Origin of the sequence: Methylobacterium sp. Leaf93, from assembly GCF_001422345.1 — a bacterium.
GTDB lineage: Bacteria > Pseudomonadota > Alphaproteobacteria > Rhizobiales > Beijerinckiaceae > Methylobacterium > Methylobacterium bullatum.
Genome location: NZ_LMMS01000023.1, coordinates 278765 through 336435, shown reverse-complemented (window position 1 = coordinate 336435; position 57671 = coordinate 278765). Strand labels below are relative to the sequence as shown.

General features: G+C 66.9%; 50 protein-coding genes and 1 tRNA gene (1 of these 51 cut by a window edge). 33 read left to right on the top strand and 18 right to left on the bottom strand.

Going from position 1 to position 57671, the window contains the following annotated elements:
- The 3 genes from ASF26_RS13310 to meaB form a co-directional block, all read right to left on the bottom strand.
- Nucleotides 1–332 carry the 5' portion of a CsbD family protein gene (locus ASF26_RS13310; RefSeq protein WP_056254641.1) on the bottom strand. 13 nt of this gene lie to the left of the window's left edge, so the window shows 332 of its 345 coding nt (coding positions 1–332); it begins with the start codon at nt 330–332; its stop codon lies beyond the left edge, outside the window.
- Between the two features lie 127 nt (nt 333–459).
- Entirely contained in the window at nt 460–1092 is a 633-nt protein-coding gene (locus tag ASF26_RS13305) for a peptidase C15 (RefSeq protein ID WP_056254640.1), read from the bottom strand.
- Nucleotides 1089–2093, bottom strand: a complete 1005-nt coding sequence (gene meaB, locus ASF26_RS13300; RefSeq protein ID WP_056254637.1) for a methylmalonyl Co-A mutase-associated GTPase MeaB — start codon at nt 2091–2093, stop codon at nt 1089–1091. The genes ASF26_RS13305 and meaB overlap by 4 nt, the downstream gene beginning before the upstream one ends.
- A gap of 234 nt (nt 2094–2327) precedes the next feature.
- Between meaB and ASF26_RS13295 the strand changes: the two genes are divergently transcribed.
- The 3 genes from ASF26_RS13295 to ASF26_RS13285 all read left to right on the top strand — a co-directional run bounded on the left by ASF26_RS13295 (nt 2328) and on the right by ASF26_RS13285 (nt 4455).
- Nucleotides 2328–3365, top strand: coding sequence for an alpha/beta hydrolase (locus ASF26_RS13295; protein ID WP_026176202.1), 1038 nt, complete (start codon nt 2328–2330; stop codon nt 3363–3365).
- Nucleotides 3366–3512: 147 nt separating this feature from the next.
- The gene (locus tag ASF26_RS13290; RefSeq protein WP_018045358.1) at nt 3513–3875 is read left to right on the top strand and encodes a hypothetical protein; all 363 of its coding nucleotides are present in this window, start codon (nt 3513–3515) and stop codon (nt 3873–3875) included.
- Nucleotides 3876–4080: 205 nt separating this feature from the next.
- The gene (locus ASF26_RS13285; protein ID WP_056254634.1) at nt 4081–4455 is read left to right on the top strand and encodes a VOC family protein; all 375 of its coding nucleotides are present in this window, start codon (nt 4081–4083) and stop codon (nt 4453–4455) included.
- A gap of 5 nt (nt 4456–4460) precedes the next feature.
- Here the strand turns inward: ASF26_RS13285 and ASF26_RS13280 are convergent, their stop codons facing one another.
- A complete protein-coding gene (locus ASF26_RS13280) occupies nt 4461–5978 on the bottom strand; it encodes a L,D-transpeptidase family protein (RefSeq protein ID WP_056254631.1) in 1518 nt (505 codons plus the stop codon).
- A 144-nt stretch (nt 5979–6122) separates the two neighbouring features.
- Between ASF26_RS13280 and ASF26_RS13275 the strand changes: the two genes are divergently transcribed.
- From ASF26_RS13275 to ASF26_RS13265, 3 genes are all read left to right on the top strand, one after another.
- Nucleotides 6123–6953 carry an SDR family NAD(P)-dependent oxidoreductase gene (locus ASF26_RS13275; protein ID WP_056254628.1) on the top strand — a complete coding sequence of 277 codons (831 nt, stop codon included), beginning with the start codon at nt 6123–6125 and terminating at the stop codon, nt 6951–6953.
- Between the two features lie 169 nt (nt 6954–7122).
- Nucleotides 7123–8601, top strand: coding sequence for a glucose-6-phosphate dehydrogenase (gene zwf, locus ASF26_RS13270; RefSeq protein WP_056254624.1), 1479 nt, complete (start codon nt 7123–7125; stop codon nt 8599–8601).
- 144 nt (nt 8602–8745) lie between these two features.
- Complete coding sequence (locus ASF26_RS13265) at nt 8746–9420, top strand: GntR family transcriptional regulator (RefSeq protein WP_056254622.1); 675 nt, start codon at nt 8746–8748, stop codon at nt 9418–9420.
- 72 nt (nt 9421–9492) lie between these two features.
- On the opposite strand, the gene ASF26_RS13260 is transcribed toward ASF26_RS13265, so the two are convergent.
- Both ASF26_RS13260 and ASF26_RS13255 read right to left on the bottom strand, forming a co-directional pair.
- Entirely contained in the window at nt 9493–11169 is a 1677-nt protein-coding gene (locus ASF26_RS13260; RefSeq protein WP_056254618.1) for a methyl-accepting chemotaxis protein, read from the bottom strand.
- A gap of 127 nt (nt 11170–11296) precedes the next feature.
- Entirely contained in the window at nt 11297–11953 is a 657-nt protein-coding gene (locus ASF26_RS13255; protein ID WP_056139904.1) for a GntR family transcriptional regulator, read from the bottom strand.
- A 163-nt stretch (nt 11954–12116) separates the two neighbouring features.
- On the opposite strand from ASF26_RS13255, the gene dctP reads away from it, so the two are divergent.
- The 5 genes from dctP to ASF26_RS13230 all read left to right on the top strand — a co-directional run bounded on the left by dctP (nt 12117) and on the right by ASF26_RS13230 (nt 15852).
- Nucleotides 12117–13136, top strand: coding sequence for a TRAP transporter substrate-binding protein DctP (gene dctP / locus ASF26_RS13250; RefSeq protein WP_056254615.1), 1020 nt, complete (start codon nt 12117–12119; stop codon nt 13134–13136).
- Nucleotides 13133–13777, top strand: coding sequence for a TRAP transporter small permease (locus tag ASF26_RS13245; RefSeq protein WP_056254613.1), 645 nt, complete (start codon nt 13133–13135; stop codon nt 13775–13777). Before dctP ends, ASF26_RS13245 begins: the two co-directional genes overlap by 4 nt.
- The gene (locus ASF26_RS13240) at nt 13774–15126 is read left to right on the top strand and encodes a TRAP transporter large permease (protein WP_056254608.1); all 1353 of its coding nucleotides are present in this window, start codon (nt 13774–13776) and stop codon (nt 15124–15126) included. The genes ASF26_RS13245 and ASF26_RS13240 overlap by 4 nt, the downstream gene beginning before the upstream one ends.
- 131 nt (nt 15127–15257) lie before the next feature.
- A complete protein-coding gene (locus ASF26_RS13235) occupies nt 15258–15563 on the top strand; it encodes a BrnT family toxin (protein ID WP_056254604.1) in 306 nt (101 codons plus the stop codon).
- Nucleotides 15535–15852 (top strand): BrnA antitoxin family protein, encoded by a 318-nt coding sequence (locus tag ASF26_RS13230; RefSeq protein ID WP_056254601.1) that lies wholly within the window; start codon nt 15535–15537, stop codon nt 15850–15852. Before ASF26_RS13235 ends, ASF26_RS13230 begins: the two co-directional genes overlap by 29 nt.
- Before the next feature lie 57 nt (nt 15853–15909).
- Here the strand turns inward: ASF26_RS13230 and ASF26_RS13225 are convergent, their stop codons facing one another.
- Nucleotides 15910–16506, bottom strand: coding sequence for a TIGR00730 family Rossman fold protein (locus ASF26_RS13225; RefSeq protein WP_056254598.1), 597 nt, complete (start codon nt 16504–16506; stop codon nt 15910–15912).
- Between the two features lie 215 nt (nt 16507–16721).
- On the opposite strand from ASF26_RS13225, the gene ASF26_RS13220 reads away from it, so the two are divergent.
- From ASF26_RS13220 to ASF26_RS13170, 11 genes are all read left to right on the top strand, one after another.
- The gene (locus ASF26_RS13220) at nt 16722–18320 is read left to right on the top strand and encodes a LysM peptidoglycan-binding domain-containing protein (RefSeq protein WP_056254595.1); all 1599 of its coding nucleotides are present in this window, start codon (nt 16722–16724) and stop codon (nt 18318–18320) included.
- 122 nt (nt 18321–18442) lie between these two features.
- Entirely contained in the window at nt 18443–20410 is a 1968-nt protein-coding gene (locus ASF26_RS13215) for an ABC transporter ATP-binding protein/permease (RefSeq protein WP_056254590.1), read from the top strand.
- 224 nt (nt 20411–20634) lie between these two features.
- Nucleotides 20635–20889: an acyl carrier protein gene (locus ASF26_RS13210; protein WP_056254587.1), complete on the top strand. Its 255-nt coding sequence runs from the start codon at nt 20635–20637 to the stop codon at nt 20887–20889.
- The gene (locus ASF26_RS13205) at nt 20886–22049 is read left to right on the top strand and encodes an acyl-CoA dehydrogenase family protein (protein ID WP_056254584.1); all 1164 of its coding nucleotides are present in this window, start codon (nt 20886–20888) and stop codon (nt 22047–22049) included. The genes ASF26_RS13210 and ASF26_RS13205 overlap by 4 nt, the downstream gene beginning before the upstream one ends.
- Nucleotides 22049–22984: an amino acid--[acyl-carrier-protein] ligase gene (locus ASF26_RS13200; RefSeq protein WP_082477621.1), complete on the top strand. Its 936-nt coding sequence runs from the start codon at nt 22049–22051 to the stop codon at nt 22982–22984. The genes ASF26_RS13205 and ASF26_RS13200 overlap by 1 nt, the downstream gene beginning before the upstream one ends.
- Before the next feature lie 4 nt (nt 22985–22988).
- Entirely contained in the window at nt 22989–23954 is a 966-nt protein-coding gene (locus tag ASF26_RS13195) for a DUF1839 family protein (protein ID WP_056254576.1), read from the top strand.
- A gap of 11 nt (nt 23955–23965) precedes the next feature.
- On the top strand, nt 23966–26440 hold the full coding sequence (locus ASF26_RS13190; protein ID WP_056254573.1) for a glycoside hydrolase family 2 protein: 2475 nt from the start codon (nt 23966–23968) through the stop codon (nt 26438–26440).
- The gene (locus ASF26_RS13185; RefSeq protein WP_056254568.1) at nt 26430–28160 is read left to right on the top strand and encodes an alpha/beta hydrolase family protein; all 1731 of its coding nucleotides are present in this window, start codon (nt 26430–26432) and stop codon (nt 28158–28160) included. The genes ASF26_RS13190 and ASF26_RS13185 overlap by 11 nt, the downstream gene beginning before the upstream one ends.
- Nucleotides 28161–28221: 61 nt before the next feature.
- Nucleotides 28222–29142 carry an ADP-ribosylglycohydrolase family protein gene (locus ASF26_RS13180; protein WP_056254565.1) on the top strand — a complete coding sequence of 307 codons (921 nt, stop codon included), beginning with the start codon at nt 28222–28224 and terminating at the stop codon, nt 29140–29142.
- A 102-nt stretch (nt 29143–29244) separates the two neighbouring features.
- The gene (locus ASF26_RS13175; RefSeq protein WP_056254562.1) at nt 29245–30420 is read left to right on the top strand and encodes an MFS transporter; all 1176 of its coding nucleotides are present in this window, start codon (nt 29245–29247) and stop codon (nt 30418–30420) included.
- 548 nt (nt 30421–30968) lie between these two features.
- Entirely contained in the window at nt 30969–33989 is a 3021-nt protein-coding gene (locus ASF26_RS13170; RefSeq protein WP_156462987.1) for a calcium-binding protein, read from the top strand.
- A 102-nt stretch (nt 33990–34091) separates the two neighbouring features.
- Here ASF26_RS13170 and ASF26_RS13165 read toward each other — a convergent pair whose 3' ends face one another.
- The 4 genes from ASF26_RS13165 to ASF26_RS13150 all read right to left on the bottom strand — a co-directional run bounded on the left by ASF26_RS13165 (nt 34092) and on the right by ASF26_RS13150 (nt 37384).
- Nucleotides 34092–34412, bottom strand: a complete 321-nt coding sequence (locus ASF26_RS13165; protein ID WP_056254556.1) for a hypothetical protein — start codon at nt 34410–34412, stop codon at nt 34092–34094.
- Between the two features lie 67 nt (nt 34413–34479).
- A complete protein-coding gene (locus ASF26_RS13160) occupies nt 34480–35253 on the bottom strand; it encodes an ABC transporter ATP-binding protein (RefSeq protein WP_056254554.1) in 774 nt (257 codons plus the stop codon).
- Entirely contained in the window at nt 35250–36290 is a 1041-nt protein-coding gene (locus ASF26_RS13155; protein ID WP_056254552.1) for an iron ABC transporter permease, read from the bottom strand. Before ASF26_RS13155 ends, ASF26_RS13160 begins: the two co-directional genes overlap by 4 nt.
- On the bottom strand, nt 36287–37384 hold the full coding sequence (locus ASF26_RS13150; RefSeq protein WP_056254551.1) for an iron ABC transporter substrate-binding protein: 1098 nt from the start codon (nt 37382–37384) through the stop codon (nt 36287–36289). Before ASF26_RS13150 ends, ASF26_RS13155 begins: the two co-directional genes overlap by 4 nt.
- 262 nt (nt 37385–37646) lie before the next feature.
- Here ASF26_RS13150 and ASF26_RS13145 point away from each other — a divergent pair, with 262 nt between their 5' ends.
- Nucleotides 37647–38963 carry a UDP-glucose/GDP-mannose dehydrogenase family protein gene (locus ASF26_RS13145; RefSeq protein ID WP_056254549.1) on the top strand — a complete coding sequence of 439 codons (1317 nt, stop codon included), beginning with the start codon at nt 37647–37649 and terminating at the stop codon, nt 38961–38963.
- 13 nt (nt 38964–38976) lie between these two features.
- Here ASF26_RS13145 and ASF26_RS13140 read toward each other — a convergent pair whose 3' ends face one another.
- Both ASF26_RS13140 and ASF26_RS13135 read right to left on the bottom strand, forming a co-directional pair.
- On the bottom strand, nt 38977–39963 hold the full coding sequence (locus ASF26_RS13140; protein WP_244475923.1) for a M10 family metallopeptidase C-terminal domain-containing protein: 987 nt from the start codon (nt 39961–39963) through the stop codon (nt 38977–38979).
- A gap of 200 nt (nt 39964–40163) precedes the next feature.
- Nucleotides 40164–42140, bottom strand: a complete 1977-nt coding sequence (locus ASF26_RS13135; protein ID WP_056254542.1) for a CoA-transferase — start codon at nt 42138–42140, stop codon at nt 40164–40166.
- A 613-nt stretch (nt 42141–42753) separates the two neighbouring features.
- Here ASF26_RS13135 and ASF26_RS13130 point away from each other — a divergent pair.
- Nucleotides 42754–43674, top strand: a complete 921-nt coding sequence (locus ASF26_RS13130; protein WP_056254539.1) for a bestrophin family protein — start codon at nt 42754–42756, stop codon at nt 43672–43674.
- A 22-nt stretch (nt 43675–43696) separates the two neighbouring features.
- Here ASF26_RS13130 and ASF26_RS13125 read toward each other — a convergent pair whose 3' ends face one another.
- On the bottom strand, nt 43697–44842 hold the full coding sequence (locus ASF26_RS13125) for a type II asparaginase (protein ID WP_156462986.1): 1146 nt from the start codon (nt 44840–44842) through the stop codon (nt 43697–43699).
- A 376-nt stretch (nt 44843–45218) separates the two neighbouring features.
- Here ASF26_RS13125 and ASF26_RS13120 point away from each other — a divergent pair, with 376 nt between their 5' ends.
- The 4 genes from ASF26_RS13120 to ASF26_RS13105 all read left to right on the top strand — a co-directional run bounded on the left by ASF26_RS13120 (nt 45219) and on the right by ASF26_RS13105 (nt 47666).
- Nucleotides 45219–45686 (top strand): MarR family transcriptional regulator, encoded by a 468-nt coding sequence (locus ASF26_RS13120; protein ID WP_056254536.1) that lies wholly within the window; start codon nt 45219–45221, stop codon nt 45684–45686.
- Between the two features lie 400 nt (nt 45687–46086).
- Complete coding sequence (locus ASF26_RS13115; protein ID WP_056254533.1) at nt 46087–46575, top strand: NUDIX hydrolase; 489 nt, start codon at nt 46087–46089, stop codon at nt 46573–46575.
- A gap of 59 nt (nt 46576–46634) precedes the next feature.
- A tRNA-Thr gene (locus ASF26_RS13110) sits at nt 46635–46709 on the top strand.
- A 264-nt stretch (nt 46710–46973) separates the two neighbouring features.
- The gene (locus tag ASF26_RS13105; RefSeq protein ID WP_244475922.1) at nt 46974–47666 is read left to right on the top strand and encodes a hypothetical protein; all 693 of its coding nucleotides are present in this window, start codon (nt 46974–46976) and stop codon (nt 47664–47666) included.
- A 73-nt stretch (nt 47667–47739) separates the two neighbouring features.
- Here ASF26_RS13105 and argB read toward each other — a convergent pair whose 3' ends face one another.
- Nucleotides 47740–48651, bottom strand: a complete 912-nt coding sequence (gene argB, locus ASF26_RS13100) for an acetylglutamate kinase (protein ID WP_018045323.1) — start codon at nt 48649–48651, stop codon at nt 47740–47742.
- A 228-nt stretch (nt 48652–48879) separates the two neighbouring features.
- Here argB and ASF26_RS13095 point away from each other — a divergent pair, with 228 nt between their 5' ends.
- Together ASF26_RS13095 and ASF26_RS13090 are read left to right on the top strand one after the other, a co-directional pair.
- Nucleotides 48880–49143, top strand: coding sequence for a hypothetical protein (locus ASF26_RS13095; RefSeq protein WP_056254527.1), 264 nt, complete (start codon nt 48880–48882; stop codon nt 49141–49143).
- A 196-nt stretch (nt 49144–49339) separates the two neighbouring features.
- Entirely contained in the window at nt 49340–49615 is a 276-nt protein-coding gene (locus tag ASF26_RS13090; RefSeq protein WP_056254523.1) for a hypothetical protein, read from the top strand.
- A gap of 114 nt (nt 49616–49729) precedes the next feature.
- On the opposite strand, the gene ASF26_RS13085 is transcribed toward ASF26_RS13090, so the two are convergent.
- Nucleotides 49730–50521 (bottom strand): MOSC N-terminal beta barrel domain-containing protein, encoded by a 792-nt coding sequence (locus ASF26_RS13085; RefSeq protein ID WP_056254520.1) that lies wholly within the window; start codon nt 50519–50521, stop codon nt 49730–49732.
- 202 nt (nt 50522–50723) lie between these two features.
- Here ASF26_RS13085 and clpB point away from each other — a divergent pair, with 202 nt between their 5' ends.
- Entirely contained in the window at nt 50724–53354 is a 2631-nt protein-coding gene (clpB, locus tag ASF26_RS13080) for an ATP-dependent chaperone ClpB (protein WP_056254517.1), read from the top strand.
- 123 nt (nt 53355–53477) lie between these two features.
- On the opposite strand, the gene ASF26_RS13075 is transcribed toward clpB, so the two are convergent.
- Nucleotides 53478–53768, bottom strand: a complete 291-nt coding sequence (locus tag ASF26_RS13075; protein WP_244475921.1) for a hypothetical protein — start codon at nt 53766–53768, stop codon at nt 53478–53480.
- A gap of 254 nt (nt 53769–54022) precedes the next feature.
- On the opposite strand from ASF26_RS13075, the gene ASF26_RS13070 reads away from it, so the two are divergent.
- On the top strand, nt 54023–55504 hold the full coding sequence (locus tag ASF26_RS13070) for a TIGR00366 family protein (RefSeq protein ID WP_056254511.1): 1482 nt from the start codon (nt 54023–54025) through the stop codon (nt 55502–55504).
- 170 nt (nt 55505–55674) lie between these two features.
- A complete protein-coding gene (locus tag ASF26_RS13065) occupies nt 55675–56985 on the top strand; it encodes a calcium-binding protein (RefSeq protein WP_156462985.1) in 1311 nt (436 codons plus the stop codon).
- Between the two features lie 92 nt (nt 56986–57077).
- Here ASF26_RS13065 and ASF26_RS13060 read toward each other — a convergent pair whose 3' ends face one another.
- The gene (locus ASF26_RS13060) at nt 57078–57665 is read right to left on the bottom strand and encodes a hypothetical protein (protein ID WP_056254505.1); all 588 of its coding nucleotides are present in this window, start codon (nt 57663–57665) and stop codon (nt 57078–57080) included.
- Between the last annotated feature and the right edge of the window lie 6 nt (nt 57666–57671).

Below are 57671 nucleotides of genomic sequence, written 5' to 3'. Positions count from 1 at the left end.
TGCAGCAGCAGGGCGAGGCCGTAGCCGACGGCTCCGGCGATCACCAGGGCGATGAGCGGGTTCTCCTCAACGCGGCTCTCCACGGCGCGGGCGCCGTCGCGGACATAGGAGCCGCCGCGATCGTAGGCCTCGCCGGCGTAATCCGAAACGTTTCCGGCGACATCGCGCAGGGTGTCCTTGGCCTGGCCGTAGACCTCCTGGGCGCGGCCTTCCGCCTCGCGGTAGCGGCCTTCCGCCGACGTGCGCGACGATCCTACGGCATCACCGATGGCGCTCTGTGCGCGGCCGCCGAGGTCCTTGGCCGCTCCGACGACCCGATCCGTATCAACCATTGGTCTGCTCCTTCAGAATCGACAACGCGTGATCGGCGCTTCCAAGGCGGCGCCCGCATCCGATGGTCACAGAACGTGCGAAGTGGCCAAGCGCACCATCGCACGACAACTTTCTTGAGCGAGCGGTTTACGGTGCGTGTCGCTCCCGGGCTTCGATGAGCAGCAGATGCCCCACCTCGGCCACCGCCCTGGGAAGGACCGCCAGGGGATCGCGCCGTTTTCGCGCGGGCGACGCGGATCGCCGCCATGCCGCCCGGACGGGTGGGATGTGGAGGAACAGAACCGGGCAGGGCTCGGCCAGAGCCTGGAAGTAGCTGGCATTGCAAAGGTAGCGGCCGGCATTCCGGGACGGGATCGCCGAGATCCCCTTCCGTTTCAGGCAGACCAAGGCGCGGGCTGCAATGGTGGCTTCGCGCTGCGCCGGTCCCTGACGGTCGAGCCGCAGGGTGGTCGGAATCCGCCCCGATGCATCGGGAAACAGCCGGCTCGCCCGGTTGAGGGCACGAGCCTCGACGCGAACCCGCTTGGCGCGGCCGGCGACGCCGATCATCAGCACAGCGGCCGGCCTCTCGGCAAGGGCCGGCTCCAGCATCTCGGGGATCGCCGCATAGGCGGTGCGCAGGATCAGCGTGCGCACCGGGAACCCCGCGATGCCATGCCGGCCGAACCTTCCGACCTGCCGGGCGAGTTGCTCGCTCGGGTTGCGCGGCATGCCGGGGAAGGGGCCGAAGCCGGTGACGAGGAGGTGTCCCCGTGTCACAGCCCGATCAGCGTCGCGATGGCCTCCGCGCCGGCGGCGGGGGAGGATTCGCCCCGTGCCACGCCGGCTTCCGCCTCCGCGGTCTGCTTGCGCACCTCGGGTGAGCCGACGAGGCGCTGGTGCAGGCGCTCGTGGACGAGGGCCCACATCCACTTCACGTCCTGCGCCCGGCGTTTCTTGGCGATCTCGCCGGTGGCCGTGAGCTTGTTGCGGTGGTCGACCACTTTCTCCCACAGCGCGTCGAGGCGCTTGTTGTTCAGCCCGGAGATCGTGACGACGGGGGGCGTCCAGCTCGAACTCGGAGCGCTGAGGATGTGGAGCGCCGCCCGGTATTCCCCTGCGGCGGCGTTGGCCCGGCGTTCGCCCTCGCCGTCGTCGGCCTTGTTCACCGCGATCATGTCGGCGAGTTCGAGGATGCCCTTCTTGATGCCTTGCAGCTCGTCCCCGGCGCCGGGCAGCATCAGCACCAGGAAGAAGTCGGTGAGGTCGGCCACGGCCGTCTCCGACTGGCCGACGCCCACCGTCTCCACCAGGATGACGTCGAACCCCGCGGCCTCGCAGAGGAGCATGGTCTCGCGGGTCTTGGCGGCCACACCCCCGAGCGTTCCCGAGGAGGGGGAGGGGCGGATGAAGGCGTTGGGATCGAGCGCCAGCTGCGCCATCCGGGTCTTGTCGCCCAGGATCGAGCCTCCGGTGCGGCTGGAGGAGGGGTCCACCGCCAGCACCGCGACCTTGTGCCCGGCGGCGGTGAGATTGGCGCCGAGATTGTCGATGGTGGTGGATTTGCCGACCCCCGGCACGCCGGTGATGCCGACGCGGATCGCGGTGCCCGTCTGCGGCAGCACCGCATCGATGAGGTCGCGCGCCGCCGCCCGGTGATCGGCCCGTTTCGATTCGGCCAGGGTGATCGCCCGCGCCAGAGCCGCACGGTCACCTGCGAGCAGCCGCTCGCGCAGGGAATCGAGGTCGAGGGAAGGAGGAAGAGCCATGAGCCCCTTCATGCCGGGCCGGCCCGGTTTCGTCGAGGGGGCGCGTGTCGTTGCACCGGGGTCCCTGGCGCGGGAGTACTTGTACCCGCCGGGCCACGGACCGGGCTCTGCCCGCAATTCACATGACCTCCCGCCACGCCCGCGCCCTGCCATGGTCACGATCGTCGCCGACAGGGTAGGACGAGAGAGCCGGGACCGAGCGCCGGGCCATCACGGGGCCGTCGACACGCCATGATCCGAAACCGCATGCCGGGAGCGCCATCGCAGACCCGCCGCTCGCTGATCCGCGGCGCCGCCCTCCTGGGCGTCGCGGGCCTCACGCCGGGCCTCGCCGGCTGCGTCACCGACGGGCTCGTCACCGGGGGCACCGGTCCGGAGCGGCAATCGAACCTCGACGTCAGCCCGATCCTGCTGGTGGCGACCACCCGCAAGCCCGTGGGCAGCCCGCCCAAGAGCCCGTATTTCAGCTCTGAGCGCGGTCGCGGTCTGAGCTTTGCCGAAGTCCGTCTCTCGGCCCCTGATCGGTCGCTCATCGGCAAGGTCTCCTCCGTGGTGAGCGGGGACTGGGCGGTGACGGCGGTGCCGCAGGTCGAGACCGGACCCGGCGCGGCGGCGGCCTTCACCCAGGCCGCCTTCGGGCGCGACGTGCTGATCTACGTCCACGGTTACCGAGAGAGCTTCGCTTCCGCGGCGGTGAGCGCGGCGCGCCTGTCGGACGGCATCCGTTTCCGTGGCGCCTCGGCCCTGTTCACCTGGCCGTCCGCCGCCGCCACCTTCGATTACGGCTACGACCGCGAGAGCGCCCTGTGGTCGCGCGATGCGTTCGAGGATCTCCTCAAGGCGCTGGCGGGTTCGCCCTCTGGCGGGCGCATCAACATCGTCGCCCATTCCATGGGGACGCTGCTGACCCTGGAGACCATCCGCATGCTGCGCGCCGAGGCCGGCGAGGCGGCGATGGCACGCATCGGCGCCATCGTGCTCGCCGCCCCCGACATCGACATCGACCTGTTCACCGGGGCGGTGGAGCGGATGGGGCCGGACGTGTCGAAGATCACCGTGATCTCGTCCACCAAGGACCGGGCGCTGGAACTCTCCGGTGCCATCGCGGGCGGCGTCGTGCGTGCGGGCGCAGCCGACCGCGAGCGCCTGGAGGCCCTTGGGGTCCGCGTGGCGGATGCCTCGGATTACGGCGGCGGCCTGATCAACCACGACCTGTTCCTGTCGAATCCGGAGGTCCAGGGCGTGGTCAAGCGCGCCATCGGCCGGGCGGCGGGCGGCGCCTGAACGTTGCACCGCAAGAAGACTCAGCTTGAGGACGTGGCTTGAGGTCTTGGCCTCGGCCCCGTTCGCCCCTACACGGGCGGCTGTCGGGCTGACGATTCCTACGCCGACGCGGCCGCCTCCCGGCGCGCCCAGAATGAGGATTGTGCGATGTTCACACTCGATATCGATGGCGTGGCCATCGCGGTCATCAACGGGACCGAGGAAACCGCTCGCGACCTGTTCACCTGCGACGGCTTCAAGGAAGACATCCAGGCGATGAAGAGCGACGGCAAGGTGCTGTGGAACGGCACTTCCGAGCTCAAGATCCGCCCCGCCACCGAGGACGAGATCGAGATCTTCGAGGATGCCCTCGCCGAGGACGATTCGGAGGAGGACGCCCCGTTCGAGCCCGACATGCGCCACGCCAAGAGCGCCGAAGAGCCCGATGAGGACGAAGACGAGGACGGCGAAGACGACGCCGATATCGTGTTCCTCGTGGATATCGACGAGGATGCCGGCCTCGATTCGTAAGGCCTGATCCCGCAGGATCATCTATCGCCGACCGCCCCGCCCGGACACGGGCGGGGCCTTGTATCGCGATCTCCCCTGCCAGCCGTTGACGGCGGCTTCTGCGAGCTATCCCTGAGCCGCTTGGGCATCCGCCGGGATCGGGCAAGGTCTCGACACGGCGTGGGCGCGATGCCTGCCACGAGTCTCGGCACTGAGCGAGGACCGCATGACTTTCCGCTTCGAACACCTCCATCTTCGCAGTCAGGACGCCGTGGCGGCCGCCGGTTTCTACGTGGAGACCTTCGGCGCCCGCGAGATCGCCCGCGAGGGTGCGCCGTCCGTGACGCGCGTCGTCCTCGACCTGTCGGGGCTCACCCTCTTCATCGAGCACGCGCCCGAGGCCGGCCCCGCCGCCAAGCCGCCGAACCGGGGCATCGAGCATATCGGCCTGGCCGTCGACGACATCGAGAGCACGGTCGCCGACCTGAAGCGGCGCGGTGTCGCCTTCGTCATCGACATCACTGATGTCCGCCCCGGGCTTCGCACCGCGTTTCTCGACGGACCGGACGGGGTCCGGATCGAGCTGTTGCAGCGCGGCTGATCTGGTCAGTTCACGGCCGGTCGCGCCGCCTTCTGCGGGATCAGGCCCGGAGGCACCGGGGCGTTGCCCGGAGCCTTTGCCGGAGTGGCGGGCGCCGCCTTCTTCGGTGTGATGGAGCCCGTCATGACCGCGTCCCGCATCGGGACCGCCGGCGAATCGATGCCGTAGATGTCGTCGCGGAAATGCGCGCGGCCGTCCGGGGTGGCGTAGCCGGTGAGATAGACGAAGGTGACTGGGATCTGTTTCGGCAGCTTGATGTCGAGCCGCTCGTTGGTGGCGATGTTGGCCTCGATCTCCATCGGTCCCCAGCTCGAGCCGGGGCCGCTCGGGCCGGGAGTGCCCTCCAGCAGCCAGCCCGCCAGTTCCTTCACCTGGGCCACCCGCACGCAGCCGTGCGAGTGGAAACGCACCTCGCGGGCGAACAGTGATTTCGACGGCGTGTCGTGCATGTACACGGCCTGCTTGTTCGGCATGTCGATGCGGACCTGCCCCAGCGAGTTGTCGAGGCCGGAATCCTGGCGCAGCGTGTAGTTCGCGGCCTTCTCGCCGGCCCAGTCGATGGTCGTCGGATCGACCTCGACACCGCCGGGGCCGAGGATACGGATCCGCTCGCGGGCGAGATAGCCCGGGTCTTTCCGCATCTTGGGGATGATCTCCTTCTTGATGATGGAGACCGGCAGCGTCCAGGTAGGGTTGAGGTTCACGTCGGTGATGCGCGCCTCGATACGCGGCGTCGCCTTGTCGGGCTTGCCGACCACGGCCACGTAGCGGCGCACCACGACGCCGTTCTCCACCGCCTCCACGGCGGCCGACGGGATGTTCACCACCACGTAACGGTCGCCGTAGGGGAAATTGGAGCCGATCTGACGCGCGGCCGAGGCCGAGAGCTGGCGCTGGCGGGTCGCCGCGGGCACGTTGAGAGCGGTGACCGTCTGGCGGCCGACCATGCCGGTCTCTGGCAGGCCGTGGCGTGCCTGGAACGCCTTCACCGCCGAGACGAGGATGGGGTCGAGCACGTCGGAGCTCGGCACGCCGGCCGGCAGGTCGCCGGTGAGGACGAGGTGCTGGCGAAGCGCCGGAATGTTCGGGTCGCGGGCACCCGGCTTGATCGTCAGGTCGGCGGGCAGGGTCCCCCAGCCGCCGCCATCGACGATGGCCTGGTAGCGCTCGGCCATGCGGAACGTGTCGATGAAGGTCGAGGGCGCCAGCGTCGGGACCGGGTCGTCCGAGACCCGCGCCACCACGAGGGGAGGGAGTTCGCGGGATTTCTTCGGCGCCGCCGGTGCCGGTTCCGCGCCTTGCGCCAGTGGGGCCGCATTCGCCGGCGCCGCCTGGTCGAGCTTCGGGGCGGCGTCGGGTCTCGGACCGGCCTCGGCCTTGGGAGCTGGCTTGGCGGCAGCCGGCGGCGCCTCCGAGAGAACCGGAGCCGGTTCGGCGCCAGCACCGGTCAGGCACAGCATCAGCGCCAGCGGCGACAGGCCGGCTTTCAGGATCGACGGGAACACGACGCAACGCGACGACACAGGCAGCCCTCATGAGCAGAGAGAGCCGGATCATGCGGGCGGGATGGTTACCAACTTCCTCCCCCTCCGTGCCGGGCGGCCCTGACAAAACGGGACACCCCGCCCTACCTCCCGGCCAACCCGAACCGCCGAGGAGCCCCTGCCATGATTCATCATCCCGCGATCCGCAGAGGCGGCACGGCCGTCGTGACGGGAGCCGCGAGCGGCATCGGGCTCGCCGCCGCCAGGCGGTTCGCCGCTTCCGGCATGAGGGTCGTCCTCGCCGACCTGCCCGGCGAGGCCCTAGAGACGGCGCGCGCGGAGATCGCGGCGACGGGCGCCGATGTGCTGGCCCGTCCCACCGATGTCGGCCGCCGCGAGGACATGGATTCTCTGCGCGAGGCGGCGGGCGATGCGCCCGCGCTCCTCATGCTCAATGCCGGGATCGAGGCCGGAGGTCGCCTGTTCTCGGACGACGCGACCTGGCGGCGCATCCTCGACACCAACCTCTGGGGCGTCGTCAACGGCATCCAGGCCTTCGTTCCGGGGATGATCGAGGCGGGCGAGCCCGGCGCGGTCATCGTCACCGGCTCGAAACAGGGCATCACGACGCCGCCGGGCAACACGCCCTACAACGTCTCGAAGGCGGGGGTGAAGGTGGTTACGGAAGCCCTCGCGCATGACTTGCGCGGGCAGGAGGGCGCGCGGGTCTCCGCCCATCTGCTGATCCCCGGCTTCGTCTATACCGGCCTCACGAAGGCGCGCGGCGTGGCCGAGAAGCCCGAGGGTGCCTGGACACCAGAGGAGCCGGTGGAGCTGATGATTGAGGCGATGGGCCGAGGCGACTTCTACATCCTCTGCCCCGACAACGAGACCACCCGCGAGCAGGACGAGCGCCGCATCGCCTGGGCGGCGGGGGACGTGATCGAAAACCGGCCCGCGCTCTCACGCTGGCATCCGGACTTTGCCGAGGCGTTCCGGCGTCATATGGGCTGAGACCGCCGTCCCGCCCTCATATCGGCCGATTGCCTCGTTGAAACTCTGACCCGTGCTCGGATCCCGGTCTGGCGGATGCCTTGCATGGTACAGGACGCATGTCGGTCGTCACGAACGTGATTCACGGCAACAGCCCCGTCCCCGGGGATATCAGAACGGGAGCCGCCCTTTGGCCACCATCATCCCAGTCGCCTCCTTCGATTGCGTCGTGTTCGGCGCCACTGGCGATCTGACCACGCGCAAGCTGCTGCCGGCCCTGTATTACCGCTACAAGGACGGCCAGATCCCCGGCACCAGCCGCATCATCGGCGCGTCCCGCTCCGAGATGAGTGTCGAGGCCTTCCGCGAGCGGGCGCGCGACGCGCTCAAGCGCTTCGTCCCGGCCCGCGACCTCGACGAGGACAAGCTCGCCGCCTTCCTCGACCATCTCGACTACGTGGCGGTGGACGGGGCCGGCGACGACGGCTGGGAGGATCTCGCCGCCAAGCTCGCCGAGCGGCCGGACCAGGTCCGGCCCTATTATCTCGCCACCTCGCCGGATCTCTACGGCTCGATTTGCCGCAACCTGTCTGCCCACGGGCTCATCGGCGAGAAGTCGCGGGTGGTGCTGGAGAAGCCCATCGGCAAGGATCTGAAATCCGCCCGCGCCATCAACGACGCGGTCGGCGAGGTCTTCCCCGAGGAGCAGATCTTCCGCATCGACCATTACCTCGGTAAGGAGACGGTGCAGAACCTGCTCGCCCTGCGCTTTGCCAATACCATCTTCGAGCGCCTGTGGACGGCGGACGTGATCGACCACGTCCAGATCACGGTGGGCGAGACGGTGGGGGTCGAGGGCCGGGCCGGCTATTACGACACGTCGGGGGCGCTCCGCGACATGGTGCAGAACCATCTGCTCCAGCTCCTCTGCTTGATGGCGATGGAAAGCCCGCTCACCCTCGACGCCAATTCGGTGCGGGATGAGAAACTGAAGGTGCTGCGTGCGCTGAAGCCGATCACGCCCCACGACGTGCAGGCCGTCACCGTGCGCGGCCAGTATGCGGCGGGCGCCGTGGACGGCAAACCGGTCCAGGGCTACCGCGCCGATCTCGGCGGCGAGATGGAGAGCCGCACGGAGACCTTCGTCGCCCTCAAGCTCGAAGTTCAGTCCTGGCGCTGGGCCGGGGTGCCCTTCTACATCCGCACGGGCAAGCGCCTGCCCCAGAAGCTCTCCGAGATCGTGGTGCAGTTCCGCGCCTCTCCCTTCTCGATATTCCCGGCCGAGTCCTTCGGGCGCGAGCCCAACCGCCTCGTTATCCGGCTCCAGCCGGAGGAGGGGATCAAGCTCGAAGTGATGACCAAGGACCCGGGACCGGGCGGCATGCGCCTACGGCCGACCAACCTCGACATTTCTTTCGAGGAGACGTTCAAGCAGCGCTATCCCGATGCCTACGAGCGCTTGCTGATGGACGTGGTGCGCGGCAACGCCACCCTGTTCATGCGCCGCGACGAGGTGGAGGTGGCCTGGGCCTGGGCCGATTCGCTGCTGAAGGCCTGGGCGGACCGGCCCGAGCCGCCGCGCGCCTATCCGGCCGGAAGCTGGGGTCCAACCGCCGCCATCGCCCTGATCGAGCGGGACGGACGGACGTGGCACGAGGAAATGCACTGATCGGCGGGGGGCGTCGTCTCAGGCGCTAAGTTATTTGTAAGTCCGGAATAAAAACAACTAATCGGGCGCTCCCTCGACAGGCCGATGCCCGACGCCTAAACCTCAAGAGAGTATCCACCCTCCAACGACAAGACCTACGCCCCCATGGAAAAGCTGGACTCGGCGGTCGGGATCAATCGCCGCTACCTCCACGACGAAGTCGTGGACCGGATGCGGGATCTCATCCAGTCGGGGGAACTCGAGCCGCGGGCGCGGGTGAACGAGAGCGAGCTCACCGAGCGGTTCGGCATCTCGCGCACGCCCCTGCGCGAGGCGATCAAGATCCTCGCCACGGAAGGGCTGCTCGAACTGCTGCCCAACCGCGGGGCGCGGGTGGCCAGCCTGTCCCAGGTCGAGATCGAGGAAATGATCGAGGTCATCGCCGGCCTCGAGGCAACCGCGGCCGATCTCGCCTGCCGCACCATAGGCGACGAGGAGGTCGCCGAGATCGAGCGGGATCACCACGCCATGGTGAAGGCCTGGAAGGAGGGCGAGGAAGCCACGTATTTCCGGCTCAATCGCACGATCCACGAAGCGATCATGGCCGCGAGCCGCAATTCGGTGCTGGGCAGCATCTACGCCAGCCTGTCGGGCCGCATCCAGCGTTCGCGCTATGCCGTTCACCAGACCGCCGAGCAATGGAGCCGAGCCGTGTCGGAGCACGAACAGATGATCGAACTTCTCCACGCCCGAAACGGCGAGGCGCTGGCCGTGCTCATGCGCGACCATATCCGTTCCAAGACCCCGGTCATCGCCGAGAATTTCGGCGAGGTGAGCTGAGGGGCCGACCCGACGACGGAATTCCGCCTCAGGCCCCCGATCGGGTGTCGGACGTCGACGGGCGGGGCCGTCTCAGGCCGCGCGGATCGTGGCCAGGAAGCGCCCCACTTCCGCGTTGAGATGCTCCGATTCCCGGGAGAGTTCGGAGGCGGAGGCCAGCACCTGAGAGGCTGCGGCCCCCGTCTCCTCGGCGGCGCCCGCCACGCCCGCGATGTTGGTCGTCACCTCCCCGGTGCCCTCGGCGGCCTGGTTGATGTTGCGCACGATCTCCTGGGTCGCCGCACCCTGCTCCTCCACTGCCGCCGCGATCGACGTGGCGACGGAACTGATCTCGCGGATGCGTGCGGTGATCGTTTCGATCGCCGTGACGGCCTGCCCGGTGGAGCCTTGGATCCGGCCGATCTGGCTGCCGATCTCGTCGGTGGCCCGCGCGGTCTGGTTGGCGAGTTCCTTTACCTCGGCCGCCACGACGGCAAAGCCCCGGCCCGCCTCGCCGGCACGGGCCGCCTCGATGGTGGCGTTGAGGGCGAGGAGGTTGGTCTGGCCCGCAATGGTGGCGATCATCGCGACGACGTCACCGATCTTCGCCGCGGCGTCACTCAGATCCTTCATCTGCGCGCCCGTCCGCGTCGCGTCCTCCACCGCCTGGTGCGCCAAGCTGGTGGAGCCGTCCACCTGACGGCCGATTTCCAAGACGGACGAACCGAGTTCCTCCGCCGCTGCCGCCACCATGGTGACGTTGGTGCCCGCCTGTTCGGCCGCCGCCGCCACGGCGACGGATTGGTGCGCCGTCTCCGTGGCGGTGCCGGACATGCCTTGGGAGGTCGAACGCAATTGCGTCGCCGCCGCCGAGACGCGGGTCAGGATACCGCCCACCGCATTCTCGAAACCGTCGGCCAAGGCCAGGGCGGCGGACCTGCGCTGGGCTTCCGCCCCGGCACGGGCCAGGGTGGCCTCACTCTCCAGGGCACGGGTACGGACCAGATTGTCCCGGAAGGTGTCGAGGGTCGCGGCCATGGCGCCGATCTCGTCGCGCCGTCCGGTGCCGGGGATGGTGACCTCGGTATCGCCGGAGGCCAGACGGCGCATGGCGGCCGTCACCCGCTCGATGGGACTCGACACCCCGAAGAACGCGAAGGCCATGGCGGCCAGCGCCATGACGACGGCCGCGACCAGCATGATCTGCGTGGTGAAGACCGCCTGCGCCTGTTCCTCGCGCGCGGCCGCGCTGGCTGCCGCTCCGGCCCGGCCGTTGAATTCAACGAGCCTGCGTCCGGCCGCGGTCGCGGCGAGGTACTCGGCGTTCATCGGACCACGAAAACGCTCGGTGATCGCCGCGCGCTGGGAGGGATCGATCTTGCTCAGGCCATTCCAGCCGTCGAGCATGATCTGCCACTTCGCACCGAACTCATCGAACAGCGCCTGCTCCTCGGGCGAACCGATGAGGGGACGATAGGCGTTCCTGTTCTTCTCGACGCTCTGGATCATCTCGCCGGCATTCTTGACGCTCAGGGCACGCTCGGCCTCGTCCTCCGCCATGAGGTAGCGGAACTGCCAGAGGCGGGTGCGCATCACCAGCGCATTCAGGGCATGGGCCGCATCGACCGAAGGTAGCGCATTGGAGGCCAGCAACTCGATCCGGCCACCGATGGCGTCGAGCTTCCGCAGAGCAACCACGCCTTGCACCGTGGTAATGACGGCGAGCGCGGTGAACAGGCCAATGAGCGTCGTCTTGATGGAGAGGCGCATGAAACGATCCGGGGAACGAGCGAATTTATGCAAAATCGCCGTGACCATGATGGCTAATTCCTAACGAAAGTTTGGTCTCCGCCCGAAAGCTTGCCGGCGATAGTCCACTCTTGTCGGCCGGCCGGTTTCACGCCGCGTCGCTGATCGAGCGCAGGTTGGCGACGAGATCGGAGAACCTGTCCCCTTGGACGATGACATGGGCGCGCAGCCGGTCCGACGCCGCGATCTCGTCGCCGGCGACGATGGCGGCGACGATGGCCTCGTGTTCGGCCAGGGATTGCCCCAGCCGGTGACGCGCTCTCAGCTGCATCCGCCGGAACGGGGTCAGGCGCCGGTGGAGAAGCCGCGCCTGCTCGCACAGGAAGTCGTTGCGGCAGGCGCGGTAGATCACCGTGTGGAAGACGTAATTCTCCTGGTAGTAGGTCTCGGGGTCCTCGTCGGCCGCCGCCGCCGCGCAGGCGGCGAGCGCCTGTTTCAAGGCGGTCTCGTCGGCCGCGATCAGCCGGCGGGCGGCGAGCCGGCCGCACGAGGCCTCGATCTCGGCCATCGTCTCGAACATCGCGACGAGCAGTTCCGGATCGGGCGCGCTGACGATGGCGCCTCGGCGCGGCTTGATCTCCACGAGGCCGGTCATCGCCAGCTGCAGCAACGCCTCGCGGATCGGCGTGCGCGAGACGCCGAAGCGTTCGGCCAGCTCGGTCTCGTCGAGGCGGGAGCCGATGGCCAGCCGACCATCCACGATCTCCGTCTCGATCGTCTGCCTGAGGCTGAGCGATCGGGTCATGGCGTTCCCGTCCTATAGGTCATGAAATTCGTTGCGATCCATTATTCAATGTCGTTGACAAAATATACAAGACATAGTTCGTTGGTATATCGAATGCGCGTTGCAGTATAAATGTTGCGCCGCAAAACAGCGAGACCACAAAGGTCCGCCCGGGAGAGACGCCATGACGTTGACACGCCGCGCCCTCGTCGCATCCGGCCTCGCCGCCCCCGCTATCCTGTCGATGGGGCTGAAGGCCAAGGCGGCGACGACCCTGAAAATCTCGCACCAGTTCCCCGGCGGTACCATCGACGAGGGCGACTTCCGCGACCGCATGTGCCGCAAGTTCGCCGCTCTCCTGGCCGAGCGCTCGAAGGGCGCGCTAGAGGTGCAGGTCTATCCTGGCTCGTCGCTGATGAAGACGAACGCCCAGTTCGGCGCCATGCGCAAGGGCGCCCTCGATATGAGCCTCTACCCGTCGCCCTATGCGGGCGGCGAGGTTGCGGAGATGAATATTGGCCTGATGCCGGCGCTTGTGAGTTCCTACGAGCAGGCCGTCGCCTGGAAGGCGGCGCCGGTCGGCCGGAAGATCACCGAGATCCTCGATTCGAAGGGCATCCTCCTCGTGTCCTGGGTCTGGCAATCGGGCGGCGTCGCCAGCCGCGAGCGTCCCCTCTATGCGCCGGCCGACGCGAAGGGCCTCAAGGTCCGTGGCGGCTCGCGCGAGATGGACCTGATGATGAAGCAGGCGGGTGCTGCCACCCTGTCGATCCCGTCGAGTGAATCCTACGCCGCCATGCAGACCGGCGCTTGCGATGCGGTCATCACCTCGTCCACCAGCCTGATCTCGTTCCGCCTGGAGGAATTGTCCAAATCACTGACGTCGGGCCGCGAGCGCTCCTACTGGTTCATGCTCGAGCCGATCATGATGTCGAAGATCGCGTTCGATCGCCTGCCCAAGGACCAGCAGGACCTCATCATGGCGATCGGCGCCGAACTCGAACCCTTCGGCCAAGCCGGCGCCAAGGCGGACGACACCAAGGTCGAGGAGATCTTCACCAAGGCCGGGGCCAAGGTTCAGAACCTCGACGAGAAGACGCTGGGCCAGTGGCGCGACATCGCCCGCGAGACCGCCTGGAAGGACTTCGCGGGTAAGTCGGCCAGCTGCGCCGAGCTCCTCAAGCTGGCGGAGCAGGTGTCGTGAGCCACGCCTTCGACGCGGCCTCGGCCGCTTCAGAGACCGCCACGGCCGCACCCGAACCCCGGATTCCCGGTGTGCTCGGGCATCTCGACCGGGGCATGAAGGCGATCAACCGGGTGATCATGCTGCTCGGCGGCATCGCCCTGGTCTGCGCCTGCCTCGTGCTGAGCTACAGCGTGCTCGTGCGCTACGCCCTGCACGAGCCCACCGACTGGCAGGACGAGATGGCGGTGTTCCTCATCGTGGGCGCCACCTTCTTCTCAGCCGCCGCCGTGCAGGCCAGGCGCGGCCACGTGGCGATCGAGGCCCTGAGCGGCCTGCTCTCGCCCCGCGTGAACCGGGCCCGCCTGCTGATGGCCGACATCATCAGCATCGTGTTCGTCACCTTCTTCGCCTGGAAGAGCTGGACGCTGCTGCACGAGGCCTGGGTGGACGGGCAGGTCTCGCAATCCTCCTGGGGGCCGCCCCTGTGGATTCCCTACGCGCTCATGGCGGTGGGGATGACCTTCCTCGGCCTGCAATTCCTGCTTCAGATCGTCGAGGCGCTGACCTACGGCCCGCGTTCCGCCGGCTGGGCCAATCCGAAGGTCGGCCTCGGCGCCGATCTCAACGCACCTTCCCTCAAGACGGGCACCCACCCATGAGCGTCGCGGCCATCGGCTTCCTCTATGCGGGCGCGACGCTCAGCGCGATGCTCGCGGGCATCCCCATCGCCTTCGCCCTGGGTTTCGTGGCGCTGGCTTTCATGTTCTTCTTCATGCCCGGCGCCTCCCTCGATACGGTGGCGCAGAACGTCTACGAGGAGATGGCCTCCATCACCCTGCTGTCGATCCCGCTCTTCATCCTGAAGGGCGCGGCCATCGGCCGGTCCAAGGCGGGGCAGGACCTCTACTCGGCCATGCATGCCTGGATGCACAAGATCCCGGGCGGCCTTGGCATCGCCAATGTCTTCGCCTGCGCGCTGTTCGCCGCCATGGCGGGGTCTTCGCCCGCCACCTGCTCGGCCATCGGCTCGGCGGGCATTCCGGAAATGCGCAAGCGCGGCTACTCGCCGGGCTTCGCCGCAGGCATCATCGCGGCGGGCGGCACGCTGGGCATCCTGCTGCCGCCCTCCATCACCATGATCCTCTACGCGGTGGCCGCCGAGCAGTCGCTGGGGCGCCTGTTCCTCGCCGGCATCGGGCCGGGCCTGCTGCTGGTCGGTCTGTTCGCCGCCTGGTCGGTGTACCGCTTCCGCTCGGAATACGCCGCCGCGAAGGACGCCTACGAGCGTCACGGCACCGCCTCGGCCATCCTGGCCGAAGACACCTACAGCATGCGCCAGCGCTTCTCGACGCTGCCGCGCGTGCTGCCCTTCGTGATCCTGCTCACCGGCGTGATGGTGGCGCTCTATGGCGGCTACGCCACGCCCTCCGAGACGGCCGGCCTCGGCGGCCTCCTGGCGCTCGGCCTCATCGCGGTCATCTACGGCGTCTGGCGCCCCAGGGACGTGAACCCGATCCTCGCGGCGACCCTGCGGGAATCCACCATGCTGATGCTGATCATCGGCATGTCGCTGCTCTACGCCTACGTGATGAGCTACCTGCACATCTCCCAATCGGCGGCGGCCGCCATCGTGGCGATGCAGCTGTCCAAGTGGGTGCTGCTGGTGACGATCCTCGGCCTCGTGATCCTGCTCGGCTTCTTCCTGCCGCCGGTCTCGATCATCCTGATGACGGCGCCGATCATCCTGCCACCGCTGAAGGCCGCCGGGTTCGACCTCGTCTGGTTCGGCGTGGTGATGACCATCACCATGGAGATGGGCCTCATCCACCCCCCGGTGGGCCTCAACATCTTCGTCATCAAGAACATCGCCCCCGACATCCCGCTGAAGGACATCATCTGGGGCACGCTGCCCTTCGTGATCCTGATGGCCGTGGCGATCCTGATCCTCTGCCTCGTCCCCGGCATCGCCATGTGGCTCCCGAACTGGCTCCTGCCCTCGACGCGGTAGGAGTTCAGATCGATCGGCGACGGGCGGTGCGGACTCGGACAGTCCGAACCGCCTTTCGGCGTCTGGCGCTGGCTGGTTCATCTCGACCTGCCGCTTCAATGTAATTACAATAGTGTCGTTTCACCGAGGCGGTGATGCTGCGTTTCATCTGGGACCCGGTCAAAGCCGCGAGCAATCTCAGAAAGCACCGCGTCACCTTCGCAATCGCCACGCGCGTCTTCTCCGATCCATACGCGCTTATGGAGCAGGATCGGATCGAAGGCGGCGAGCGCCGCTGGTTGACGGTCGGTCTCGTCGACGGATTGTTGGTTCTGGCGGTCGCTCACACCGTCACGGACGAGGAGGACGGTTCGGCGACGATCCGGATCATCTCGGCCCGGGTGGCGGATCGACGGGAACGGAGGTTCTATGAGCAAGAACGATCACGTCGAATATGAATTCGATCCTCATCATCCGCCGGCTCTCACCGCTACGGAGAGAGCCGAAATCGAATCGCTGGCCGCCTTGCCGGATGACGATATCGACCGGTCTGATATCTCGCCGCTCACGGAGACCTTTTTCGCGGGTGCCGTCCGCAATCCGTTCTACCGACCGGTCAAAATGCAGCTCACCACGCGGGTTGATGCCGACGTCTTGGCTTGGTTGAAAGCCGACGGCCGCGGCTATCAGACCAAGCTCAATGCGATCCTGCGGAAGGCGATGTTGCGGGAAGCCGCCAAGGATTAGAACCTCGAGCCGAAATGCCGATTCGGATGAAGGCCCACGACCTGCGTGGCTCTGCCGTCAGAACCGCTCGGCCACGAAGGCCTCGGCTTCCGGCGAGGTCTCCGCCGATTCGGTGCGCAGCAGGCCGATGACCTCGGCAGCGTCCTTGGCCACGAGGTAGTTCAGCTCCAGCCCCTCGCGGATGAAGCCCTGGTCGCGCATGTGATCCAGGAGGGTCAGCAGCGGCGTCCAGAAATCGGCGATCGAGAGCAGCAGGATCGGCTTCTTGTGCTGGCCGAGCTGCGCCCAGGTGAGCTGCTCCACGAGTTCTTCCAGGGTACCGATGCCGCCGGGCAAGGCCACGAAGGCGTCGGACCGCTCGAACATCAGCCGCTTGCGGGTGTGCATATCACCGACGACGATGGTCTCCTGGATGGCGTCCAGCATCCGCTCCCGCGATTTCAGGAAGTCGGGGATGATGCCGGTGACATGGCCGCCGGCATCGAGCACCGCCTGAGCCACCGTGCCCATCAGTCCGACATTGCCGCCGCCATAGACGAGGCCGAGCCCGGCTTCCGCCAGGGCGCGGCCAAGCGCCGCCGCGGCCTCGGCGAAGGCCGGATCGCCGCCGAAGCCCGAGCCGCAATAGACGCAGACGTTCTTCACCGGGGCCATGCCGAGCCTCCCTCGATGAAGAGCAGGGAGGCGCCATCCAGGGGCCAAACTGCTGATTTCGTGAATGATCCCGCCTTTCGGGGGGAAGCGCGATTTGGTCTTGAGATCATGTCGGCTAGTATGTCGCCATCAATCGACGTTTTGTCGACAGCCAGAGTCGAAACCCGACGATGTTATCTGCCGCAAAGTCGAGGGATTTGAGGAGCGGGGGTGCCATGACGGCGCAGTGGCGGCGAGGCCTGATTCTCGCGGGCGGTGGCCTGCTGGCCGGATTCGCCCTGGTCGTCGTGCTGTTCGGCACCGGCGAGATGTTCAAGCGCGCGCAGGGCGACAAGCAGCCCGTCGCCGCGGCGACGTCGCCTCGGACGAGGGAGACCAGCACGCCCGAATCGCGGGCGGCGGAATCGCCCGCCGCTCCCGGCTCGCCGGTGACGCCTCCGGCGCGCCGCGATGAGGGGGCTTCGACGACGCCGGGAAAGTCGTCGGCGGGGGGCAGGGGCGCCACCGGGCAGACGGGCAACCCGCCCGCCGCGCAGGATCAGGCGCAGGCTCCGACCTTCGACATCATCCGCGTCGAGCCGACGGGCGAGACCGTGATCGCCGGTCGCGGAACGCCCAACACCACCGTCGAGATGCTGCGCGACAACCACCCGATTGCCCGTGCGCTCATCGACCCGTCCGGTCAGTTTGCCATCGTCCCGCCTGCGCTCCCCGCCGGTAGCAGCGAGATCACCCTGAGTTCGATCGGGGCCGACGGCCAGGGTCGGCAGGCGCGGGAGACCGTCGTAGTGGTGGTCTCCGCCGACCGTACCACCAAGCCCCTCATCGCCCTGACGTCCCCCGACAAACCCACCGTCGTTCTGTCGCAGCCGGATCGTCCGGTGGATGCGGCTTCCGCCAAGGCGGCCGGCGACGGTCCGAAGGGCGCCGGTTCGGACAAGTCCGGCGGCACGGCGAGAGGCCCGGGCGAACCAGCCAAGGCGAATGGCGCGGTTGCCGCCAGACCCGAAGCGGCCGGTCCCGACTCGTCCGGCGCTCAGAAGCCGGATGCCGTGCCGGTGAAGGTCGTCAGCGTCGATGCGGAGGAGGGCGGGCGTCTCTTCGTCACCGGGCAGGCGCCGGCCGGTGCCACGGTCCGCCTCTACATCAACGACGCCCAGATCGCGCCCGGCAGCGTCGGCGCCGACGGGCGGGTCTCGTTCACGATCGGGCGCGGGGTCGCCCCCGGCGATTACCGGATCCGCATCGATCAGGTGGATCCGGTCTCGGGCAAGGTTAAGAACCGGTCCGAAGTCGCCTTCTCCATGCCGCATGCGGCAAAGCCCGTGGTCGGTCCGGTACAGGACGCGCCGCCACCGGCCCTCGCGGCCAAGCCTTCGCCGAGCGCGGCGCTGGCGGCGATGCCGCATGGCAAATCCTCGCCGGTTCTTGCCTCTTCCCTCGGTCGCCCGGTCCAGGGGGCACCCCAGGATGCCTCGCCGAGCGCGCCGGCCTCCGCCATGACGATGGGCCGGTCGCAGCCGAGCCCCACGACGGACGAAGCCGGCGCGGGAGCGGTGTCGGCCCTGGCGATCCAGCCCTCGGCCGCGCCTCAGAGCGTGTTCGTGCCGGAGATCAACACCGCCCGGATCACCCGCGGCGACAGCCTCTGGGAGATCAGCCGGCGCGTCTACGGCAAAGGGACTCGATACACGGTGATCTTCGATGCCAACCAGCCGCAGATCCGCAACCCCGACCTGATCTATCCCGGCCAGATCTTCGTCGTCCCGTCCGAGAGCGCGTCCACGCTGCCGCAGGACAAGCGGCGCAGCTGAGCCGCGACCGCGCATCCTGCATCCCGGCCCTGCGCCGCCGGGCGACTGTCTGGAACGGTTCGAGGGACTATATCGGGGGCTGAATTCGACCGCTCCCGGTTGCCCTGCCCGAGTTTGCCTGAATGAGCACCGATCCCACCTCCGCGGCGGGCGGCGGCACCACGCCGCCCGAGCGCCCCGGCCTGTTCGCCACCTATCGGCGCCTGTGGCCCTATCTCTGGCCCCATACCCGGCCGGACCTGCAGCGCCGCGTCTTCCTAGCCTTCGGCCTCCTCCTCGTTGCCAAGTTCGTGACGATGCTGACGCCCTTCACCTTCAAATGGGCGACCGACGCCCTCGTGGCGGCGGTGGGGGACAAGGACGGCCTCGGCGCGACGCTCCCCACGGGCCTGTTCGCCGCACCGATGCTGATGATCGGGCTCTACGGCCTGTCGCGGGTGATCATGGCCGTGCTCACCCAGGTGCGCGACGGGCTCTTCGCCAAGGTGGCGATGCATGCGGTGCGCCGCCTCGCGCTCCAGACCTTCGAGCACATGCACCGGCTCTCCCTGCGCTTCCACCTGGAGCGCAAGACCGGCGGCCTCACCCGCGTGCTGGAGCGCGGGCGTGGCGGCATCGAGGAACTCTCTCGCCTGATGGTGCTGACGCTGGTCCCCACCATCGTCGAGTTCCTCCTCGTGATCGGCGTCCTCGCCTACGAGTTCGACTGGCTCTATTCGTTCGTCGTCTTCGTGATGGTGGCGGCGTATCTCGCCTTCACCTGGAAGGCGACGCAGTGGCGCATCGAGATCCGCCGCCGGATGAACAATTCCGACACCGACGCCAACACCAAGGCGGTCGACTCGCTCCTGAACTTCGAGACCGTGAAGTATTTCGGCGCGGAGCGGCGCGAAGCGGAACGGTACGATGCCTCCATGGCGAAGTACGAAAAGGCCTCGACCCAGACCTATGTTTCGCTCGCCGTGCTCAATGCCGGCCAGGCCCTGATCTTCACCATCGGCATGACGGTGGTGATGTGGCTCGCCGCGCGGGACATCATGGCCGGCCGCACGACGCTCGGCGGGTTCGTCCTCGTCAACACGATGCTGGTCCAGCTCTCCATGCCGCTCAACTTCATGGGCATGATCTATCGCGAGATCAAACAGGCGCTCATCGACATCGACGACATGTTCCAGATCCTGCATCGCAACCCCGAGATCGCCGACAGGCCGGGCGCGAAACCCCTCGCCGTGTCGGACGGCGTGGTCCGGTTCGAAGATGTCCGCTTCGCCTACGACCCGGCACGGCCGATCCTGCGCGGCGTCAGCTTCGAGGTGCCGGCCGGGCGGACCATCGCCATCGTCGGCCCGTCGGGGGCGGGCAAATCGACCCTGTCGCGGCTTCTGTTCCGGTTCTACGAGCCGCAATCCGGCCGCATCCTCATCGACGGTCAGGACATCGCCGCCGTCGAGCAGGGCAGCTTGCGGGCCGCCATCGGCATGGTCCCGCAGGACACCGTGCTGTTCAACGACACGATCGGCTACAACATCCGCTACGGCCAATGGGATGCGAGCGACGAGGCGGTCCGTGAGGCGGCACGTCTCGCCCAGATCGACCGCTTCGTCTCCTCCCTGCCGGAGGGCTACGACACGCCGGTGGGCGAGCGCGGGCTAAAGCTGTCGGGCGGCGAGAAACAGCGCGTCGCCATTGCGCGCACGATCCTGAAAGGCCCGCCGATCCTGGTTCTCGACGAGGCGACCTCGGCCCTCGATTCCTTTACCGAGCGCGAGATCCAGGACGCGCTCGACAAGGTGAGCCGTGGCCGCACCACCCTCGTCATCGCCCATCGCCTGTCGACGGTGGTGAATGCGGACGAGATCATCGTCCTCGACCGGGGCGTGATCGTCGAGCGCGGCGACCATCAGAGCCTGCTCGATCTCGGCGGTGTCTATGCCTCCCTCTGGAGCCGCCAGCGCGAGGCCGACGAGGCCCGCGAGATCCTCAAGCGGGCGGAGGAGGCGCGGGCCGACGAGGAGGTGTCACTCTCCGATGTTCAGGCCAATCCTCGGTCGATCAGGCCCGCCGTTCCGGAGCCGATGCCCGCCGAATAGGGCATCGGCAAGAGTGCCTTGGCAAACGGGGCATGACCATGCGCGATCATGGGTGGCCGTATCCGCGATGCGATGACTGTTCAGGAGCGGGCGCGGTAAGAAAGTCTATTGACCAGTATTTCATGCCGGCTTGTCCCGCTCATTAACTACCTGAGTCGAATGGTCTTGACCGGCATGGTCGCTGCGATATTTTACGAAAAATATCATGTAAAAGGCGCGGCAACATGGTGCTTCCCGAAGATATCCGCGAAACGCTTAAGAGCGTCGCGGCCCTGACCGAAGTGGTCGACAGTCTCGGAGAAGACGACAACTTGTTTGACAGAGGTCTGGACTCGTTCGGCTCGGTCCAGCTGATGCTCGCGCTCGAAGAACGCTACAACATCGAGTTCCCCGACAACCTCCTCAACCGGCGTTCCTTCTCCACCATCCGCATCATCGTCGAGACGGTGAGCAAGCTGACCGTTTCGGCGGCGGCATGACCGACATCGCCATCCGCGCCAAGCGGGTCGCTTCTGTCGCTGCCCTCCATGCCGACGACGTCGATCGTGAAGCCCGCTTTCCCGCCGAGGCGGTGACGGCTCTCAAGGCGGAGCGCCTGCTCGGGATGCAGATCCCCATGCAGTTCGGCGGCGAGAGCGCGAGCCTGTCGCAGATCGCCGAGGTCTGCTTCACCCTGTCCCAGGCCTGTTCCGCTGCGGCGATGGTCTTCGCCATGCACCAGATCAAGGTCGCGAGTCTCGTCTCGCACGGACTCGACAGCGAGTGGCATTGCATCCTGATGGAAAGGGTGGCGTGCGATCAGCTCCTCTTCGCCTCGGCCACCACCGAGGGCGGCATCGGCGGCGACTTGCGCAACAGCCTCTGCGCGGTCGAGACGGTGTGCGACGTGTTCCATTTCGCCAAGGACGCCACCGTCATCTCCTACGGCGCCCATGCCGACGTGATCCTCGCCACCGGCCGTCGTCATCCAGAGGCAGCCTCGTCGGATCAGGTCCTCGTGGCCCTGATGAAGGGACAGATGTCCCTGGAGCGCACGAGCACCTGGGATACGCTCGGCATGCGCGGCACCTGCAGCGACGGGTTCAAGCTGGAAGCCCGCGACGTGCCGGTGGCGCAGATCCTGCCCAAGCCCTTCGCCGAGATCGCGGCGCAATCCATGCTCGCCTGGTCGCACCTGCTCTGGAGCAGTGTCTGGTTCGGCATCGCCAGCCATGCCCTCGACAGGGCCAGGGCCTATGTCCAGGGCGAAGCCCGGCGTCGGCCGGGCCAGGTACCGCCCGGCGCCCTGCGTCTGGCCGAAGCCGCCAACGAACTCCAGGCCATGAAGGCGACGGTGATCGCCGCCCTCAAGCGCTACGAGGCGGCGCAGGGCGACGCCGACGAACTCGGCTCCATCGGGTTCGCCGTCATGCTCAACAACGTCAAGACGACGATCTCCGACAAGGCGGTCGACATCGTCCAGCGCGCGCTGGGGATCGTCGGGCTCTCCGGCTACAAGAACGGCACTCCGTTCAGCCTCGGCCGGCAACTCCGCGACGTGCTGTCGGCGCCGCTGATGATCAACAACGACCGCATCCTCGCCAACACCGCAAACCTCCTGCTCGTGCAGAAGGGCGGGGGCCAGCTTCTGAGCGCATGATGGACCAGCTTCCCGCCCGCGATCCCGTGTCCGGGCCGCGCTCCCTGCTGGACGGGCTCTTCGACCAGGGTCTCCTCGTTCGCACCGGCGTCGATGGGCTCTATGGGCGCAGCGGCGAGTTCGAGAGCGTGGTCGAGGCAGTGGACCGGATCGCCACCCGGCTCGGCGCCGGCGACGGGGCCGAATCCCTGCGCTTCCCCCCCGGCATGAGCCGGCCGGCCTTCGAGCGCAGCGGCTACCTCAAGGGGTTTCCCAACCTCGCCGGCACCATCCATTGCTTCTGCGGAAACGACGCCGACCATGCCCGGCTGCTGGCCTGCATCCAGGCCGGCACCGACTGGACCGGCGGCCAGGCCGCCAGCGAGATCGTTTTGACGCCCGCCGCCTGCTACCCGCTCTATCCGGTGGCCGCCGCGCGCGGGGCGCTGCCCGAAGGCGGGCTGCTGTTCGACCTGCAATCCTACTGCTTCCGCCACGAGCCCTCGCTGGAGCCGACGCGGATGCAGATGTTCCGCATGCGCGAATACGTGCGCATGGGCAGTCCCGATCAGGTTCTCGCCTTCCGCGAGCTCTGGCTGGAGCGCGGCACCGCGATGATGCGCGAACTCGGCCTGCCGATCGCGGTGGACCCGGCCAACGATCCGTTTTTCGGCCGCGCCGGGCGCATGCTCGCCAACAACCAGCGCGCCCAGGGGCTGAAATTCGAGCTGAACGTGCCGGTCAACAGCGAGGACAAGCCCACCGCCTGCCTCAGCTTCAACTACCACCAGGACCATTTCGGCACGATCTGGGATATCCGGCAGGCCGATGGCGAGGTGGCGCACACCGCCTGCGTCGGGTTCGGGCTGGAGCGGATCACCCTGGCTCTGCTCCGCCATCACGGCCTCGACATCACGGCGTGGCCGGACGCCGTGCGCGACCGGCTCTGGGGCTAGGCCGGTGCCGGCCGCCGCCGCTCGCGAGGAAGCACCGGGGATTCCGGCACCCGCCTCCCACACCCTTCATGCCTCCGACCGGATCTGGCCGGAGACGAACTGCTACGTCGATCTCTGGATCGAGCTGCTGCACGGCCGGGGCCTCGTGCCGGAAGCCATGCTCGGCTTCACCCTGCGGCAGGATTTCGAAGGCGACCAGTTCACCTTCTTCAAGCCTCCGCCCGGCGACATCGAACGGCTCTACGGTTTGTCGATCCAGGAACTCGCGATCTTCGAGAGCCTGGAGGCGCATGCCGGCGTGCAGGTCGCGCGCGGATGCCCGGTCCTGGTGGAAGTGGACGCGATCCACCTGCCCGACACAGTCGGCACTACCTATGGTCGCGAGCACGGCAAGACCACGATAGGGATCCTCGGCCTCGACGCGGGCGAGCGCCGGCTCGACTACCTCCACAATGCCGGCCGCTTCCGTCTGCGAGGCGCAGATTACGACGGCATCTTCACCGCCGGAATCCTCTTCCCCTATGCCGAGTTCGTGAAGCCGGTCGGCCCGCCGCTCACGCCGGACGACCTGCCGCGTGCCGCCCTCGACCTGCTGCGCCATCACCGGCGCTTCGCGCCACGGACCAATCCGATCCTCGCTTTCCGGGATGCCCTGGCGGAGCGGGCGGAGGTGCTGGTACAGAACCCGCTCAGCGTCTTTCACGGCTACGCCTTCAACACGACCCGCCAGCTCGGAGCCAATTTCGAGCTTCTCGGCAGCCATCTCGCCTGGCTCGATAGCCATGGCGTTTCCGACATGGCTTCCGGCTCGGAACTGGCGCACAAGCTCGCGGCGGAAGCCAAGGCCTTCCAGTTCCAGCTGGCGCGCGCCTTCGGCCGGCACAACGCCACGGGTCTCTGCCAACGCCTCGACGGGCTGGCCGGCACCTACGATGCGGTCTTCGCCGCCCTCGACCGCGCGCTGTCCTGAGAGGCATCGCGGTGGCGCGTATCCTCGCCGTCGACGGCGTGCCGGCCCTCAACGTCGAGGGACCTTGGCACTTGGTGGTAACGCCGTCGAACGCCTGCGCGACACCCCGCGACCTGCCGGGCGAGGGATGGATCGCGGCCCGCGTTCCCGGCACGGCGGCGGCCTCCTTACGCGAGGCCGGGCTCTGGTCCGAGGCGGCGCCGACGCCGCTCCACGAGTCCGATGTCTGGTATCGGGCCACTCTCTCCGGCACCGGCCGCGAGCGACTGCGCTTCGAGGGGCTGGCGACACTCAGTGAGATCTGGATCGACGGGGTGCTCGCCGGTACCAGTCGCTCGATGTTCCTGGCCCGGGAGGTCGAGGCGGATCTCTCGGGCGAGACCGAGATCGCCCTCTGCTTCCGCTCGCTTTCGGCCGAGTTGGCGCGCCCGCACAAGCGTGGCCGCTGGCGACCGCTCCTGGCGACGCCGGGCTCGCTGCGCCATGTCCGTACCAGCCTGCTCGGGTTCATGCCGGGCTGGTGCCCGTCCATCGACAGCGTCGGCCCCTATCGGCCGGTGACGCGCAAAGTCCTTCGCGGGGGCGACGTGGATATCGCGTCCGTCGATCTGCGCACGGCCCTCGAAGACGGGACGGGACGCCTCACCGTGCGGATCGAACTCGACGACGTGACCGAGGGACTGGCGTTCCTGATCTGCGACGGCCGCGAGGTCGCCCTTCGTCAGGTCGCCCCCGGAGGGTTCGAGGGCGAACTCCTGTTGCCGGACGTCGCCCCGTGGTGGCCCCACACCCATGGCGAGCCGAGGCTTCACGCAGTGGAAGTTCTGGTCGCGGGCAGGCGCATCGATCTCGGCCGCGTCGGCTTCCGCACCATCGCCCTCACCCGCCCGTTCGAGGAGGGGTTGAGCCTCGCGATCAACGGCGTGCCGGTCTTCTGCCGCGGCGCCTGCTGGACACCGCCCGACCTCGTTGGTCTGCCCAGCGACCGCAACAGCTATCGGCCCCTTCTAGAACTGGCGCGGGAGGCCGGCATGAACATGCTGCGCGTGCCGGGCATCACGCTCTATGAAGCTTCGGCTTTCCACGATCTATGCGACGAACTCGGCATCCTGGTCTGGCAGGATCTGATGCTGGCTAATTTCGATTATCCGACCGACGATCCCGCCTTCCGCGAAATCCTCGTCGAGGAGATCACGCAGTTCCTCGACCGCACGCAGACCTCGCCCTCGCTCTGCGTGCTGTCGGGCGGAAGCGAGGTCTGGCAGCAGGCGGCGATGCTCGGTTTCCCGCGCACGATCTGGGCCGGCAGCTTCGTCACGGAGGCGCTTCCCGATCTGGTGGCCAAGACCAGGCCCGACCTCCTCGTGGTGCCCAACTCCCCTTCGGGCGGCGATCTACCCTTCTCCACCTCCGCCGGGGTGACGCATTATTACGGCGTCGGCGCCTATCGCCGTCCGTTCGAGGATGCCCGCCGGGCCGAGGTCGGATTCGCCTCCGAATGCCTCGCCTTCGCCAACGTGCCGGACGCCGCGACCCTCGCCGAATGCGGCCTCACCGATCCCGCATCACCGCGTTGGATGGCGGGCATCCCCCGCGACCGGGGGGCGGATTGGGATTTCGAGGGCGTGCGCGACCATTACGTGGCGACGCTGTTCGGTGCCGATCCCGACCGGCTCCGCCGGGAGAATCCCGAGCGCTACCTCGCACTCGGGCGCGCGGCGAGCGGCGCGTGCATGGAGGCGGTGTTCGCGGAATGGCGCCGGGCGCGCTCGCCCAATGCAGGCGGGCTCGTCTGGTTTTTCCGCGATCTCGCGCCGGGGGCGGGATGGGGCCTCGTCGACTGCCTCGGGCGTCCGAAACCCGCCTGGTACGCCCTCAAGCGCGCGTTCAGGCCGGTCCAGGTCACCCTGTCCGACGAAGGCTTGAACGGACTCCATGTCCATGTCCACAACGAGACGGCGCAGCGGCTCGATGCGACCCTCCGCCTCGCCTTCACCGATGCGGGCGGCCGGGTGGTCGTCGGGGCCGAGCGGGTGATCGAGGTCGGCCCGCGCGGCTCCGCCTCATGGTCCTCGGCGGAACTGCTGGGTCGCTTCTTCGACTCTACTCACGCTTACCGGTTCGGGCCGCCGGCCCATGTGCTCGGCCATGCGAGCCTCACCGAAACGGGCACCGGCGCGGTGATCGCCGAAGCGTTTCACTACCCGCAGGGGCGGGATTCCGAACCGCGTGATCTCGGTCTCAGCGCCGCGCTCATCGCCGATCGATCCGGCTGGGCGCTCCGGCTCTCCACCGGACTGCATGCCCTCGATGTCCAGATCGAGACCACGCTCGGACGGCCGTGGGACAATGGTTTCTCCCTCGCGCCGGGTGCGAGCCGTCTCGTGCCGCTTCTCGGCACTTCGGAGACGGGGGCCGAGCCGGCGGGACGCATAAGCGCCATCAATGGCATCGAGGTCGTGAGGTTCGGTCGGGATGGCGTTTGAAACGGTCCCTGTCGGGAGCGATGCCGCCGCGTCGCCCCTGCCGCTGAGCCCCGTCGCCCTCGACGGTCTGTTCGGCTGGTTCAGCCCGGGGATCTCGCGCCGGGGTGTCGTCCTGTGCGCCACCCACGGCTACGAGCAGCTCTCGGCGCATCGCCCCTGGCGGGCCCTCGCCGAGGGGATCGCCACCACGGGCTGCGCCACCCTGAGCTTCGACTATCCCGGTGCGGGAGATTCCGCCGACGCGGAGGCCGACAGCATCGAGGGCCGGGTGCGGGCGATCCGCCGGGCGATCCGTCATCTCCGCGACGAGGCGGGGGTAGACGAGATCGTCCTCGTCGGCCTGCGCCTCGGTGGAACCCTCGCAGCCCTGGCGGCGGAGGGGGAGCGCGTCGATCGTCTCGTCCTGCTGGCGGCCTTCGCGACCGGGCGCGCTTATCTGCGCGAAATGAAGATGCAGTCGCGCACCATCGGGCGCCTGCCGGACGGATCGCCACTGCCGCAGGAGGAGGGCTGCCTCACCGTGGGCGGATTCCATCTCGGTCCCGCTCTCGCCGCCGAACTTTCCGTCATCGACCTCACCAAGGCCGAGCGGGCGCCGGCTCCCGACATCCTGCTCGTCGGGGCTGAGGCCGGCGGGCTAGGCCCCCGTTACGCAGCGCTGGGGGCGCGGGTGACGACGCGGCCCTTTCCCGGCCTCGCCGCCCTCGTTGCCAACCCGCTCTATGCCGAGACGCCGGACGAGGCCTTCTCGGCGGTGATCGCTTCCGTCGCCGAAGGGGCGCAGCCCCGTCCCGTCCCGGCCGTCGCGCTCCCGCCGCTCCCGGCCGATCCGATCCGGGGTGACGGCTGGTGGGAAGAGCCCTCGCGGTTCGGCCCGTCGCTGTTCGGCATCCTCTGCCATCCGCGCGACGTGGAAGCGGCGCGGCCGATCGTGCTCTTCGTCAATGCGGGCACCAACGTACATTCCGGCTGGGGGCGGCAGACGACCACGCTCGCGCGACGCCTCGCCGGCCAGGGCTTTTCATCCCTGCGCATGGACCTGCGCGGCATCGGCGACAGTCCGAACCGGCCGGGCGCTACTTCTCCGCTCTACAGCCTCGACGCGCTCGACGATGTCCGCGCCGCCCTCGACCATCTGGAGACCGCTCGATCCGGTCCGATCGTCATCGTGGGCGCCTGCAGCGGAGCCTATCTCGCCTTCCAGGCCGTCTGCGGCGAGGAGAGGCTGAAGGGCGCGGTGCTGGTCAACCCCTATTGCTTCGACTGGAATCCCGCCGACGACGTGGACAGCGTCATCCGCAACGTCTTCCGGAACGCCTCGACCTATGCCGGTCTGCTGAAGCAGGGAGCCGCATGGCGACGCCTCGCGCGCGGCGAGATTCGCGTCGGCGCCATCGCGCGCGCGATCAGTCGGGCCGCCATCGGGCGGGTGGGTAAGCGCCTCGCCCTCCTGCTCCGGCCCCGCCCCGCCGGCGGAACCGTGGCGCAGCGTATCGCCGCCCTGCGCCAACGCGGTGCCCATCTCGAACTCGTCTACAGCGCGGGCGATCGTGGCCTTGCCGCCCTGCAGGAGGCGCTCGGCCGCTCCCCCGCGAGGATGGCCCGCCGCCTCGGCGGCCCGGTGACGATCATCGAGGGGGCGGATCACGACCTCAGCCCGGTCGCGGCCCAGGCGCGGATGACCGAGGTGCTCGAGCGGCTGCTCGCGCGCCTGCGCTGAAGCCGGTATCGCCGCGCCCCTCCGCGACGGGTATGATGGCCGGAGCCAACGGAGCCTCCGCGTGACATTGCCCGATCCGACGCACGCCCCCGCTATCCGCGACCGCGCCCGCGGCGCTCTCCTTGGCCTCTCGATCGGCGACGCCCTCGGCACTACCCTGGAATTCAGCCGCCGGGATACGCTCCCGCATCACACCGAGATGACCGGCGGCGGCCCGTTCGATCTCCAGCCCGGTCAATGGACCGACGATACCAGCATGGCTCTGGCGCTTGCCGAGAGCCTGCTCCAAGCCGGGCCTTTCGACCCCCACGACCTCGCCACCCGTTTCGTCGCGTGGTGGAAACAGGGCGCCTATTCCTGCACCGGCACCTGTTTCGATATCGGCCTGACGACGCGGGACGTCCTGGCCCGGTTCGTCGAGACCGGCCGAGCCGAGTCCGGCTCCACCGATCCGGACACGGCCGGCAACGGCTCTCTGATGCGGCTCGCCCCCGTCGCCCTCGCCACTCTGCACGATCCCCGCGAGGCCGAGCGGATCGCCGAGGCGCAGAGCCGGACCACCCACGGCGCGCCGGAAACCGTCGAGGCCTGCACCTATTTCGTCCAGCTCCTCCGTGGCGCGATTCTCGGCGAGGCGGATATCCTGCGTCCGCGCACCGTCGGCGGCTCCGCCACATCGTCTGTCGGGGTGATCGCCCGTGGCTCATGGCGCGGGAAGACACGGGCCGGGATTCGTTCGTCCGGCTACGTGATCCACACGCTGGAGGCGGCCCTCTGGTCGGTCGGCACCACCGGGACCTTCGAGGACGCGCTGATCCTGGCCGTCAATCTGGGTGAGGACGCCGATACGGTCGGTGCCGTCACCGGACAGCTCGCGGGCGCCCTCTACGGCGCCTCGGCGATCCCCGAACGCTGGCTCCGGCCCCTCGCTTGGCGCGAGCGGATCGTCGATCTCGCCGATGCCCTTGTGGCGAAAGCCTGATCCGGGCGCATCGCGCGTTGCCGTCATGATCCGCGTATGAAACACACCCCTGTGGACGCTCGTGCGAGGGCCGACCGGATCGTCCCCGTTTCGAGGGTGTTAATGACCGCAGCGCCAACGGCCTTCTCGACCACGCGGCTCATCGTGATCCTGGCCGTGGCCGGCTTTGCCAGTACCTTCGCCGGGCGCGCCATCGAGCCCCTCGTCGGCGTCCTCGCCCGCGATCTGCGCAGCGACCCGCATACGGTCGCTTTGCTGTCGACGGCCTTCGCGCTGCCCTACGCCCTGATCCAGCCGATCCTCGGGCCGGTGGGAGATTCGCTGGGCAAGGAACGGGTCATCGCCGTCTGTCTCGGCATCCTCACTTTGGCACTCGCCGGATGCGCGCTCTCGGCGGATCTCACCGTGCTGTTCGGGCTGCGCGTGCTGGCGGGCGCGGCGGCGGGTGGCGTCATCCCGCTGGCGCTGGCCCTCATGGGCGACCGGATCCCGCTCGAGCGCCGGCAGGTGGCCATCGGCCGTTTCCTGGTCGCCGTCATCCTCGGTCAACTGTCCGGCTCGACCTTCGCCGGTCTGATCGAGGCCGATGTCGGCTGGAAAGGCGTCTTCGCCATCACGGCGGCCATCGCCGCGCTCGGCTGCGCGGCGGCGATCCTCGGCTTCGAATGGGCGGCCGGCGCGGCGCCCAAACGCTTCGCGCTGGGCGAGGCGGTGGCGCGCTACCGCACCATCGTCGCCATTCCCCGTGCGCGGGTGCTGTTCGCTGCCGTGTTCATCGAGGCGATCGCGGTCTTCGGCATCTTCCCCCATCTCGCACCGCTCATTGAGGCACGCGGCGAGGGCGGCCCGCGCGAGGCGGGGCTGGCCCTGGCGGGCTTCGCCGCCGGTGGGTTGCTCTACTCGGCCTTCGTCGCCCTCCTCCTGCGTTTCCTCGGGATGCGCCGGATGCTGGTCGGCGGAGGCGCCATCTGCGCCGGCGCCCTCCTCGTCATCGGCAGCGCGGCAAGCTGGCAGGTGGATTGCGCGGCCCTGGTGGCGTTGGGCCTCGGCTTCTACATGCTCCACAACACCTTTCAGGTGCAGGTGACGGAGGTGGCACCGACTGCCCGCGCCTCGGCGGTTTCGCTCCACGCCTTCTCGTTCTTCTGCGGCCAGGCTTTGGGAGTCGCGATCCTCGGCGCGGCGCTTCAAGGCCTCGGACAGTTCACCGCGCTCGCCCTCTGCGCCCTCGTGATCCTGGGTCTCGGCAGTCTCACCGGAAAGCTGCTCTCACGCTAAGGCGCGGCCCAGCTTCGACACAACTCCGCCCACGAATGGCGCAAGAGTGTTTGGTCTGCCCAAGTTGTCGGCTGCTATCGAAGGCAAGGGGGCCGGCCTTCAACCATGGGCCGAGCGTTGAGGGTCGCCTTAACACTCTGATCGCCCTTATCACGTCGTCTTAGGTTGAGTGACTATTCCGCATCAGGGTGCGACGGATTGCGGGTATGGGACCTAAGCTCACTTGCCTCTGTCGCAACAACTCAAGCAATAAGGTGTCAAGGCAGGGTTGTAGCTCATGGGTTGGGATACGACGCCGTCCGTCAGTATAATGTTTGCAGGCCAACGGTAATGAATTAAAATTTCTTTAGGATGATGAATATCCCGGAAGTGGGGCTTTATCATTCCATGTATTAAAAATGCGACTAATTTAAAACGTAATCATTGATGAAAATTCGAATTTTTATCGAGTAGTAATATTTGATAAATAGATGAATTTAGAGATTTATGTCCAATAAAAAGTACGACGCAAGTAAATTTTGCTAATAAAATTTGAATGAGGGGGGCAGGTGGGTACCATTTACGGCACAAATACTAGCGATTTGCTCGCAGGCCAGGACGAGAACGATCGGATCTATGGTGGTTCGCTCGGATCTGATCAGGCTGCTGCCAATGGGGATGATACTTTGCAGGGCGGCCGCGGTGATGACATCCTAACGGGTGGCGGTGGAAACGATGCTCTCTATGACAGTTATTCCTATATGTATACGGTGACCGATAGAGACGTCATGCGTGGCGGTGATGGAAATGATCTCATTTATAGCAATCTTGGTATAGACATCATTGATGGCGGAGCCGGAGACGACACAGCCTATATAAATCGTTCGGCCGCTCGCTATTCCTTGTTTTTCAATATGAGCGATCCCGCCGTTAAAACGGTGCTGCAAGGTGACAAGACTTCGGTGATTGGCGTCGAAAGCATCAATCTTGTTGGTGGCAGTGGCGACGACCGTTTCGCTACATCTGCGGGAAACGACATCCTTACGGGAAATGGCGGAAACGACGTCCTCAACGGGGGCGGCGGAAACGACACTCTATATGGAGGAACGGGCAGCGATACCCTTCGGGGGGGTACAGGAAATGATCGCCTCGTTGGCGGAGTGGGCAACGATACCGTCGAAGGCGGGGATGGAGACGACATCCTTTTCGATGATGGTGAAAGCGTTACGGCAGACAATGACAGGCTGTATGGTGGCGATGGGATCGACACAATTACAAGCACCGGCGGCACGGACATCATCGATGGAGGTGCGGGAGGCGACAGCCTGTTCATACGTCGGAGCCTGTCGACGGCGAACCTTGAACTCGCGATGACAAAGTCGGCGACCAGGGCGACGTTGGTGGGAGACGGCACGACGATCGTGAATGTCGAGCAGATCGAGATCAGGACTGGATCGGGCAATGACCGGATCACCACCGCGGCGGGCAACGACAGCCTGTACGGGAATTCCGGAAACGACGTCTTGAATGGGGGCAGCGGCAACGATCTTTTGAACGGCGGCCAGGGTGCCGATACACTGAGAGGAGCTGCGGGCGACGACAAGCTTTTCGGTGAATATGGTAACGATACACTCGATGGTGGTGCAGGAAACGATAGTCTCGTCGACGATGTGTATGATTATTACTACTCCCCTCCGGAATCATTTGGTCGGGATCGTCTCCTGGGAGGCGAGGGAGACGATAGTATCGTCAGCTATGGCGGTGTGGATGTCATCGATGGCGGCTCGGGAATCGACAGTGCCGTCATCAATCGAAGTTCATCGACGGCGAACGTGACATTCACCCTTGCCAGTTCAGGCATCACGACGACGCTCGTCGGCGACGGGACGACCATCCTCAACGTCGAAAGAATTTCCCTCAGCACCGGCTCCGGCAATGATCGTCTGACCGGTGGCGCGGGCAACGACACCCTCTTCGGCGGGGGAGGGACAAATGTCATCAGCGGTGGTGCTGGTGACGATATCCTCGGCACGGACGGAATCAACAGCATCGTCAATGGTGGTGAAGGCAACGACAAGCTGTACGGCGGCAACAGCCGGGATACGCTGAACGGGGGCGTCGGGAACGACGCCATCACTGGATACTTCGGCGACGACATCCTGACCGGTGGTGCGGGCAATGATTTCCTCAACGATGGCAATGACGAGGACATGCTCAAGACCGGGGTAGGTGAAGAATACTACCTTAGCGACAGCGGATATGTTCCTCCTAGGAGCATCGATGGGGACGACCGGCTCGATGCCGGGAGTGGCACCGACAAGATCTACAGCGGCGGTGGGGCGGATATCATCGATGGGGGAGCGGGTGTGGATACCGTCATCCTTCACCGGTTCCTCGCCCAATCCGATCTGACCTTCGTCATGAATGGCGCGTCGAGCATCACCAAGATGGGTGGCGACGGCACGACGGTGACAAATGCCGAGATCTTCGAGATTACCGGAGGACACGGAAACGACCGTTTCACCACCGGGGCCGGAGACGATGTCCTCTACGGTCGGAAGGGCAAAGACATCCTCGACGGTGGAGACGGGAACGACAACCTGGACGGCGGTCTCGGCAACGACACCCTGAGGGGAGGCGACGGAAACGACGTCCTCTTCGGGGGAAGCGATCCTGACATCCTAGATGTGGATGGCGGCGGCGACGGCCCCGGAGATGACGGCGACGATATTCTAGAAGGTGGCGCCGGCAACGACGTGCTTTTTGGGAATCAGGGCAACGATCTCCTCAGAGGCGGCGATGGGAACGACCGTTTGTATGGCGGTTCCGGCACCAACGTTCTGGATGGTGGCGCCGGCAACGATTCGTTGATCGGCGGAAGCTCGACAGGCTCAGCGGGCAAGGGTCAGCTTCGCGGTGGTGACGGCAACGACGTCATCACCAGCAACGAAGGCATCGACGCCATCGATGGTGGCAGTGGCGCCGATACCGTCGTCCTCGACCGATCGGTATCTACCACGGCGCTGACCTTCTTCATGGCCGATACCACCAGTTCGGTGAGACTCGGCGGAAACGGAACGACTGTGATCAATGTCGAGCATATCCAATTGTCTGGAGGTGCCGGTGACGACCGCTTCACGACGCAGGGCGGGAACGACGTCCTCAAGGGTGGAGCCGGCGACGACATCCTGATCGCCGGTGCGGGTAAGGACCTGTTGGATGGTGGCACCGGCGCTGACGTCCTCACGGGAGGGCTCGGGAACGACGTGTTCCGGTTCAGCTCATCGGTCGGTGGCGCGAACATTGATCGCGTCGTCGATTTCCGGACGGCGCAATCGGACGCGATCCATCTCAGTGCCGATGTCTTCCAGGCCCTTGGTCCTGCGAGCGCAAGCGGCCCCACCCGGTTGAGTGCCGATATGTTCGTAAATGGCTCCGTAGCCTTGGATGCCAACGACCACATCCTCTATGACCGTAGCCGGGGCACGCTTAGCTACGATGCCGACGGCGTCGGCAATCAAGCAGCCGTGCTGTTCGCAACTTTCGAGAGCAAGGCGGCGCTGACATCCGACTATTTCTTCGTCATCTGAGTCGCATTGGACGACGGCACCGGGAGCCATTCCTCTCGGCGGCGTCGTCCTTTCGCTTTTCTTGAAATCTCCGCTGCGCCGGACTGGTGTCTTGAAACGTCACTACGTCGCCTCCAACCTCGCATACCACTCGGCATAACTCGTGTTCGCGGCCATGCGGCGGTTCTGGTCGGGGGCGCCGTCCGTCCACCAGACGGCGCCGCGTTCGCCCAGACCGTGCTTGGCGGCGTCGACCGCCGCGCGGGCGCGCTTCATGTCGGCCTCGTCGCCCGAGCGCTTGGCCTCCTTCACCGCGCGCCGGGCATCCATCAGCGCCTTGACCAGATGCTCCCGCTTCTCTTCGCTCAGGTTCGGATTGGTGCGCCGCCAGAGCCGTCCCTTGACGACGATGTAGCGGCCGTCGGGGGTCTCCAGCGCTGGCATCCGGTCTCCGTTCCCTCATCGACGCTCATCGGCACGGCAACGCGCGGGCGGGTGCCGGCGTGCCGCGTCAGCGGGGCAGGATCGGCGTGCAGACGAAGCGTCCGCTGCCCGGCAGGGGGACGATGGCGACGTCGATGCCGTAGAGGAGGCGCAGGGTCTCGGGCGTGACGGCCTCCTCCGGTCTGCCGAGTGCCACGAGCCGGCCCTCGTGCAGGAGTGCGACCGTGTCGCAGAGGAAGGCGTGATCCGGGTCGTGGGTCGAGAGAACGATGCCCATGCCGCGTTCCTTGAGGCGCCGCACTTGGTCGAGGACGCGGGCCTGATTGCCGAAATCGAGACTGGCGGTGGGCTCGTCCATGACGAGGAAGCGGGGTTCTCCCGCCAGCGCCCGGGCGATGAGGACGAGCTGGCGCTCGCCCCCGCTGATCTCCGTGTAACGCCGCTCGGACAGATGCCGGATGCCGAGGGTGGCGAGCGCCTCGAGGGTGATCGCCTCGTCCGCCCTACCGGGAGCGGCGAAGGCACCGAGGCGGCTCGCCCGGCCCATCAGCACCACGTCCTGCACGCGGAAAGGAAAGAAGGCGGCATGGGCCTGGGGCACGTAGGCGACGCTGCGCGCGAACCGCGCCCGCGACCAGGTGGTCACATCCTCGCCGTCGAGGGTGATCCGCCCGGCTTTCGCGGGGAGCAGGCCGAGGAGGGTCTTGAACAGGGTGGTCTTGCCGCCGCCATTCGGACCCAGAAGGCCGAGCACCTCGCCCGCCTTCAAGGTGAAGCCGATGCCCTCGCCGAGGGGCTTCGTGCCGTAGCCAAAGGCGAGGTTCTGGACTTCCAGGCTCAAGCCCAGCCCCCCTTCGCGGTGGCCAGGAGCCAGAGGAAGAACGGTGCGCCTATGAGCGCGGTGAGGATGCCCAGCGGCACCTCGATCGGTGCGACGGTGCGGGCGACGAGATCCACCGCCAGGAGATAGCCCGCCCCCATCAGGAGGGAGGCCGGAAGCAGGCGGCGGAAGTCCGGCCCGACGATCAGCCGGGCCACATGCGGGATGATGAGGCCGATCCAGCCGATCACGCCGGTGACGGAGACGGCGGCGGCGGTCACCAGGGTCGCGGCGGCGATGAAGAGCGGGCGCAGCAGGCGCGTCTCGACGCCCAGCGCCCTGGCCTCCTCCTCACCGAGACTCATCAGGTTCATCCGCCAGGCGAACAGGACGAGGGGCAGCAGGCCGAGCACCATCGCCGGCAGGATCGCGCCGACATCGCCGAGAGTGACGGAAGCGAGGCTGCCGAGCAGCCAATAGGTGATGGCGGGCAGCTGGTTGTAGGGGTCGGCCAGCACCTTCAGCAGTGAGATCGCTGAGCCGAGGACGGCCCCGATGGCGACGCCGGCGAGCACCAGGGTCAGTACCGGATCGTGCCGTCGCACTGCGAGGCCCACCGCGTAGACCGCGCCGACGGCGAGCAATCCCCCGGCGAAGGCGAGGAGCTGGATCGCACCCACGGGGAGCGAGAGAAAGATGCCGAGCACCGCGCCGAGGCTCGCGCCGGCCGAGACCCCGAGGATGTCGGGCGAGACCAGGGGATTGCGGAACAGGCCCTGGTAGGTCGAGCCTGCCGCGGCCAGGGCCGCGCCGACGACGAGGCTCGCCGCCACGCGCGGCAGGCGCACCTGCAGCACGACGATCTGCGCGGTCGGATCGATAGAGGAGGTCGCGCCGAGCAGCTTCGCCCAGAGGATGTGGGCGACGTCGGTCACGGGTACGGAGTACTTGCCCGTTGCCAGGGAGACGAGAACGAGGAGCAGCAGCGCAAGAAGCGGGAGCACGCCCGCCACGGCGAGGCGCAAGGCAGGCCGGGCGGCGAGGGAGGAGGCTGTCACGGGCGTGCGGCCCCTGCATCCTTCAGCAGGGTGTCCAACTGCGCCGCGTCGAGGTCCACATGGTAGAAGCGCCTGTAGAAATCGCGCGTGATGCCCTCCATCGGCTCGGGGAACAGGTCCGGATACAGTCGGGCCGCGAGCCAGCGCAGGCCGATCAGGCGGTTGATCCCCGGTGGGGAATCGAACCAGCCGAAGGGCAGGCGGGGCGTCTGGTAGACACGGCCGGCGCGCACGGCCCGCAGCGTGCTCCAGAGCGGATCGGTGGATATGGCCCTGTGGAAGGCGGGATCGAGGGTGACGATGGCGTCGGGATCCCGGGCGAGGACCTGTTCCGGCGAGATCGTGGTGAGTCCCGCTGCGCCCCCGCCCTCGGCGACGTTGCGGGCGCCGGCCCTATCGAGGATCTCGGTATTGATCGAGCCCGAAACCCCCGTCTCCAGGCCGCGCGGCCCGCGGGCGTAGTAGACGCGCGGCCGACGGTCGGCGGGGATCGAGTCGATCCGGCCCTTCACCTCGGCGATCATCGCCTCCGCATGGGTAGCGAGATCGCCGGCGCGCTCCGGGACGCCGATGAGTTCCCCGAGCTTGGCATAGGTCTCGGACGTGAGGTCGATGGCGCCGTCGAGGAGAATGTACGGAATGCCCGTCTGGGCCTGAACCCGGTCGGCGAGGGAGACATAGGTCGGCGCCGTGCTGCCCACGTCGATGATGAGATCCGGCTTCAGGGTCAGCACGGCCTCGACATTGGCGGTGTTGCCCTTGCCCGTCAGCCGGCCGTAGGCGGGCAGGTCACGCGTCTCCGGCGTCAGGAAGGCGGCCTCGTCGGGGGAGGGGGCGCGGACCCAGCCGATCATAGTCTCCGGGGCCAGGGTGTAGAGCAGGACCGAGGCTGGCGGACCGGCGGCGAGGATGCGGCGCGCACGCTCCGGCACCTCCACCGTTCGCCCGGCCGCATCGACGAAGGGGCGGGCAAAAGCCGCCTCCACGGAGAGGGCGATGCCCGCCAGAGTTATCGCGACCGCCACGAGCGCCTGCAAAGCACGGGACGGAACGTGGTTCCGGGCGGCGGCCGGCGGGATGAAGCAAAGGATCATGGCCTGGATCGTATCATGGCGACGGACGCGGCGCTCCGTGGCGCACGCGCCCAGAACCGCGGCCGCCGTACCCTCTCGTTTGTCATCCGCAGGGGGCTGCTATACAGCCCCGGCCTACCGATCCGCCCGGCGGAGGTGGAGGCTTCGGGACCTGCCGACGTGATGGTCGGCCATCCTCCCGATCCGTCATGGATCTGTCACCGCCGGCAGCGAGAGACGGTTGGTCGGGACGCCCCATCGAGGCGGCCGAGGAGAGAGCCTGATGAAGATCGCGATGATCGGCGCGGGGTATGTCGGCCTGGTCTCCGGTGCGTGCTTCGCCGATTTCGGCCACACGGTCTGTTGCGTCGACAACGATCCGGCCAAGATCGAGGCGCTCGAACAGGGGCGCATCCCGATCTTCGAGCCCGGCCTCAACACGCTGGTGGCCGACAATGTCCGCCAGAACCGCCTGACCTTCGCCACCGACCTGACGAGCGCGGTGGCCGCCGCCGATACAGTGTTCATCGCGGTGGGTACGCCGTCCCGGCGGGGCGACGGCTTCGCCGATCTCTCCTACGTCTATGCGGCGGCCCGTGATATCGCCGCCGCGCTCACCGGCTATACGGTGGTGGTGACGAAATCGACGGTTCCCGTCGGCACCGGCGACGAGGTCGAGCGCATCATCCGCGAGGCGCGGCCCGATGCGGATTTCGCCGTGGTGTCGAATCCCGAATTCCTGCGCGAAGGCGCGGCGATCGGCGATTTCAAGCGGCCCGACCGCATCGTCATCGGGGCCGACGACGCCCGCGCGGCCAACGTGATGAAGGAGGTCTACCGCCCGCTCTATCTCAACCAGGCGCCGATCCTCGTCACCGGCCGCCGCACGGCCGAACTGACGAAATACGCCGCCAACGCGTTCCTCGCCACCAAGATCACGTTCATCAACGAGATCGCCGATCTCTGCGAGCAGGTCGGCGCCAATGTGCAGGAGGTCGCCCGCGGCATCGGCCTCGACAACCGCATCGGCTCGAAATTCCTGCATGCGGGGCCGGGCTATGGCGGCTCGTGCTTCCCCAAGGACACGCTGGCCCTTGTGAAGACTGCTCAGGATTCCGGCACGCCGATCCGGCTGGTGGAAGCGGTCGTCGCCGTCAACGACCAGCGCAAGCGGGCCATGGCGCGCAAGATCGTCACCGCTTGCGGTGGCTCGGTGCGGGGCAAGACCATCGCGCTCCTCGGCCTCACCTTCAAGCCGAATACCGACGACATGCGTGACGCGCCGTCCCTCTCCATCGTCGCCGGCCTTCAGGATGCCGGCGCCCGCATCCGCGCCCATGACCCGGAAGGGATGGAGGGTGCCCGGGCGCTGATGCCGGACATCGCCTATGCCGACGACCCCTATTCCTGCGCCGAAGGGGCGGACGCCCTCGTCATCGTCACCGAGTGGAACGCCTTCCGCGCCCTCGACTGGGCGTTGCTCGCCGAGAGCATGGCCGCCCGGGTGGTGGTGGATCTGCGCAACGTCTACCGGGGCGAGGACGTGGCTCGCCACGGCTTCCACTATGTCGGCATCGGTGTTCCGACGCCGGAGGCGTGAGCCTCCCGCGGGATCAGAGGATGAAGTCGCTCGCCTGAAGATCGCCGACGACGGTCTTCAGCAGGATCTGGAAATCCGCCCGCCCGTTTCCGTCGACATCGCCTTCGAGGAAGGTGGAGCTTCCGGACACCCGCATATGCAGGTCTCCGGCTCGGGCGAGGGCGGCATCGCCGATGAAGGTGAAGCCTTGGTCGCCCTCGGCACCGGTCACCGCCTGGATCGCGGAGAGGTCGATCCGGTCCTGGCCCGAAGCAAAATCCGTGATCGTGTCGTAGGTCTTGCCGGTGGGGCTGTCCGAGATGGCCTGGAAGGCGAAGGTGTCGTTGCCGACGCCGCCCGTGAGCGTGTCCTTCCCCGCGCCGCCGACGAGGATGTCGCCGCCACCGTCACCCTTCAGCTTGTTCGCCGAATCGTTGCCGAGAAGCACGTTGTCGAGCGTGTTGCCGGTGCCGTTGATGGCGGCGTTCCCCGTCAGGGTCAGATTCTCGATGAACTGCTTGCCGAGGGAGAACGAGATGGAGGCCTCGACTCGGTCGGTGCCCGACATCGGCCGCTCGAACACACGATCCCCGGCATTGTCGACGATGTAGACGTCGTCGCCACCGCCACCGGTCATCGAATCCGCGCCGGCATAGCCGTCGAGGAGATCGGCGTATTTCGATCCGGTGAGGGTGTCGTCGCCCGACAGAATAGCCGCCCGAACGCTCCCGGCATCCTGCTCGCGATAGTCGAGGGCCTGCTCGGCCGTGATCGCGAGACCCTGGATCTCCAGGAGGGGGCTGGCGCCGTAGAACAGTGTGACGCCGTTGGTCACGCCCGTGACGGGGTAGGGGCCGGCCTCGTAGGAGAACCCGGACCCGACGATGTCGAAGAAGATGTCCTCGCTCAGCGAGGCGCGAAAACCCGTCTCGACCTGATGGGAAGTGCTGACCTGATCGTCATACGAATAGATGTCGATCGTATGCGCATCCAAGGGCAGCGAGGATTTGATCGTAACCACGGACGCGTTCTCCATCACCGTGTTCGCCCGCTCCCCGAGAGGAGCGGGCGGTGTCGATGATGTGATTGCAACCGAAACCTGAGAAAGGCTTAAGGCCGAGCATCCGCCTTGTGGGCGGAGCGGTCGGTCGCCGCAGCATGAGGCTGCAGTTCATCCCGAGCCGTACGCCGTCTCCGAGCCTTGCCCGGAGCCGGCGTGTTTCACGCCGCCGCGTCGATGGCGGTGGAGGCGCGGCGGACCTTGCGGTCCATGCCGTCGAGGAAGGCGTGGGCGTCTTCCTTGCGCTCGAAGACGTGCGGGGCGAGGCCACGATTGTTCAGCGCTTCTTCCATCTTGAGGCGCAGGAAGGCGCTCGTCGCGTAGCGAGTGGTGGTGAGATAGTAGTTCGCCGACAGGTATTGGATCATGCTGGCGTAATCGTCGTACAGGTTCTCGTTGATGCGGAACCCGTCATGGTTGACCACCGAGTTGACCCGCCGGCCGGCCTTCTTGCAGGCATCGACCAGAACCTTACGCAGGTCGTCGATGTCGCTCTTGATGCGGGCGTGCCAGCCTTCGAGGTTGAGGAAGAGGATGTTGCGCTCGGCGTCGTAGCTGACCCGTTCCGGCAGGTTGAGGTTGAGGAGATCTGAGAGCAACTCCATCGGCTCGTCCCGGAACAGCCGGGCATCCATCTGCGCCGGGTGCTTGATGATCGGCGTGAAGCCCATATGGGGCAGGATATCGCGCTCGATATCGATGCCCGGTGCCACCTCGATGAGTTCGAGTCCTTCGTCGGTGAGCTGGAAGACGCAACGCTCGGTGACGTAGATCACAGGCTGCGAGCGCTTCTGTGCATAGGGACCGCTGAAAGTGATCTGCTCCACCTGCGGCAGGAACTTCTGCGAGCGTCCCTCGGTGACGATCTTCAGCTTGCCGTCCTCGATCGTGGTCTCCAGGCCGCCCACGGTGAAGGTGCCGGCGAAGACCACGCTCCGCGCGTTCTGGCTGATGTTGATGAAGCCGCCGCAACCATTGAGCTTGCCGCCGAACGCGCTGGTGTTGACGTTGCCGTGCTGGTCGCACTCGGCCATGCCGAGGCAGGTCATGTCGAGGCCGCCGCCATCGTAAAAGTCGAACATCTGGTTCTGGTCGATGACGCAATCGGCATTCGTCGCCGCGCCGAAGCTCGACCCGGACGCGAGCACGCCGCCCACGGCACCGGCTTCCGTGGTGAGGGTGATGTAGGGCGTCACCTTCTCCTCGTTGGCCACCGCCGAGATGCCCTCGGGGGCGCCGACGCCGAGATTGACCACGCCGTTCGGCGGCAATTCGAAGGCCGCGCGGCGGGCGATGATCTTGCGGGCGTCGAGCTTCATTTTCTTCATGCCGCTCACTGGCACGCGGATCTGGCCGGCGAGCGCCGCATCGTGCTGCACGCCGTAGTTCATGCGGTGCATCTCGGGATCGGCCAGCACGACGCAATCCACCAGGATGCCCGGAACGCGCACGTCCTTGGGCAGCAGGAAGCCGTCATCGACGATGCGCTCCACCTGCGCGATGACGATGCCGCCATTGTTGCGCGCCGCCATGGCCTGGGCCAGGCAATCCAGGGTGAGCGCCTCCTTCTCGAAGGAGATGTTGCCGGCCGGGTCCGCCGAGGTGCCGCGGATGAAGGCGACGTCGATCTTGGTGGCGGTGTAGAACAGCCATTCCTCGCCATCGACCTCAACGAGCTTGACGATCTCGTCCGTCGTCACCTCGTTCACGCGGGCGCCGCCATGGCGCGGATCGACATAGGTATGCAGGCCGACCTTGGAGAAGAGGCCGGGCTGGCCGGCGGCGCAGGCGCGGTAGAGCTGCGAGATCACGCCCTGGGGCAGGTTGTAGCCGACTATCTTGTTGTCCTGGGCGGCTTTGGCCACCTTCGGCATGCGACCGAAATTGGCGGCGATGACGCGCTTCAGCAGGCCCTCGTGGTGAAGCCGGCCGGTGCCGAGGCCTTTGCTGTCGCCGGCGCCGGCGGTCATGATCAGGGTGAGGCCGCGCGGGGCGCCCGTGTCGACGAAGCGCTTCTCCAGGGCGGCATGAAGCGCCTCCGGGATGCAGCTCTGGACGAACCCCGTGGTGGTGACGACGTCGTCGTGCCGGATGAGGGCGATCGCCTCCTCGGCCGTGATCACCTTATTTTTCTTCATCGACCGGTCTATCCTCGGAGCGCCTCCCCCGTCCCGACCCTAACGCAAGTGATATCTTGCATAGTGTCGGGAGTGCGGAAGTCTTGTTTGGCGCCCATAGCGTAAAGATACGGTCCAGTTTCCGCAAGGGGCCGGTCTAGGGGTAGTAGCGGTGCGAATGTCTTGTTGCACTGCAGCGGATTGGTTGGTTCTCACTCCCCGATATCCGGCCTTTCCGGCGGTTCGCGAGGATTCTGCGCAATTGTCCGCTCTTGCTCGGGCGGCACGAACACTTTTGCGGTGCGGGAATGTCGACAATATTCAACATTCTGCGTTCCACCGCTGCTGAGCGCCTCGTACCGATCTCCATTCCCGGTGTTCCGATTATGTGGCGGGATCGGGCGCGGTTCGCCGTGGCTGGATGGTGTTCACGTCGGGCTGTCCTCGTGAAAGTCGTCCATCGGTCTTGCGTCCTGGAACCAGCGACGCTCGAAAGGACTGAGCGAGGGACGCGTCGGCTTGCCGGTGCGAGTCTGCTCGGGTTGCCGTGTCGTCGAACGCCCGGTGACGCGGGCTCGTCCGGGTAGTCCTTTCACGCGGCCCTCGATCCCATCAACGAAATTTCGAACCCACCATGATCGTCCGTTCGCGTCCAAACCTGATGGCGGTGCTGTTCACGCTTCAGGGCTCGATCCTGCCGAGGGTGGCGCTGAAGGTGAGTTTCATCACCGCAGCTGCCATCGGGGTCGTCGCGGTGGAGCGGGCATGGCCCCATCCCTTCCCGATGAGTGCCGGCATCGGCCCCTTCACCCTGGTCGGGCTGGCGCTCTCGATCTTCCTGAGTTTCCGCAACGGGGCCTGCTACGACCGTTGGTGGGAGGCGCGCAAAGCCTGGGGAACGCTGATCCTCGAAGCGCGCTCCTTTGCCCGCCTCCTGGCCGCGCTCCTGCCCGAGGAGCAGCATAGCGCCCTCCGCGCGCGGGCGCTGAGGCGCGTCATGGCCTTCGCCCTCGCCCTGCACGCACAAATGCGCCGAGGCGACGAGGCAGCGGCCGCGATGCCGTGGCTCCCCGAGGCGGAGGCGGCGGATCTGCACGCTCGGCCCAATCCGGCTGAAGCGGTGCTCGTCCACCAATTGGCCGATCTGGGGCAGGCCCGGCGCGAGGGCGCCGTCTCCGACATCCTGTTCGGCCTGGTGGAGCAGAAGATCGCCGCCCTCGGTCAGGTTCAGATCGTCTGCGAGCGTATCCAGAGCACGCCGCTCCCCTTCGCCTACACCCTGCTCCTGTACCGCACGGCCTGGATCTACTGTCTGCTCCTGCCCTTCGGGCTCGCGGGCACCCTGGGCTGGGTGACGCCCCTCGTGACGGCGCTCGTCGCCTATACCTTCTTCGGCCTCGATGCCCTGGGAGACGAGCTGGAGGACCCGTTCGGCACCGAACCCAACGACCTGCCCCTCGATGCCCTTGTCCGCGTGGTGGAGGGGATCGTCCGCGATGCCCTCGGTGAGCCGGCGCCGCCGCCCCTCGCGCCGGAAGGCTTCCTCCTGCGCTGAGGCGATGGTCGGGGCGATCCGCTCAGTATTCCCAGAAGATCCGCTGCAACTCCTTGGTGTCCTGCGTCTTCGTCAGGGCGACGGCGGCGAGGATCTTGGCCTTCTGCGGGTTGAGGTCGTGGGCGACGACCCAATCGTACTTGTCGTCGGGCTGCTCGGCATTGCGCAGGACGAAGCCGTCGCCGACACGGGACGAGCGGATGATCTGCACCCCCTTGGAGCGGATGTCCTTGAGGGTGTCGACGAGGTAGCCGGCCACCGAGCCGTTGCCGGTGCCGGCATGGATGATGGCCTTCGCGCCGCCGACCACCGCCGAGGTATAGGGTTCGGGGTGCATGTTACCCGAGCCGTAGACGATGGCGACGTCCGGCAGGGAGTCGATCGTCTCGATGTCGAACTCGGAGGTCGTGCCGTGGCGCTTCACCGGCGCGCGGAACCAGTAGGTCTTGCCCTCCACCACCATGCCGAGCGGCCCCCACTGGCTGAAAAAGGCGGAGGGCTTGATGTTCACGCGCTTGGTGCTGTCGCGTCCGGCCTGGATCTCGTCGTTCATGGTGAGGAGCACGCCCTTGGAGCGGGAATCCTTCGCGCCGGCGACCACCACGGCGTCGAGGAGGTTGAGGGCGCCGTCCGCCGAGATCGCGGTGGAGGGGCGCATGGAAGCGACCATGACGATGGGCTTGTCGGTCTTCACCACGAGGTCGAGAAAATAGGCGGTCTCCTCCACGGTGTCGGTGCCATGGGTGATGACCACGCCATCGACGTCGTCGCGTTTGACCAGGGCCGAGACCTGCTTGGCGAGTTGGATCAACTGGGCGTTGGTGAAACTCTCCGACGCGATCTGGAAGGCCTGCTCTCCGCGCACCTCGGCGATCTGGGCGATGGCGGGCACGGCGGCGATGAGCTTGTCCACCGGAACCTTGGCCGCCTGATAGGTGGCGCTGTTGGCGGCATCCGCACCGGCGCCGGCGATGGTGCCGCCGGTGGCCACGATGACGACGCGGGGCTTGGCCGGCGCCGGCGGCGCCGTGGCCTCACCAGGTTTGGCCGGTGCCGGTCCTTCGAGCGCCGAACCCGAGACCGGTGCCATGGGCAGGCCGAGGCCGAAGGCCAGGGCGATGGCCATCGGGAGAGCGCGGGAGCGGGAGGCTGAAGGGGCGAGCTGCATCGTGGTATCCTGTCACGGGCCTGATCCCCGCATTGTGGCCGCTCCCTCCGCTGAGGCACAGGCCAAAAAGGGGGCGCTCACAGGCTGTTCGCGCATCAATCCGCCCCGTTCGTAACAGGGAGGGTGGGCTTGGGCGGGCTGCGTCGCGCGGCTCGCGTGATCGTTCGGCATCCCGCCCATGGCCGTCATCGGGTATGGGCGCGGCCGGTGGTCCGGTAAATGCTTGCAATCGGAACGAAATGACGAGACTTTCGGATGTTGGGAGCCCCTCGTCCGGCTTGCATCCGATGCCCGGGTGCGGAGCCGGGCGCGAGGAACCGGTGTCGTCGCTCATGCGTCGTATCGTCTGGATCTGGGGATCGATCACGTGGTGTATATGGTCGATGCTCCAGAGCAGCAGGTAAGTTCCACCACGGACCCGCTGCTGCTCGACAATCAGCTCTGCTACGCGCTCTACGCCGCCGCGCATCGGATCACCCGGTCGTACCGGCCTATGCTGGAGCGGATGGGGCTGACCTATCCGCAATATCTGGTCCTCCTCGTCCTGTGGGAGACCGATGGCGTGACGGTGTCGGATATCGGTCGCCGCCTGAGGCTCGATTCCGGCACGCTGACGCCGGTTCTGAAACGGCTCGAGACGGCCGGTTTTCTGATCCGCCACCGACGGCAGAGTGACGAGCGCGAGGTCGAGATTCAACTGACCCAGCATGGCCGTGACCTTCGCGCCGAGGCTCGCCTCGTGCGGGAATCGGTGATGTGCCAGCTCAATATGTCGGAGCCGGAGGTCCAGGCCATGCGCGCCGATCTCAATGCCTTGATCGAGAACCTGAGCGCCGCCGGCTGAATACCACCTTGCATCGCCGTGCCGAGGGTCATTCCGCCGGTGCCGGCTGAGTTCGCGGTGTCACACGCGTGTCGTAGGAACGCGGGCTCTCTAAGCTCAAGGCTCGGAAAGCCGTCTTAGTTTGCCGGATAAGTTTTGCCTTGAGGGCAATCTTCTTTTTCCGGTAGAGCCAATCCGTGTTCGACACGTTGAAGCCAGCCTCGGCTGTTCCATCCTCGCGAGCCCGTCCTCGCGGGACAGACAAGGGGCTTCCGATGATCCGGAGTTCGATGGTCCTCGTACCGATCGCTCATGCTGTGAAAGCGCCCGTCTCGTCGCGCATGCGTACAGTACCCCGTCTCGACCTTCGCCGTTGGGCTCGGCCCGTCGAACCCGGACGGCGGCTGGGCGTTCACCTGCCATGAGTTCAGTCCAATTGGAGAGTGAGGCGGAGCCTCGACGCCAAGTCGGTGCCCTGCCGTTCCGGCGCCTTCCGGATGGCGGGTTCAAGATCCTCCTCATCACCTCGCGCGAGAGCCGCCGGTGGGTGATCCCAAAAGGCTGGCCGATGAAGGGTCGCAAGCCTTTCGAGGCCGCCGCCCGGGAAGCCTATGAGGAGGCCGGTCTCCTGGGCGAGATCGGCAAGAGGCCGCTCGGCTTCTATCTCTACGAGAAACGCCTGAAGAGCCGCGATTTCGTCCTCTGCCAGGTCAAGGTGTTCCCCCTTGAGGTGCGTAAGCAGCTCAAGCACTGGCCGGAGCGGAAGGAGCGCGAGGACCGCTGGTTCTCTCCCTCCGACGCGGCGGAAGCCGTGGCCGAATCCGGTCTGGCGGGCATCATACGAGCCGCCTGCAAGAGGGAAAGCGGGCTACTCGTTTCAAACGGATTGCTCAAAGGTGGCGAGAAGTGATTGCCAAGCCGCGTTTGATCCGCTAACTCCCCGCTCGTCCCGACACGTCGCGACGATCGGCTGCTGTAGCTCAGTGGTAGAGCACCTCATTGGTAATGAGGAGGTCGACAGTTCAATCCTGTCCAGCAGCACCATCTTCCTTCACAACATCGTTGATTGATCTGATGGTGTCCCGATGGTCACGGGACGTGTCGGTCGAGTGCTCAGACATGGCTGGGCACCTTACTTTCCTTCCCATTTTGATTCACGCGTATCGCCATGAGGCGGATGTGCTGGCGATTGCCTTGACGCTGTCGCGGCCGAGGCGATAGGGCTACGCCCCGTCTCGGCAGCCGGCCTGCGAAACCAAGGCTCGAGCGCGGGGCACATGTGTGCGGCGGTGTCGCCGGTTTCTCGGCATGGCGGCTTCCGACACGGGAGCGGCAGCGCGAACGGTCGGGGAAACGATCCGCGGCGCGGCGCCCCAGATCGATCGAGAGGGTTTCATCGTGAGCTTTGAGCCGGACCACAAGGCATTGGCGATTCCCGGCCCCGACGTTTCCGACGAGCGACCTTCGGCGGACGCGGAGTCCATCATCGCAGCCCTTGAGAAGGCGGCCGTTTCAGCCTCCGAGTCCCCACCGTCGCTCAAGATGGTGGACATGGCCAAGCGTCTCGTCGTCGAGCTGCGGGTAGCCTGTCGGGGGCGCCCCGACGCCAGGCCGATGATCCTGCGCGGTCGCGCCGCCCTCAAGAAGGTTGAGGCTGCGTACCGGCCCGAAGAGGCGGATGTGACCGAGAATGCGGTCTCCGCCGACGAGCGCCGCGCCGCGAAGGCCGAGGCGGCCCGCCGTCGTTTGGCCGAGCGGGAGGAGGTGTTCGCGCAGAATGCCGACCGCATGCGCAAGATCGTGGGTGCGTTGACGGCCGCCGCGAAGACCGAAGATCCAGGCCGCTTCACGGTCCAGGCCGGCCTGTGCCAGCAGATCTGGGACGAGATCGGCCCCGCGGGCCCGGAAGGGCCCGCCCTGCTCAAAGCCTATCGCAAGGCGACGGCTTTGTTCTGGGCCAAGGCCGGTGTGCCCGAGCCCGGCAAGGCCGAAGACGCCTGATGGTCTCCGGCCCCGGCCGGCTTCGAATATGCCGCGCCCCGGGACGCAGACGAGACGTCCCGGGGTTTCGTGGCTAGGTACGGCGGATCAGTGTACCCGCGCCGTGGTCGGTGAAGAGCTCCAGCAACACCGCGTGGCTGACCTTGCCGTCGAGGATGACCACGGCCTCGACGCCCTGTTCCAGCGCGTAGATGCAGGTCTCGATCTTCGGGATCATCCCGCCCGTGATGGTGCCGTCGGCGATGAGGCGGCGGCAATCCTCAAGGGTCAGGTCGGTGATCAGCTTCTTGTCCTTGTCGAGTACGCCCGGCACGTCGGTGAGCAGCAACAGGCGCTTGGCCCGCAGCGCCCCGGCGATCGCTCCGGCGAACGTATCGGCATTGACGTTGTAGGTCTGGCCGTCCGCCCCGAACGCGACCGGGGCGAGGACCGGAATCAGCTCGGCTTTCAGCACCGCATCGAGGACGCCGCGTTCCACGTGCTCGGGCTCGCCCACGAGGCCGAGATCGATCTCCTGCTCGGTCTGGCTCTCCGGGTCGAGGACGGTACGCGTCGCCTTGCGGGCGCGGACCATGTTGCCGTCCTTGCCGCAGAGACCGATGGCGCGGCCACCCTCGGCCGAGATCCAGCCTACGATCTGTTTGTTGATCGAGCCGGCGAGCACCATCTCGACCACCTCCACGGTGGCCTCGTCGGTGACGCGCAGGCCGCCCCGGAACTCGGATTCGATACCGAGCCGGCCGAGCATCCGTCCGATCTGCGGGCCGCCGCCATGGACGACGATGGGCTTGAGGCCGGATTGCTCGAGGAGGACGATGTCCTCGGCGAAATCCTCCGCCGCCGCGCGGTCGCCCATGGCGTGGCCGCCATACTTGATGACGACGATTTCCTGGTCGTAGCGCTGCATGTGCGGGAGCGCCTGGACCAGGACCTCAGCGCGGACATGCACGTTCGGGAGGGCGTCTTTTGCCAGAGATTCTTTCATCGTGAGGCACTGTCCTCGCTACGGCGCCGGATCGGGATGCGCGACGACGCGCTTCTAGCGCAGCGATGTCGCACTGCGAAGCGCCATAGCCGCCAAAGCTCGGAAAAATGGTCCCGCCGTGAAAGGCATATCCGTGGTGAGAACGGCCATCACCAAGGGGGAAGGGTATAACCAAGCGTTAACTCTGTCCTGTGATCCTTTGGACGATTGCACAGGACGCTTCCTCCGATGCTTGCCACGGATCCCACCGTCGCCCGTCCGACCCTCACCGGCCTTCGGAATCTGACTGCCGCCCTCGCCCAAATCGGGAAGGACACCGCCTCTCCCGCAGAAGTCTGGCGCAGACTGACCGACAGCTACGTCGTCGATCTCGATGCCGTCGCCAGTATCCTTCCCCGCGCCGAGCCCGAGCCGACCTGGCTCGTGCCTCGTAACGAGGACCGCCTCGTCACCGGCCGATCGCGGGCCAGCAAGGTGTCGCTTCGCGCATGAATCCGAAGTCTTCGCGCCGCGCATGAGAGCCATGTCCGGCCGGGGCCGAGGCCCCCTTGCGACAGGTTTGGCATCTGTCATGCTAGACAAAGTCTAATAAAAAACGACGAGGAACGCTCAGGCAACAATCACGCGGCCGCTCGACGCCTGAGCAACACCGCGGACCTTATTCGCCGAACCGAAAAAGGGGTCCGTCATGTCCGAATTGTTAGCCGTCGCCCTCGTTTGCTCCAGCATGATCGCGGCGCAGGATTGCTCGCGCAGCACCGCCCTCGACGTCGTCGTATCGCCCGCGCACACGCCGATGGAATGCATGATCCACGGCCAGACCATGGCCGCCTCCACCTGGAGCGCCGACGGCGAAAAGCGCTACGTCAAGGTGACCTGCGAGCGGCGTCACGCCGATTTTCGTGGCCTGCGCCGGGCCGGCTACGCCGCCGCCATCGTCCTCGTTCCGCGTCACGCGATCTGAGCGATCGCGCCAACAGGAACCCGAAGGTCGATCGAGGCCCGCAGCCTTACAAATCTCCCAGGCGGGTTTCGCAGACGTGGCCGCAGGTTCTGCGATGAAAGCCTGCTTCGCGCCTCACGCCTCGATCCGGAGCGTCTCGCCCCGTTCGAGGCGGCCCCCATGGAGCACCTCCGCGTAGACCCCGGAATCGGTATGGCCGAGGCGCGTGGAGAGCGTCCGGGGGATCGCGAGGTCACGGATGCCGGTCGCCGGATCGACATTCGTCGCCGCACAGCGCTCCGTCCGCTTTGAGATCCGCAGGCGCACGCCTCCCGCCGTGGCGAGAATGCGCCCGACGAGGTCGAGTTCGGCGAAGGGGGGAAGGCCGGAGAGGTGAAGGTTCGCGCGGAAGCGCAACGGATCGACGGGCGCGCCCACCATGTCCTCCGTCGCCGCGACGCTGGCGAGGTTGAGGAGCGAGACGAAGCCGCGTGCTGAATCGGTGAAGCGGAAGCCGTCTGGTGCGGTGAGTAGCCTCGGCGGCCCGCGCAGGGAGTCCGCGAATTCGGTACGGAAGAACGCTTCCACCGCCTCGCGCCCTTCCGGCGTCGAGAGGTCGGCCTCGACGGCGATGCCGTCCCCCTGGCGGATCGTCAGCACCGATGTTTCGTCGTCGTAGCGAGTACCGAGGCGGGCCAGGGCCTCGTGGCGCATCAGCATCAGGAACTTGATCTTGGGCTGATGCTTCGGCGCGGCCGGATCGAAGCCGGAAGGCCCGTTCTCGATGGCGAACAACCGGTCGCCCGGAAAATAGCGTCCCGCTTCCAGCGTCACTTGCTCCAGCCCCTCGGGCGAGAGCCCTTTCACGGGGTAGCGGTGGAGCGCTTCGAGGCGCAGTTCGGGAAGGCTGGTCGGCGTCGCGGTCATGAAGTCAGCCTCGCCCGAAGCCCTACTCGCGCGCAAGTCCGTGATCGGGTCTTGTGGTGCTCATTTGCAACACTACATCGTGAGCAATCGGCGGCCCTCGCGGCGCCGAGGCTTCCCGGGCCATCCGGTCGGGAAGCGACGTCTCGACGGGGCCGCGCCGCTTGGCGGGCGGTGGATCGTCGGCACGGGGGAGAGGACAGACATGAATTTCGAGATCTATACCGAACGCGCCCGCGGCTTCGTCCAGGCCGCGCAATCCCTGGCCCTTCGCGAAGGCCATCCGCAATTGCAGCCCGGCCACCTCCTGAAGGTGCTCCTCGACGATCCCGAGGGGCTCTGCGCCGGCCTGATCGACCGCGCCGGCGGACAGTCCCGCGTGGCCCTCGCCCAGGTCGAGCAATGGTTGGCCAAGCAGCCCAAGGTCTCGGGCAATTCCGCGCAGCCCCAGGCGACGCGCGAACTCGTGCGCCTGTTCGACACCGCCGAGAAGGCCGCCCAGAAGGCGGGTGATTCCTACGTCACCGTGGAGCGCCTGCTCCTGGCCCTCGCCGTGGAGAAGGACACCGAATCCGGCCGGGCCCTCGCCGCCGCCGGCGTGACAGCCGCGTCGCTGAACGCCGCCATCAACGCGCTCCGCAAGGGCCGTACCGCCGACAACGCCACGGCCGAGAACGCCTACGACGCGCTCAAGAAATACGCCCGCGACCTCACCGAGGCCGCGCGAGAGGGCAAGCTCGACCCGGTGATCGGCCGTGATGAGGAAATCCGCCGCACCATCCAGGTCCTGTCCCGGCGTACCAAGAACAACCCGGTTCTGATCGGCGAACCCGGCGTCGGCAAGACCGCCATCGTCGAGGGGCTGGCCCTGCGCATCGTCGATGGCGACGTGCCCGAGAGCTTGAAGGACAAGAGCCTGCTCGCCCTCGACATGGGGGCGCTGATCGCCGGCGCGAAGTATCGCGGCGAGTTCGAGGAGCGGCTGAAGGGCGTCCTGTCCGAGGTCACCTCGGCGGCCGGCGGCATCATCCTATTCATCGACGAGATGCACACCCTGGTGGGGGCCGGCAAGGCGGACGGGGCGATGGACGCCTCCAACCTGCTCAAGCCCGCTCTGGCACGCGGCGAGCTGCATTGCGTCGGTGCGACCACCCTCGACGAGTACCGCAAGCATGTGGAGAAGGACGCGGCCCTCGCCCGCCGCTTCCAGCCCGTCTTCGTGTCCGAGCCCACCGTCGAGGACACGGTCTCGATCCTGCGCGGCATCAAGGAGAAGTACGAGCAGCACCACGGCGTGCGCATCCAGGACGCCGCTCTCGTGGCGGCCGCGACCCTGTCGAACCGCTACATCACCGACCGCTTCCTGCCGGACAAGGCCATCGACCTGATGGACGAGGCGGGCTCCCGCCTGCGCATGCAGGTGGATTCGAAGCCGGAGGAGCTCGACAACATCGACCGCGAGGTGGTGCGCCTCAAGATCGAGGGTGAGGCCCTGAAGAAGGAGACCGATTCCGCCTCCCGCGACCGTCTGGTGCGGCTGGAGAAGGAACTGGCCGATCTCGAAGAGCAATCGGCCGCGATCACGTCGCGTTGGAAGGCCGAGAAGGACAAGTTGGGTGCCGCAGCCGAACTCAAGAAGAAGCTCGACGAGGCGCGCAATGAACTCGCCTCGGCCCAGCGTCAGGGCCAGTACCAGCGCGCGGGCGAACTCGCCTACGGCGTGATCCCTGGGTTGGAGCGGGAGCTCGCCGAGAACGAGGCGGCCGCTGAATCCGCCGTGGCCCGCGACGGTATGGTCGAGGAAGCGGTGACGCCGGCCCATATCGCTGGCGTCGTCTCGCGCTGGACCGGCGTTCCGGTGGACAAGATGCTGGAGGGCGAGCGCGAGAAGCTGCTCGGCATGGAGGCCGAACTGGGCAAGCGCGTCATCGGCCAGAGGGAAGCCGTCGATGCGGTGGCCACCGCCGTACGGCGTGCCCGTGCCGGCCTGCAGGATCCGAACCGGCCGATCGGCTCGTTCATGTTCCTTGGGCCCACGGGCGTCGGCAAGACCGAGCTGACCAAGGCGCTGGCGGGCTTCCTGTTCGACGACGACACGGCCCTCGTGCGGATCGACATGTCGGAATACATGGAGAAACACTCCGTCGCCCGGCTCATCGGCGCGCCTCCGGGCTATGTCGGCTACGAAGAGGGCGGTGCGCTCACGGAAGCCGTGCGGCGGCGGCCATATCAGGTCGTGCTGTTCGACGAGATCGAGAAGGCGCATCCGGACGTGTTCAACGTCCTCTTGCAGGTTCTCGACGACGGACGCCTGACGGACGGACAGGGACGGACGGTGGACTTCCGCAATACGCTTCTGATCATGACCTCGAATCTCGGGTCGGAATATCTGGTGGCGCAGACGGAAGGGCAGGATACGGATGAGGTCCGGGACGAGGTGATGGGTGTGGTCCGCCACCATTTCCGGCCGGAATTCCTCAACCGGATCGACGAGATCATCCTGTTCCACCGTCTCCGGCGGTCGGAGATGGGGGCGATCGTCGATATCCAGCTCAAGCGGCTGCAGACCCTCCTCGACGAGCGCAAGATCGCCCTCGACGTGGAGCCCGATGCCCGCGACTGGCTGGCCGACAAGGGCTACGACCCGGCCTATGGGGCGCGTCCGCTCAAGCGCGTCATCCAGAAGGCGGTGCAGGACCGCCTGGCCGAGCAGTTGCTCGCGGGCCGTATCCATGACGGCGAGGCGGTGCCGGTCCGGCTCGGCCCGTCCGGCCTGATGATCGGCGACGATCCCGGCCTGCCGGAGCGGCGCCCGGCGAGCGTCACGCTGAACTGAGGCGCGGCCCGTCTCACGGCTCCGGCAGGTTCGTCCCGCCGGGGCCGGTCAGGCGATGGCCGCCATCTCCCGTCTTATCTACCGAATAAGCGCGTTCGTCCCGGGCGGGGAGCCAGGCGTCGATCAGCGACCCGAGCCGCGCAGCGTCATCTTCACCCGCTGTTCGAGCAGGTTCCACCGCGCCGAGAACCCGCTCGCCACGCAGCCCCCATAGGTCTGGCCGACGAAAAAGCCCTGCGCGGCCCGGTTTCGGCATTCGAGTACGGGCGGCAGAGCCAGGACGACCAGGATTGCGCCGGCAATCGCCGCCACGCTGGCGAGGATGCCGAACAGCCATGCCAGCTGCGAGCCGTAGGCCTTTCTCCCCCTGTCATCACGGTCGGACCCGGTCCCGTCGGTCAAATCGCGGGACATCGCATCTGTCCGGGGTCGGCGGTCGCGGACGATCTCCAGGGGGGATTTGTTCGCCGGCTTCGTCACGCGTCGTCGTCCCCAAGAATCGCCGGTGCAATCTCCGCATGCAGTGTTGAAGGAAGATTGAAGGGGAGGCGGATGCGTCGCCTTTGCTTGGTGACAAGCCAAAACGCCGGGCTTGAGCCTGCTCCATGTTTGGGCAACATGCACGGCATCGGCCTGGTGGACCAGGACGGATCACGGCGGGATTTCAGATGTCGGCACGCAGTCCAGAATCCCGCAGTCCGGTTCCGTCCAAACCGGGAACCGGCCGCCCCGTTGGCGAAGTCGCCACCGATGGTGCCCTGTCCCGCCTCGGCATCCGCTTCACCGTCTGGGCCGAGCGCTGGTTTCCCGACGCGTTCATCTTCGTGGCCATCGCGGTGGTCATCGTGGCCCTCGGGGCGCTGGCCAATGGCGCGCCCGCGATGGTGGTGGCCAAGAGCTTCGGCGACGGCTTCTGGAGCCTGATCCCCTTCACCATGCAGATGGCCTTCGTCACCATCGGCGGCTACGTGGTGGCGACGGCGCCGCCGGTGCAGCGGCTGATCGACCGGCTCGCCCTGGTGCCGAAGACCGGGCGGGGCGCGGTCGGCTTCGTGGCGGCGGCGACGATGCTGTCGTCGTTCCTGAGCTGGGGCCTCAGCCTGATCTTCGGCGGCCTTCTCGCCCGCGCGCTCGCCCGCCGCACCGAACTCCGCATGGATTACCGGGCTGCCGGTGCCGCCGCCTATCTCGGCCTCGGCGCTACCTGGGCCATGGGCCTCAGCTCCTCCGCCGCGCAGCTGCAGGCGAATCCCAAAAGCCTGCCGCCGAGCCTGCTGCCGATCACCGGCGTGATCCCGTTCAGCGAGACGATCTTCCTCTGGCAGTCGATGCTGATCGCCCTGATCCTCTTCGTGATCTCGATCATCATCGCCTATGTCTCGGCGCCGCAGCCCGCCACCGCCGTGACGGCGGACGATCTCGGCCTCGACGTCTCGCGCGATAAGCCGGACGAGTCCCGGCCGCAGCAGCCTTCGGAATGGCTGGAACATTCGCCGATCCTGACCCTGCTCCTCGTCATCATTGCCGGCGGCTGGCTCTACCAGGAATTCGCGCGCCAGTCTTGGATCACCGCGATCTCCAACCTCAACACCTACAACCTGCTCTTCCTCACTCTCGGCCTGCTGCTGCATTGGCGGCCGCGGAACTTCCTCGCCTCCGTGGCGAAGGCGGTGCCGGCCACCGCCGGCGTGCTGATCCAGTTCCCCCTCTACGCGGCGATCAGCGCCATGCTGACCAATGCGAAGAACGCGGGCGGCACCTCGGTGTCGGACGTGATCACCCACGCGTTCGTGGCGCTGAACACCACGGGCAGCTTCCCGATCTCCATGGGTGTCTATTCGGCGGTGCTCGGCTTCTTCGTGCCGTCCGGCGGCGGTAAGTGGCTGCTGGAAGCGCCCTACGTCATGCAGGCGGCCAACGAGCTGCAGGTGCATCTCGGCTGGGCGGTGATGATCTACAACGCCGCCGAGGCGCTGCCGAACCTGATCAACCCGTTCTGGATGCTGCCGCTTCTCGGCATCCTCGGCCTCAAGGCCCGCGACATCGTCGGCTTCAGCTTCCTGCAGCTCATCATCCACCTGCCCGTGGTGCTGTTCCTGCTCTGGGCGCTGGCCTTCACGCTGACCTACCACCCCCCGGTCATGCCGTAGGGCTTCGCGGAGGCCCTTCGCGGATCCCCCCGCCGCCTTACGGGAGGATGGCCGCCCGCCGAGGCGTGAGCCAGCCGGATCTTGGCTGGCTCACGCTGTGACGGCGATTGACCGTACAACCCGCCGGCAATAGACGGAGCGACTGTTCTCAGAACCTGGACTTAAAAATAATGGCCGGCACGTATCTTACACTGGGTGCCGATTATTCATCGTCAGCGTCGGGCGTCACCGTTGGCGGGGACTACTTTTCCAGCGACCCATCGCTGACGATACATGTCGATTTTCGGTCGGGCATTCTAGCGATCGGAAATGAGTCCGACACGGATAGGCAGAGCCTCACATTCAATGCCGCCACCATGACCCGGCAGACCGGCGGTTTCTTTCTGGATTACTCGGACAGGACCGGCCCGACGGCACTGGAAGGGGGCGATTTCGCCGATCGGCTTATTGGCGGCTCGGGCAACGATCTCCTCGAAGGGGGCGCCGGTGCGGATCGCCTCGACGGTGGCGCCGGGCGCAACACGTCAAGCTACGAGCAGTCCGGGAGCGGCGTCAGGGTGAGCCTCGCATCCGGCATCAACACCGGAGGTGATGCCCAGGGTGATACCCTGACCAAGATCGGCAATCTCATCGGCAGCGCACATGACGATATCCTCGCGGGTAATGCCAGCGGCAACGTTCTGACCGGAGGCACCGGTAACGACACTTTGCGCGGTGCGGGCGGCCAGGACAGTTTGTGGGGTGGCGAGGGCGACGACCGGTTGGTCATCACCGGGGCGGCGTCGAGCCTCGATGGCGGCAACGGCAGGGATGCGCTGTTCGTGCAGGGCTCCGGCTATGTCGAGTTCGACGATAAGTCCTTCGTCAGCATCGAGAAAGTTTATGTCGGCGATGTCTCGACGGTGAACTTCTCGGACGTCAGCCAGGGCACCGTCATCATCTCGCGTGCTCGTGAGGAAGGAGGCTTGGGCATCGTCGGATCGCAGGGCGACGACACGATCCTCGGCGGTGAGAGCTCCAATTTTCTCTACGGCGCCGATGGCAACGACATCATCAAAGGCGCCAAGAATGGCGGTTTCTCCGTGATGGCGGGCGAGGGAGGCGACGACGTCATCAAGGCCGGACCTCATCTGTCGGTGATGGTCGGCGGCACCGGCAACGATAGCCTCTATGGCGGCGCCGAAAGCGATCTGTTCGTCTACGCCGATCATTTCGGGGCGGACGATGTCTACAAATTCAAACTGGGAGAGGACTTTCTCGACGTGGCGTTGATCGCCCAGAGCTTCAATGATGTCATTTACCATCAGATCGCCGGGACGAACGATACTGTGATCATGTTTCGCGGCATCGATGCTGCAAACACCATCACGCTTCACGACGTCGATGCCTCCCTGCTGAGCGAGAACGATTTCAACTTCGATTCGACGAACGGCCCTCTTCCGCTGGATCACACCGCCTTCCTCGGCACCTTTATCGGCTGAGTGCAGGCTATGGCGGTGGTTGAGCCCGCCGCCGGCTCAAGGGCCGTCCACCGCCGGCGATCGCATGTCAGGTTTCGACGGTGACAAGGCGTTCAGGGGCGTCCCTGCGGCGGGCCGCCCATGGCGATCACGCCGGCATCGGCGAGGCCCCGGGCCTCATCGGCGCCAGAGGCCACGAGCGAGAAGCTGATGGGCCGTAGCGGACCGCTGTCGTGGCCGGTTTCGCCCTCGGACCAGAAGCTGATGGATATCGGCGTGAACGCATCCGCCATACCCCTGCTCGTCAGACCCTCGGCGCGGGCGCGCGCATCGACGCGTTGCAGGAAGCCATCGCTCGGTACGCCGAGGCGTACCGGCCGCGTGTCAGGCTCGGCCTGCCAGACCGTAAGGACGAGGCAATGTCGGCCGTACCCGTCCTGCCCCCAGGATGCCACGTATCGCGGCGACAGCAGCTCCACCGCCTTCTCCCGGTCCGGCGCACGGCGCGGGATGGTCTCGATCGCCTCGCGCGAAGCGGGCCGCGTCGCCAGCCCCTGGAACGGCGTGCGGCCGTGGCGGATGTAGCCGAGGCAATCCTCGAAGATGATCCGCATAACTAGCGGCTCGTTCTCCTCGATCGGCGCGGCGTTGGCGGAGAAGGCCGCGAGGCAGGCGGCGAGCAGAATCCAGGGTTTGCGCAAACGATC

Coding starts and splice junctions, on each gene's coding strand:
- ASF26_RS13165 (WP_056254556.1), bottom strand. CDS start 34,412: ATGCCAGCGCTGGAGACCCCCGACGGCCGCTACATCGTCGTCAAGGGA.
- ASF26_RS13260 (WP_056254618.1), bottom strand. CDS start 11,169: ATGCGCCTCTCCATCAAGACGACGCTCATTGGCCTGTTCACCGCGCTC.
- ASF26_RS13215 (WP_056254590.1), top strand. CDS start 18,443: ATGAGCACCGATCCCACCTCCGCGGCGGGCGGCGGCACCACGCCGCCC.
- ASF26_RS13220 (WP_056254595.1), top strand. CDS start 16,722: ATGACGGCGCAGTGGCGGCGAGGCCTGATTCTCGCGGGCGGTGGCCTG.
- ASF26_RS13135 (WP_056254542.1), bottom strand. CDS start 42,140: ATGAAGAAAAATAAGGTGATCACGGCCGAGGAGGCGATCGCCCTCATC.
- ASF26_RS13090 (WP_056254523.1), top strand. CDS start 49,340: ATGTCCGAATTGTTAGCCGTCGCCCTCGTTTGCTCCAGCATGATCGCG.
- ASF26_RS13150 (WP_056254551.1), bottom strand. CDS start 37,384: ATGATCCTTTGCTTCATCCCGCCGGCCGCCGCCCGGAACCACGTTCCG.
- ASF26_RS13200 (WP_082477621.1), top strand. CDS start 22,049: ATGGACCAGCTTCCCGCCCGCGATCCCGTGTCCGGGCCGCGCTCCCTG.
- ASF26_RS13255 (WP_056139904.1), bottom strand. CDS start 11,953: ATGACCCGATCGCTCAGCCTCAGGCAGACGATCGAGACGGAGATCGTG.
- ASF26_RS13085 (WP_056254520.1), bottom strand. CDS start 50,521: ATGACCGCGACGCCGACCAGCCTTCCCGAACTGCGCCTCGAAGCGCTC.
- ASF26_RS13070 (WP_056254511.1), top strand. CDS start 54,023: ATGTCGGCACGCAGTCCAGAATCCCGCAGTCCGGTTCCGTCCAAACCG.
- ASF26_RS13230 (WP_056254601.1), top strand. CDS start 15,535: ATGAGCAAGAACGATCACGTCGAATATGAATTCGATCCTCATCATCCG.
- ASF26_RS13115 (WP_056254533.1), top strand. CDS start 46,087: ATGAGTTCAGTCCAATTGGAGAGTGAGGCGGAGCCTCGACGCCAAGTC.
- ASF26_RS13175 (WP_056254562.1), top strand. CDS start 29,245: ATGACCGCAGCGCCAACGGCCTTCTCGACCACGCGGCTCATCGTGATC.
- ASF26_RS13290 (WP_018045358.1), top strand. CDS start 3,513: ATGTTCACACTCGATATCGATGGCGTGGCCATCGCGGTCATCAACGGG.
- ASF26_RS13275 (WP_056254628.1), top strand. CDS start 6,123: ATGATTCATCATCCCGCGATCCGCAGAGGCGGCACGGCCGTCGTGACG.
- ASF26_RS13185 (WP_056254568.1), top strand. CDS start 26,430: ATGGCGTTTGAAACGGTCCCTGTCGGGAGCGATGCCGCCGCGTCGCCC.
- dctP (WP_056254615.1), top strand. CDS start 12,117: ATGACGTTGACACGCCGCGCCCTCGTCGCATCCGGCCTCGCCGCCCCC.
- ASF26_RS13095 (WP_056254527.1), top strand. CDS start 48,880: ATGCTTGCCACGGATCCCACCGTCGCCCGTCCGACCCTCACCGGCCTT.
- ASF26_RS13125 (WP_156462986.1), bottom strand. CDS start 44,842: ATGCAGCTCGCCCCTTCAGCCTCCCGCTCCCGCGCTCTCCCGATGGCC.
- ASF26_RS13295 (WP_026176202.1), top strand. CDS start 2,328: ATGCCGGGAGCGCCATCGCAGACCCGCCGCTCGCTGATCCGCGGCGCC.
- ASF26_RS13145 (WP_056254549.1), top strand. CDS start 37,647: ATGAAGATCGCGATGATCGGCGCGGGGTATGTCGGCCTGGTCTCCGGT.
- ASF26_RS13105 (WP_244475922.1), top strand. CDS start 46,974: ATGGCGGCTTCCGACACGGGAGCGGCAGCGCGAACGGTCGGGGAAACG.
- ASF26_RS13225 (WP_056254598.1), bottom strand. CDS start 16,506: ATGGCCCCGGTGAAGAACGTCTGCGTCTATTGCGGCTCGGGCTTCGGC.
- ASF26_RS13065 (WP_156462985.1), top strand. CDS start 55,675: ATGGCCGGCACGTATCTTACACTGGGTGCCGATTATTCATCGTCAGCG.
- argB (WP_018045323.1), bottom strand. CDS start 48,651: ATGAAAGAATCTCTGGCAAAAGACGCCCTCCCGAACGTGCATGTCCGC.
- ASF26_RS13075 (WP_244475921.1), bottom strand. CDS start 53,768: ATGTCCCGCGATTTGACCGACGGGACCGGGTCCGACCGTGATGACAGG.
- ASF26_RS13210 (WP_056254587.1), top strand. CDS start 20,635: ATGGTGCTTCCCGAAGATATCCGCGAAACGCTTAAGAGCGTCGCGGCC.
- ASF26_RS13265 (WP_056254622.1), top strand. CDS start 8,746: ATGGAAAAGCTGGACTCGGCGGTCGGGATCAATCGCCGCTACCTCCAC.
- ASF26_RS13205 (WP_056254584.1), top strand. CDS start 20,886: ATGACCGACATCGCCATCCGCGCCAAGCGGGTCGCTTCTGTCGCTGCC.
- ASF26_RS13240 (WP_056254608.1), top strand. CDS start 13,774: ATGAGCGTCGCGGCCATCGGCTTCCTCTATGCGGGCGCGACGCTCAGC.
- clpB (WP_056254517.1), top strand. CDS start 50,724: ATGAATTTCGAGATCTATACCGAACGCGCCCGCGGCTTCGTCCAGGCC.
- ASF26_RS13130 (WP_056254539.1), top strand. CDS start 42,754: ATGATCGTCCGTTCGCGTCCAAACCTGATGGCGGTGCTGTTCACGCTT.
- meaB (WP_056254637.1), bottom strand. CDS start 2,093: ATGAAGGGGCTCATGGCTCTTCCTCCTTCCCTCGACCTCGATTCCCTG.
- ASF26_RS13120 (WP_056254536.1), top strand. CDS start 45,219: ATGGTCGATGCTCCAGAGCAGCAGGTAAGTTCCACCACGGACCCGCTG.
- ASF26_RS13285 (WP_056254634.1), top strand. CDS start 4,081: ATGACTTTCCGCTTCGAACACCTCCATCTTCGCAGTCAGGACGCCGTG.